Origin of the sequence: Pseudomonas sp. NPDC087612, from assembly GCF_044743505.1 — a bacterium.
GTDB lineage: Bacteria > Pseudomonadota > Gammaproteobacteria > Pseudomonadales > Pseudomonadaceae > Aquipseudomonas.
In genome coordinates, this window is record NZ_JBIUWO010000002.1 from 445,508 (window position 1) to 501,724 (window position 56,217).

Annotated in this window: 57 protein-coding genes (2 of these 57 only partly in view); 55 read left to right on the top strand and 2 right to left on the bottom strand. The window is 63.0% G+C overall.

Annotation, left to right across the window (positions count from 1 at the left end):
* The 43 genes from ACIOVF_RS05725 to ACIOVF_RS05935 all read left to right on the top strand — a co-directional run.
* Positions 1-2,631, top strand: the 3' portion of a protein-coding gene (locus ACIOVF_RS05725; RefSeq protein ID WP_401288110.1) for a glycosyltransferase. 165 nt of this gene lie to the left of the window's left edge; 2,631 of the gene's 2,796 nt are visible here — the last part of the coding sequence; the start codon falls outside the window, past its left edge; its stop codon occupies positions 2,629-2,631.
* 210 nt (positions 2,632-2,841) lie between these two features.
* Positions 2,842-6,426 carry a glycosyltransferase family 2 protein gene (locus ACIOVF_RS05730; protein ID WP_401288113.1) on the top strand — a complete coding sequence of 1,195 codons (3,585 nt, stop codon included), beginning with the start codon at positions 2,842-2,844 and terminating at the stop codon, positions 6,424-6,426.
* Between the two features lie 329 nt (positions 6,427-6,755).
* Positions 6,756-7,685: a ketoacyl-ACP synthase III gene (locus tag ACIOVF_RS05735; protein WP_401288115.1), complete on the top strand. Its 930-nt coding sequence runs from the start codon at positions 6,756-6,758 to the stop codon at positions 7,683-7,685.
* A gap of 256 nt (positions 7,686-7,941) precedes the next feature.
* Positions 7,942-8,790, top strand: coding sequence for a flagellin domain-containing protein (locus tag ACIOVF_RS05740; RefSeq protein WP_045200267.1), 849 nt, complete (start codon positions 7,942-7,944; stop codon positions 8,788-8,790).
* A 71-nt stretch (positions 8,791-8,861) separates the two neighbouring features.
* Positions 8,862-9,227: a flagellar protein FlaG gene (locus ACIOVF_RS05745; protein ID WP_093385619.1), complete on the top strand. Its 366-nt coding sequence runs from the start codon at positions 8,862-8,864 to the stop codon at positions 9,225-9,227.
* A 71-nt stretch (positions 9,228-9,298) separates the two neighbouring features.
* Positions 9,299-10,699 carry a flagellar filament capping protein FliD gene (gene fliD / locus ACIOVF_RS05750; protein ID WP_045200273.1) on the top strand — a complete coding sequence of 467 codons (1,401 nt, stop codon included), beginning with the start codon at positions 9,299-9,301 and terminating at the stop codon, positions 10,697-10,699.
* 133 nt (positions 10,700-10,832) lie between these two features.
* Positions 10,833-11,228 carry a flagellar export chaperone FliS gene (gene fliS, locus ACIOVF_RS05755; protein WP_045200275.1) on the top strand — a complete coding sequence of 132 codons (396 nt, stop codon included), beginning with the start codon at positions 10,833-10,835 and terminating at the stop codon, positions 11,226-11,228.
* Positions 11,229-11,237: 9 nt separating this feature from the next.
* Positions 11,238-11,534: a flagellar protein FliT gene (locus tag ACIOVF_RS05760; RefSeq protein WP_045200277.1), complete on the top strand. Its 297-nt coding sequence runs from the start codon at positions 11,238-11,240 to the stop codon at positions 11,532-11,534.
* A 170-nt stretch (positions 11,535-11,704) separates the two neighbouring features.
* Positions 11,705-13,180 (top strand): transcriptional regulator FleQ, encoded by a 1,476-nt coding sequence (fleQ, locus tag ACIOVF_RS05765; RefSeq protein ID WP_038996385.1) that lies wholly within the window; start codon positions 11,705-11,707, stop codon positions 13,178-13,180.
* A gap of 204 nt (positions 13,181-13,384) precedes the next feature.
* Entirely contained in the window at positions 13,385-14,596 is a 1,212-nt protein-coding gene (locus ACIOVF_RS05770; RefSeq protein WP_045200279.1) for a PAS domain-containing sensor histidine kinase, read from the top strand.
* Positions 14,596-15,975, top strand: coding sequence for a sigma-54 dependent transcriptional regulator (locus ACIOVF_RS05775; protein ID WP_045200281.1), 1,380 nt, complete (start codon positions 14,596-14,598; stop codon positions 15,973-15,975). Before ACIOVF_RS05770 ends, ACIOVF_RS05775 begins: the two co-directional genes overlap by 1 nt.
* A 120-nt stretch (positions 15,976-16,095) precedes the next feature.
* The gene (gene fliE / locus ACIOVF_RS05780) at positions 16,096-16,422 is read left to right on the top strand and encodes a flagellar hook-basal body complex protein FliE (protein ID WP_045200283.1); all 327 of its coding nucleotides are present in this window, start codon (positions 16,096-16,098) and stop codon (positions 16,420-16,422) included.
* A gap of 15 nt (positions 16,423-16,437) precedes the next feature.
* Positions 16,438-18,219, top strand: coding sequence for a flagellar basal-body MS-ring/collar protein FliF (gene fliF, locus ACIOVF_RS05785; protein WP_045200285.1), 1,782 nt, complete (start codon positions 16,438-16,440; stop codon positions 18,217-18,219).
* Complete coding sequence (fliG, locus tag ACIOVF_RS05790) at positions 18,212-19,231, top strand: flagellar motor switch protein FliG (protein WP_045189054.1); 1,020 nt, start codon at positions 18,212-18,214, stop codon at positions 19,229-19,231. The genes fliF and fliG overlap by 8 nt, the downstream gene beginning before the upstream one ends.
* Before the next feature lie 84 nt (positions 19,232-19,315).
* The gene (gene fliH, locus ACIOVF_RS05795) at positions 19,316-20,077 is read left to right on the top strand and encodes a flagellar assembly protein FliH (protein ID WP_401288126.1); all 762 of its coding nucleotides are present in this window, start codon (positions 19,316-19,318) and stop codon (positions 20,075-20,077) included.
* Positions 20,067-21,431 carry a flagellar protein export ATPase FliI gene (gene fliI / locus ACIOVF_RS05800; RefSeq protein WP_123568033.1) on the top strand — a complete coding sequence of 455 codons (1,365 nt, stop codon included), beginning with the start codon at positions 20,067-20,069 and terminating at the stop codon, positions 21,429-21,431. The genes fliH and fliI overlap by 11 nt, the downstream gene beginning before the upstream one ends.
* 6 nt (positions 21,432-21,437) lie before the next feature.
* Positions 21,438-21,890, top strand: a complete 453-nt coding sequence (fliJ, locus tag ACIOVF_RS05805) for a flagellar export protein FliJ (RefSeq protein WP_045200290.1) — start codon at positions 21,438-21,440, stop codon at positions 21,888-21,890.
* A 93-nt stretch (positions 21,891-21,983) separates the two neighbouring features.
* Positions 21,984-22,289 (top strand): STAS domain-containing protein, encoded by a 306-nt coding sequence (locus ACIOVF_RS05810; protein WP_045200292.1) that lies wholly within the window; start codon positions 21,984-21,986, stop codon positions 22,287-22,289.
* Positions 22,286-24,001 carry a SpoIIE family protein phosphatase gene (locus ACIOVF_RS05815; protein ID WP_401288131.1) on the top strand — a complete coding sequence of 572 codons (1,716 nt, stop codon included), beginning with the start codon at positions 22,286-22,288 and terminating at the stop codon, positions 23,999-24,001. Before ACIOVF_RS05810 ends, ACIOVF_RS05815 begins: the two co-directional genes overlap by 4 nt.
* 25 nt (positions 24,002-24,026) lie before the next feature.
* Positions 24,027-24,374 carry an Hpt domain-containing protein gene (locus ACIOVF_RS05820; protein ID WP_045200296.1) on the top strand — a complete coding sequence of 116 codons (348 nt, stop codon included), beginning with the start codon at positions 24,027-24,029 and terminating at the stop codon, positions 24,372-24,374.
* 79 nt (positions 24,375-24,453) lie between these two features.
* A complete protein-coding gene (locus ACIOVF_RS05825; RefSeq protein WP_401288135.1) occupies positions 24,454-25,752 on the top strand; it encodes a flagellar hook-length control protein FliK in 1,299 nt (432 codons plus the stop codon).
* Between the two features lie 107 nt (positions 25,753-25,859).
* On the top strand, positions 25,860-26,354 hold the full coding sequence (gene fliL / locus ACIOVF_RS05830) for a flagellar basal body-associated protein FliL (RefSeq protein ID WP_045200300.1): 495 nt from the start codon (positions 25,860-25,862) through the stop codon (positions 26,352-26,354).
* A 9-nt stretch (positions 26,355-26,363) separates the two neighbouring features.
* On the top strand, positions 26,364-27,332 hold the full coding sequence (gene fliM, locus ACIOVF_RS05835) for a flagellar motor switch protein FliM (protein ID WP_045200301.1): 969 nt from the start codon (positions 26,364-26,366) through the stop codon (positions 27,330-27,332).
* Between the two features lie 46 nt (positions 27,333-27,378).
* Positions 27,379-27,849 carry a flagellar motor switch protein FliN gene (fliN, locus tag ACIOVF_RS05840; protein ID WP_093385593.1) on the top strand — a complete coding sequence of 157 codons (471 nt, stop codon included), beginning with the start codon at positions 27,379-27,381 and terminating at the stop codon, positions 27,847-27,849.
* The gene (fliO, locus tag ACIOVF_RS05845; protein ID WP_123568043.1) at positions 27,850-28,302 is read left to right on the top strand and encodes a flagellar biosynthetic protein FliO; all 453 of its coding nucleotides are present in this window, start codon (positions 27,850-27,852) and stop codon (positions 28,300-28,302) included.
* Positions 28,302-29,054 carry a flagellar type III secretion system pore protein FliP gene (gene fliP, locus ACIOVF_RS05850; RefSeq protein ID WP_038996372.1) on the top strand — a complete coding sequence of 251 codons (753 nt, stop codon included), beginning with the start codon at positions 28,302-28,304 and terminating at the stop codon, positions 29,052-29,054. The genes fliO and fliP overlap by 1 nt, the downstream gene beginning before the upstream one ends.
* A 21-nt stretch (positions 29,055-29,075) precedes the next feature.
* Positions 29,076-29,345: a flagellar biosynthesis protein FliQ gene (fliQ, locus tag ACIOVF_RS05855; RefSeq protein ID WP_045200304.1), complete on the top strand. Its 270-nt coding sequence runs from the start codon at positions 29,076-29,078 to the stop codon at positions 29,343-29,345.
* A 7-nt stretch (positions 29,346-29,352) separates the two neighbouring features.
* Positions 29,353-30,129: a flagellar biosynthetic protein FliR gene (gene fliR / locus ACIOVF_RS05860; protein ID WP_045200306.1), complete on the top strand. Its 777-nt coding sequence runs from the start codon at positions 29,353-29,355 to the stop codon at positions 30,127-30,129.
* Between the two features lie 2 nt (positions 30,130-30,131).
* Positions 30,132-31,268 (top strand): flagellar biosynthesis protein FlhB, encoded by a 1,137-nt coding sequence (gene flhB / locus ACIOVF_RS05865; RefSeq protein WP_045200308.1) that lies wholly within the window; start codon positions 30,132-30,134, stop codon positions 31,266-31,268.
* Positions 31,269-31,400: 132 nt separating this feature from the next.
* On the top strand, positions 31,401-33,530 hold the full coding sequence (gene flhA, locus ACIOVF_RS05870; RefSeq protein ID WP_045200310.1) for a flagellar biosynthesis protein FlhA: 2,130 nt from the start codon (positions 31,401-31,403) through the stop codon (positions 33,528-33,530).
* An 11-nt stretch (positions 33,531-33,541) separates the two neighbouring features.
* The gene (gene flhF, locus ACIOVF_RS05875) at positions 33,542-34,852 is read left to right on the top strand and encodes a flagellar biosynthesis protein FlhF (RefSeq protein WP_213602055.1); all 1,311 of its coding nucleotides are present in this window, start codon (positions 33,542-33,544) and stop codon (positions 34,850-34,852) included.
* Between the two features lie 120 nt (positions 34,853-34,972).
* Positions 34,973-35,806, top strand: a complete 834-nt coding sequence (gene fleN / locus ACIOVF_RS05880) for a flagellar synthesis regulator FleN (RefSeq protein WP_016393812.1) — start codon at positions 34,973-34,975, stop codon at positions 35,804-35,806.
* Complete coding sequence (fliA, locus tag ACIOVF_RS05885) at positions 35,803-36,543, top strand: RNA polymerase sigma factor FliA (RefSeq protein WP_010225024.1); 741 nt, start codon at positions 35,803-35,805, stop codon at positions 36,541-36,543. Before fleN ends, fliA begins: the two co-directional genes overlap by 4 nt.
* Before the next feature lie 103 nt (positions 36,544-36,646).
* Complete coding sequence (locus ACIOVF_RS05890; protein ID WP_036990294.1) at positions 36,647-37,021, top strand: chemotaxis response regulator CheY; 375 nt, start codon at positions 36,647-36,649, stop codon at positions 37,019-37,021.
* 19 nt (positions 37,022-37,040) lie between these two features.
* Positions 37,041-37,829, top strand: a complete 789-nt coding sequence (locus ACIOVF_RS05895) for a protein phosphatase CheZ (protein WP_045200319.1) — start codon at positions 37,041-37,043, stop codon at positions 37,827-37,829.
* A gap of 12 nt (positions 37,830-37,841) precedes the next feature.
* Positions 37,842-40,073, top strand: a complete 2,232-nt coding sequence (locus ACIOVF_RS05900) for a chemotaxis protein CheA (protein WP_195883375.1) — start codon at positions 37,842-37,844, stop codon at positions 40,071-40,073.
* 45 nt (positions 40,074-40,118) lie between these two features.
* Positions 40,119-41,237: a chemotaxis response regulator protein-glutamate methylesterase gene (locus ACIOVF_RS05905; protein WP_045200324.1), complete on the top strand. Its 1,119-nt coding sequence runs from the start codon at positions 40,119-40,121 to the stop codon at positions 41,235-41,237.
* Positions 41,237-41,977, top strand: coding sequence for a flagellar motor protein (locus ACIOVF_RS05910; protein ID WP_045200326.1), 741 nt, complete (start codon positions 41,237-41,239; stop codon positions 41,975-41,977). Before ACIOVF_RS05905 ends, ACIOVF_RS05910 begins: the two co-directional genes overlap by 1 nt.
* A gap of 3 nt (positions 41,978-41,980) precedes the next feature.
* Positions 41,981-42,868: a flagellar motor protein MotD gene (motD, locus tag ACIOVF_RS05915; protein ID WP_045200328.1), complete on the top strand. Its 888-nt coding sequence runs from the start codon at positions 41,981-41,983 to the stop codon at positions 42,866-42,868.
* A 45-nt stretch (positions 42,869-42,913) separates the two neighbouring features.
* A complete protein-coding gene (locus ACIOVF_RS05920) occupies positions 42,914-43,702 on the top strand; it encodes a ParA family protein (RefSeq protein ID WP_045200330.1) in 789 nt (262 codons plus the stop codon).
* The gene (locus ACIOVF_RS05925; RefSeq protein WP_045200332.1) at positions 43,702-44,559 is read left to right on the top strand and encodes a CheW domain-containing protein; all 858 of its coding nucleotides are present in this window, start codon (positions 43,702-43,704) and stop codon (positions 44,557-44,559) included. Before ACIOVF_RS05920 ends, ACIOVF_RS05925 begins: the two co-directional genes overlap by 1 nt.
* Before the next feature lie 64 nt (positions 44,560-44,623).
* Positions 44,624-45,103 carry a chemotaxis protein CheW gene (locus ACIOVF_RS05930; RefSeq protein ID WP_010225041.1) on the top strand — a complete coding sequence of 160 codons (480 nt, stop codon included), beginning with the start codon at positions 44,624-44,626 and terminating at the stop codon, positions 45,101-45,103.
* 1 nt (position 45,104) lies between these two features.
* On the top strand, positions 45,105-45,497 hold the full coding sequence (locus tag ACIOVF_RS05935) for a DUF2802 domain-containing protein (protein ID WP_038996358.1): 393 nt from the start codon (positions 45,105-45,107) through the stop codon (positions 45,495-45,497).
* A 75-nt stretch (positions 45,498-45,572) separates the two neighbouring features.
* On the opposite strand, the gene ACIOVF_RS05940 is transcribed toward ACIOVF_RS05935, so the two are convergent.
* A complete protein-coding gene (locus ACIOVF_RS05940; RefSeq protein ID WP_045200334.1) occupies positions 45,573-45,905 on the bottom strand; it encodes an EscU/YscU/HrcU family type III secretion system export apparatus switch protein in 333 nt (110 codons plus the stop codon).
* Positions 45,902-47,470 (bottom strand): flagellar hook-length control protein FliK, encoded by a 1,569-nt coding sequence (locus ACIOVF_RS05945; protein ID WP_045200336.1) that lies wholly within the window; start codon positions 47,468-47,470, stop codon positions 45,902-45,904. The genes ACIOVF_RS05940 and ACIOVF_RS05945 overlap by 4 nt, the downstream gene beginning before the upstream one ends.
* Before the next feature lie 163 nt (positions 47,471-47,633).
* Between ACIOVF_RS05945 and ccmA the strand changes: the two genes are divergently transcribed.
* The 12 genes in view from ccmA to ACIOVF_RS06005 are tightly spaced (at most 47 nt apart) and all read left to right on the top strand, a layout consistent with a single transcriptional unit that may run on beyond the window.
* Complete coding sequence (ccmA, locus tag ACIOVF_RS05950; RefSeq protein WP_123568059.1) at positions 47,634-48,266, top strand: cytochrome c biogenesis heme-transporting ATPase CcmA; 633 nt, start codon at positions 47,634-47,636, stop codon at positions 48,264-48,266.
* A complete protein-coding gene (gene ccmB / locus ACIOVF_RS05955; protein ID WP_026001415.1) occupies positions 48,263-48,931 on the top strand; it encodes a heme exporter protein CcmB in 669 nt (222 codons plus the stop codon). The genes ccmA and ccmB overlap by 4 nt, the downstream gene beginning before the upstream one ends.
* Positions 48,932-48,974: 43 nt before the next feature.
* The gene (locus ACIOVF_RS05960) at positions 48,975-49,751 is read left to right on the top strand and encodes a heme ABC transporter permease (protein WP_038996353.1); all 777 of its coding nucleotides are present in this window, start codon (positions 48,975-48,977) and stop codon (positions 49,749-49,751) included.
* On the top strand, positions 49,748-49,924 hold the full coding sequence (ccmD, locus tag ACIOVF_RS05965) for a heme exporter protein CcmD (protein ID WP_038996352.1): 177 nt from the start codon (positions 49,748-49,750) through the stop codon (positions 49,922-49,924). Before ACIOVF_RS05960 ends, ccmD begins: the two co-directional genes overlap by 4 nt.
* Positions 49,921-50,376: a cytochrome c maturation protein CcmE gene (gene ccmE, locus ACIOVF_RS05970; protein ID WP_045200340.1), complete on the top strand. Its 456-nt coding sequence runs from the start codon at positions 49,921-49,923 to the stop codon at positions 50,374-50,376. Before ccmD ends, ccmE begins: the two co-directional genes overlap by 4 nt.
* A gap of 11 nt (positions 50,377-50,387) precedes the next feature.
* Positions 50,388-52,361 (top strand): heme lyase CcmF/NrfE family subunit, encoded by a 1,974-nt coding sequence (locus ACIOVF_RS05975; RefSeq protein ID WP_176794336.1) that lies wholly within the window; start codon positions 50,388-50,390, stop codon positions 52,359-52,361.
* Entirely contained in the window at positions 52,358-52,891 is a 534-nt protein-coding gene (locus ACIOVF_RS05980) for a DsbE family thiol:disulfide interchange protein (protein WP_045200344.1), read from the top strand. The genes ACIOVF_RS05975 and ACIOVF_RS05980 overlap by 4 nt, the downstream gene beginning before the upstream one ends.
* Positions 52,888-53,364: a cytochrome c-type biogenesis protein gene (locus tag ACIOVF_RS05985; RefSeq protein WP_045200346.1), complete on the top strand. Its 477-nt coding sequence runs from the start codon at positions 52,888-52,890 to the stop codon at positions 53,362-53,364. Before ACIOVF_RS05980 ends, ACIOVF_RS05985 begins: the two co-directional genes overlap by 4 nt.
* Positions 53,357-54,559, top strand: a complete 1,203-nt coding sequence (gene ccmI / locus ACIOVF_RS05990; RefSeq protein ID WP_401288154.1) for a c-type cytochrome biogenesis protein CcmI — start codon at positions 53,357-53,359, stop codon at positions 54,557-54,559. The genes ACIOVF_RS05985 and ccmI overlap by 8 nt, the downstream gene beginning before the upstream one ends.
* 10 nt (positions 54,560-54,569) lie before the next feature.
* Complete coding sequence (locus ACIOVF_RS05995; protein ID WP_045200350.1) at positions 54,570-54,983, top strand: lipoprotein; 414 nt, start codon at positions 54,570-54,572, stop codon at positions 54,981-54,983.
* Between the two features lie 47 nt (positions 54,984-55,030).
* The gene (locus ACIOVF_RS06000) at positions 55,031-55,969 is read left to right on the top strand and encodes a 2-hydroxyacid dehydrogenase (RefSeq protein ID WP_401288157.1); all 939 of its coding nucleotides are present in this window, start codon (positions 55,031-55,033) and stop codon (positions 55,967-55,969) included.
* Positions 55,970-56,015: 46 nt separating this feature from the next.
* Positions 56,016-56,217 carry the 5' portion of a GFA family protein gene (locus ACIOVF_RS06005; protein WP_401288160.1) on the top strand. It continues 206 nt past the right edge of the window, so only the first 202 of its 408 coding nucleotides appear in the window; its start codon is at positions 56,016-56,018; its stop codon lies off the right edge, out of view.

Genomic DNA, 56,217 nt, shown 5'->3' on the forward strand with positions numbered 1-56,217 from the left:
GACTGGTCCGAGCAGGTGCTGCAGACCCTGGAGCAGGTCGATACCGCGTTTGCGGTGCTGACCCTGGAGTGTGATTTCCTCCTGACCGATGGCATCGCTGCGGCGGTGGAAGCCTTGCAAGGCGACGCCGATTACGTAATGGCTCAAGGTTACTCGCTGGGTTACCAGCCTGGTAATGGCGACGTGGACTACTACAAGATCGGCTCTGCGCCCAAGGCTCAGTTGCATGCCAGCAACGCCCTGGGGCGTATTGCCGTGCATGCCGAGTACGGTTTGCAGGCGTGGCGGGCAGTGATCAGGACCGAGGTTTTGAAAACCGCGGTGCGCAGCGTGCCGGCGAACCTGTCGTTCGATAGCTGGTGTGTGGCGGTTTCCTATGGGCTGCTGGCCCAGGGCGCATCGCGGCTGCTGGCGCACACCAGTGCGATGGTTGAATACCGTCCCTGGAGTCTTTCCGAGCAGGCTCGCGAAGAGTTGCTGAGCCAGGCTGTGCGCCAGCTCCAGCACTGGGATGGCGAGCAGGCAGCGGTATTTGCCAGTGCCAGGGGCTTCGAAGTCCTCAATGCCTTCGTGCGCAATACCCACTCGCGCTGTGAGGCGCCATTGCTGTTCACTTCGCGCTGGGACAGCCTGTCGTCCGAACCACAAGTGACGTTCGAGCCAACCCAGTTTGTCGATATGCCGTACTACAACGGCAGCGTGTTCGGTCAGTTGCGCTCGAGCGAGTTCATGGTCCATGCCTGGCCCGCCGGACAGCTTCACAGCCGGGCGCTGGAAGGTACCTGGGTACGGCAGCAAGCATTGCTTGCCGAGCATCCCAACGATACCGCCGAGAGCCTCATGGCCCGCTACTGGCAGGCCTTTGCACTGGGTGTGTTCAACCCGCAGGTTTGCCAGCGCCTGCTGGCAGGCCTGGGCGAGCAGGACCAGGGGCTGCGCCGCGACCTGGGCACCTGGCTGGAGCAGCTCCAATTGCTGCCGGCTACCGCTGTGCAGACGCAGCTGGCGAGCACGCCTTCGGGCAAGGTGCTGGCGGCAATCGCTGCGGCCACCCCGGACAGCGCCGCCCGCGAGCGCATTTTTGCCCACCTGGGGAAAACCCCGGCGCCGCAGACAGCCTTTGTGGTGATCGATCTTGCGGACGATAACGCAGGTTTGCAGGATACCTTCGACAGCCTGGTCGCCAGCGGTTTGCGCAACTTCAAGATTGTCGTGCTCAAGGCCGGCGAACTGCCGGCCATCACCACGGCCCGGGATGCCCTGCACTTTATCAAGGTTACGCCGGCCAACATGGTTGCGCACCTGAACCAGGTGGTACGCCAGCTTTCCAGCGAATGGCTGCTGATGTTGCAGGCGGGCGATGTACTGGCTACCGGCGGCTTGTTGCGTTTGCAGGTCGAGCTGCCTGGCGCCCAGGCGTGCCATGCGATCTGTGCCAACGAAGTTCAGCGCGACAGCGACGGGCGCCTGCTCAGTGTCGTACGTCCTGGTTGCGACCTGGACCTGCTGCGCAGTCGTCCTGACCTGATGGCCCGGCATTGGCTGGTGCGTCGCCAGGCCGTTGTCGACCTGGGCGGTTACAGCGAAGACTGTGCGCAAGCGCTGGAATTCGATCTGCTCCTGCGTCTGGTCGAAGCCAGCGGTATCAGCGGCATGGCCCACCTGGACGAGTACCTGGTGATCGGCCAGCAAGCGCCGGAGTCGATGGCTGGTCAAGCCCTGACCACCCTCAAGCGTCATTTGAACGTGCTGGGTTACCGTGGCCAGGTCAACGAAAGTACCGACGGTACCTTCCAGGTTGACTTCCGTCATCCGCAGACCCCGCAAGTGAGCATTGTGCTGGTTGCCGATTCCGATCTCGAGCAGCTCAAAGCAAGCCTGGCAAGCGTGGTCCAGCGTACTCGCTATGCCCGTTACGAGGTGATCGTCACCTGCGAGGCGGCCAATGCCGAGGCGGTAGCCGCAGGCCTTGCCACGGTGCAGGGGCTGGGATCGCGGGTGCGCTTGTTTGCCTGTGAGTCGTCGGTGCGGGTACAGATGGTCAACCAGGCTGCGGCCCAGGCCCAGGGGCAGTACCTGGTGCTGATGTCGAGCCGCAGCGAGGTGGTGTCGCCGGCCTGGATCGAATCCCTGCTCAACCAGGCTCAGCGCCCTGAGGTGGGTGTTGTCGGTTGCCAGATGTTCGATCGCGATGGCGTCATCAGTCATGCCGGTTACGAGCTGCTCGGCAGTGGCCTGGTACGCAATGCCCGGCAGGGTGCTTCGCGTGTGCGAGTGACATTGCCCGGGCTGGAAGCGGTAAGAGGTTGCCAGGCGGTGTCGGCCGACTGCCTGATGGTGGGCAAGGCGTTGTTCGAGCAGTGTGCCGGGCTGGATGAACAGCTTGCGGGTGGTACCGATGTCGACCTGTGCCTGAAGGCTGCACAAGCCGGTTTGCTGGCGATCTGCGTACCCCAGGCGCAAGTGCTTAACATCGCAGTGCCATTGCCTGCGCGGGAACAGTGCCAAGCGCTGGTCCAGCGCTGGCCGGCAGCCTTCAGCACCCGTGTTGTAGTCGATGTCGAGCATGGCGTTGACGTTTCACGTGTAGTAGTGGCCGGTGGCAACGGCGTGCTGGAGTGGTTGCCTTAACAGGCCTCTGGCGCGAAATATGCAGAGCCGGGCGCAATGCCCGGCTTTTTCATGCCTGCGATTCGCTAAGCCCCGTGTCTACAGCCTTGTGCTCCTGCACTGGCAGGGGGGCGATGGCAGATTATTGACAGTTCGCCTCGCAGGCCACCGCCGTTGCCTGGGCAACCTGTCCTTGGCTGTCGGGTTTCCAACCAATTCTGGAGTTTGAAGATGTCGAATACCCTGGGCGTTGATGGGTATAGGCTTGAGCAGGCGATGGCTCGCTTGCAGCTGATCTATACCAAGCCGGCGCATCCCTACTATATTGCGGCGCCGGATTACCGGGAGACGTCTTCAGGAGTCTGCACGCTTCATTACCTGTGCCACGCGTTGAACCTGAGCGGCCGCGAGGCCTATATTTGCGGCGGCAAGGTGGTCAACCCCGAGCTGAAAACGCCACTGCTCGACCAGGCGACCGCCGATCGCCATATCGCCAGCGGCAAGGTGCCCATTACGGTCTATCCGGAAGTCACCAGCGGCAACCCGCTCAGCGGCAAAGTAGTCGCACGCTACCTGTTGAACGTCGAGGGCTTCCTGACGGGCAGGGCGATGGAGGAAGAGCCGGACGATCTGCTGTTCTATTACGATGCGCGGATCGCCGCCAAGAAGGGGGTCAGTGTCGCCGACCTGCTGTGCTTCCCGATTATCGATATCTCGCTGTTCAATGCACCTGATCCTAGCGTGCCTCGCCAGGGGCATTACCTGTATCAGAACCGGCATCCTCTGGATCAGGTGGACTATGCCTCGCTGCCTGCAGGCATTCGCCTGCTCAGTGTTGCCAACCCGCTGTCGCTGGTTGAACTGGCCAAGGTCCTGCGCAGTGCCGAAGTCCTGTACAGCTATGAATGGTCGATGACCTGTGCCATTGCTGTGCTATGCGGTTGCCCGGTGATCTTCATGGCCGGGCACAGCGTCGATCAGGTGTTTCTCGACGGTATCTTCTTCGGCAGGCAAGGTTTTGCCTTGTCGGATGAAACCGATGCGCTGGCGGTTGCCCGTGCCGGGGTGCAGGGGGCCTTGCAACGTTACGTCGCGGTCACCGAGCCGTTCTGGCAGCAGCTGGATGTCTTCATTGAAAAAACCCAGGCGGCAGCGCAACAGCAGGCACTGGCGGACAAGCAAGGCATGCTGGCCTGGCTCGAGCAGCGCTGCCCCGAAGAACCGCAACGCGCGGCATTGATGCAGCGCCTGGCCAGCGGCCGCGCACCGATGCTGGGTGTGCTGGTGCTGGGTAGTGACGACGCTGATCAGGCGTTGATGCGTACCCTTGAGAGCCTTGCTCCCGATCAGTGCCTTTATCGCCACCTGCAGGTGGTGACCCTCGGGGCTGCGTCGCCAGCGTCAGACGTGCCGGGTTTATCGGTGCACCACCGGCCGTGCCAGGCAGCGCAGCGTAGCGAGGTCATCAACCGGGTCGTGGCCGACAGCGGCTGCGACTGGTTCATGGTGGTCGAGGCGGGGGTGGAGTTCACCCCTGGCGGTTTGTTGCTGGTGGCCCTGGAGCTTGCCAATGCAGCCGATGCCTGTGTTGCCGCCTACGCTGACGAAGCCATGCGCATGGGCAACGGCTCGTTGGGTATTTCGCTTCGGCCAGACCTGAACCTTGATCTGCTTTTGAGCCTGCCGGCCAGTGTCTCGCCGCACTGGCTGTTGCGAAGTAGCGAGTTCCTGGCGCAAGGCGGCTTCGATACCGGCTGTGGCCAGGCGTTCGAGCTGGAGTACCAGCTGCGCCTGGTCGAGCAGCGCGGCTTGAGTGGTATCGAGCATATCAGTGAGCCGCTGTTGGTCAGCGAAGCGTTGCGCTTCGCTGACTGTGCCAGCGAGCGGGAGGTGGTAGGGCGTCATCTCAAGGCCCGGGGCTATGCTCAGGCGCACGTCGATTCGCACCTGCCTGGCCACTATCGACTGGACTATGGGCATGCCGATCAGCCCATGGTGAGCATTGTGATTTTGCTCGATGGTGCCCTCGAACAGTTCCAGCGCTGCATTGAGGCGCTGTTGCAGCACACCGACTACCCCTGCTACGAGGTCCTGTTGCTCGATCCGGGAAGTGACGAACCGCAAGTGCGCCAATGGTTGCAGGGGATCGAGCAAATCGGTGGCGATCAGTTGCGGGTGCTGTCTTTTGCCCAGGGCCAGTGCCCGGCACTGTTGCGCAATGACGCAGGGCGACTGGCACGCGGTGAGTACCTGCTGTGGCTGGATGCGACAGCGGCGCCGATTGCCAAGGGCTGGTTGCAGCAGTTGCTCAATCACGCCCAGCGTCCGGAGGTCGCAGCCGTGGGCGCCAAGCTGCTGTCGATGAACGGCAGGATTCACCACGCTGGGCTGGTTCTGGGCTTGCGCGGGCCGGTGGGACGGGTATTTGCCGGCTACGCTCACAGCGACTCCGGCTACATGCAGCGGCTCACGGTCGATCAGAATTACTCGGCGCTCAGCGGTGAATGCCTGATGGTACGCCGCGACCTGTTTGTCGAGGCCGGCGGGTTTGACGAGGCGCCTGCACTGGCGCGCTGGATGGACGTCGATCTGTGCTTGCGCCTGCGCCAGGCCGGTTACCTCAACGTCTGGACGCCTCATGCACAACTGTTGATCGACAGGCCGGCAATGGCCGATGCCAGTGTGGAAGAAGAGGACGCCCTGTATGCGCGCTGGTTGCCGGTGCTGGCCCATGATCCGGCCTACAACCGCCATCTGTCGCTGGCCCATGCCGGTGGCTTCAAGGTCGCCAGCCTGCAGCCGACCTGGCAGCCGCCACAGGGGCAGCGAGAGATGCCGGTGCTGGTGGTCCATCCGCTTGATCAGGGTGAACTGGGCTATTCGCGGGTAGTGCGTCCATTCAATGGCTTGAAGGCTGCCGGTTACATCGATGGCCGGGTGTCGCCGGGGTTGACGCCCCTGGTCGAGCTGGAGCGCCTGGCAGCGGATGTAGTGGTGTTCCAGGGTGGGCTGGATGCACCGCGCCTTGAAGTCATGCGGCGGATTCAGGCGTTCTCGCGTGCCTTTACGGTTCTGGAGCTGAGCGACTACCTGCCGGATCTGCCGGTGGGCAGTGCCCGCCGTGAGGGCCTGGGCGAGGATGTGTTCCACAGCCTGCAGCAAGCCCTGGGGTGCGTCGACCGCCTGGTGGTGCCGACGGCGGCGCTGGCACAGGCGTTTGCCGGCCTGCATGGCGATATCCGGGTGGTCGAGACGCGCTTGTCGATCGACGCCTGGCGCCATATAAAGGGGCAGCGCCGAACGGCTGGCCGGCCTCGCCTGGGGTGGGTCGGCAGCAGCGAGCAGGCAAGTGACCTGGAGGTTATCGCGCCCGTTATCAAGGCCTTGGCTACGGATGTCGAGTGGGTTTTCTTTGGCTTCTGCCCCAATAGCCTGCGGCCCTATGTACACGAGTACCACGAGGGTGTCGAAGTTCAGCAGTACCCACAAAAGCTGGCAGGCTTGAACCTGGACCTCGCTCTGGTGCCGCTGCAGCAGACCCTGTTCAATGTTTGCAGAGGTAACCAGCGTCAACTGGAGTTCGGCGCATGCGCCGTGCCGGTGATCTGTAGCGACATCGGCCAGGAGCAGGACGACTTGCCCGTGTCCCGTGTGCACAACAGCTACGAGCACTGGATCGAGGCTATTGGCCTGCACCTGGTCAATCTTGATGCTGCCCAGCGCCGCGGTGATGAGCTCAGGGATGCCGTTCATCGGTGCTGGATGCTCGACGAGGATCATCTGCAGCGTTGGCGCAGCGCCTGGTTGCCCGCCTGATCCCCAGCTGACCCCGCGTCCACCGCGTTGCCCGAGTCGATCGGCAGCCCGGTGGATGGCGTGCTCGTCCCGTGTCGCCAGCCTCCCGGGGTGCCTTTCGCAGCGTCGATACCCGCCAAACTAGCAATCTTTGATAGTCACAAAGTGCCAATGGCTGACATTTGTGATGGGTAATCTTTGTGCAACAGTGACTTGGCAGTCGAAACGGGCATCTTTAATCTATTGAGTCGTCGGGCGGTACTGGCGGGCGGGGTGCGCGCAGGCTCGCAAGCCCTTGGTTACCAGGTTCCAGTGCCCGTGAAAATCCGCATATCTATCGGGAAGCCACAATGATTGGCATCAAAAGCATTGCGAGTTACGTACCTGTCGAGGGTGTGGACAACTACGCCCAGGGTGCGAAATTCGCCAAGGACCAGGAATTCATTCTCGGCAAGATCGGTTCGACCTTCCTGCCGCGCAAAGACGCAGGCCAGGAAACCTCCGACCTGTGTGTGGAGGCGGTAAAGGCCCTGTTCGCTGCCAATCCGAGCCTGGTGCCTGAGTCCATCGACGCCCTGATTGTCGTTACCCAGAACGGCGACGAAGAAGGTTTGCCGCACACTGCAGCCATCGTCCAGGACAAACTGGGCCTGCCGACCCACGTGGCGGCCTTCGATATTTCCCTGGGCTGCTCGGGCTATGTCTACGGCTTGTATGCCATGAAAGGCTTCATGGAGGCGGCGGGGCTGAAAAACGGCCTGCTGATCACCGCTGACCCGTATTCGAAGATTGTCGACCCGCAAGATCGCAACACCACCATGCTGTTCGGTGATGCCGCGACCGTCACCTGGATGGGCGAGGGCGCCCAATGGCAATTGGGCAAGGCCAAGTTCGGAACCGACGGTGGCGGCGCTGCGCACCTGAAAGTCAGTGACGGGGTGTTCTTCATGAACGGTCGCCAGGTCTTCAACTTTGCTTTGCTCAAGGTACCGGCGCACCTGCATGAACTGCTGGGCGAAAGCCAGTTGGCACCGGCTGACATCGACCTGTTCTGTATCCACCAGGGCAGTGCGGCGATTGTCGACGCCGTCGCCCGGCGCTTCGAAGATGACCCGGACAAATTCGTCAAGGACATGGTCGAGACGGGTAACACCGTGTCGTCGAGCATTCCCTTGCTGCTTGAGAAGCACGTGCTCGGTTCGCGCCACCAGCGCGTTGCCTTGAGCGGTTTCGGTGTAGGTCTTTCGTGGGGCTCGGCGATTATCGAGCGCAACGACTGATTTCTGCGCCAGCCTGAAAATAGAGCGCTGCCGGTTGCCCGGTGGCGCTTTTTTTTATCTCCAGCATTTATGGGTAAGTGTTTTTTTGGCGTCAAACCCTTGATTTCATTGGGGTGGCAGGGTGCCATTAAAAAATTTGCAAAAACCCCTAAAGCAACCGCGCCAGACGACGATAACTATTACGAAGGTTCTCTAGGCCACACCCGGCGGATGCCAGGGCCGGAAGCCGCAGTATCCCAAACACGAGGAATTCGTCATGGCATTAACCGTTAACACCAACACTACCTCCCTGGGCGTTCAGAAGAACCTGAACCGCGCTTCCGACGCTCTGAGCACCTCGATGAGCCGTCTGTCCTCCGGCCTGAAAATCAACAGCGCCAAAGACGACGCCGCCGGCCTGCAGATCTCTACCCGTATGACCTCGCAGATCCGCGGTCAGACCATGGCAATCAAAAACGCCAACGACGGTATCTCGATCGCCCAGACCGCTGAAGGCGCGATGCAAGAGCAGGTCAACATCCTGCAGCGTATGCGTGAACTGGCTCTGCAATCGCGAAACGACTCGAACGATTCGACTAACCGTACCTCGCTGGACAACGAGTTCAAGCAGATGTCTGCGGAACTGACTCGTATCGCCCAGTCCACCCAGCTGAACGGCAAAAACCTGCTGGACGGTTCGGCTAGCACCATGACCTTCCAGGTTGGTTCCAACACTGGCGGCGAAAACCAGATCAGCATCGACCTGAGCGCCAAGTTCCTGGCCAGCGACCTGGGTATCACCAGCGCCATCACCATCGCCGGTAGCGACAGCACCACTGCCCAGACCAACTTCTCGGCTGCCATGGGCGCGATCGACTCCGCTCTGGCGAAGATCGGTACCGCTCGTGCTGACCTGGGTGCGGTGCAGAACCGTATGACCAGCACCATCAACAACCTGCAAAACATCAACGAGAACGCTGAAGCTGCTCGTGGTCGCGTACAAGATACCGACTTCGCCGCTGAAACCGCTCAGATGACCAAGCAGCAAACTCTGCAACAAGCTTCGACTTCGGTTCTGGCCCAGGCCAACCAACTGCCGTCGGCTGTACTGAAGCTGCTGGGCTAATCACTCGGTAGTTGTCGGCGGGGGAGTGCATCTACGGCACTCCTCCGCCTTTTGCATTGAGAGGTGGTGACATGGATATGAGCGTCAAGCTGAACCTGTCTTACCCGACGGTGAAGCCGGTCGAGCCGACCACCGAACGCCCTGCGGCCAAGCCTGTAGCGGCAGTTGAAGCCATCACGCCAGTCAAGGAAGCTACCGACAAGGGGCTGTCCGAAGCTGAGAAGGTCAAGAACGCGGTCAAGGATATCGAGAAATTCCTTGCTTCATCGCGACGTAACCTTGAATTTTCCACGGATGAAGAATCCGGCCGAATTATAGTTAAAGTCATCGCCAGCGAGACCGGAGAGCTGATCCGCCAACTTCCTTCGGAAGAGGCGTTGAAGATCGCTCACAGTCTGAGCGATGTAAACAGCCTGCTGTTCAACGCCAAGGCCTGATGCTGGCGGCTGAGCGGCAAGTTCGCTAGTCTGGCAAGGCTAGGGCGGCGCGCAACCATGAGGGAGTAGCAATGGCGAGTACAATTTTACCGAGTGTCGGTCTGGGTTCCGGCGTAGACATCAACAAGATCGTTGATGTGCTTGTCAAGGCGGACACCGGTCCCAAGGCGAACCAGATCAAACGCCAGACCGCCAACAACACGGCCATGCTTTCCGGGGTAGCGTCGCTCAAGAGTGCGCTTTCTGTTTACCAGGAAGCGATGAAAAAGCTCAACGATCCGAAGGCGCCAGCCTTCAGTGCCTACACCGCGACCTCCAGCAGTGACACCACGGTCAAGGCCACGTCGAACAACAAGGCGGTGCCCGGTACCTACACCGTTCTGGTCGACAAGCTGGCGACCGCGTCCAAGGTGGCCAGCCAGAACTTTGCCGGCGGGGCCAGCACTTCGATCCCTGAAGGCGACCTGACCATTACCCAGGATGGCGTGGTCCACACTGTGAAGGTGGGGGCAGGTGCGACCTTGCAATCGGTTCGCGACTCGATCAACTCGTCGCTGGCCGAGCAGGGCATCACTGCCAACATCGTCAATGGCAAGGACGGCTCGCGCCTGGTCTTCAGCTCAACCAAGACCGGTAAAGGTAGCGATATTTCGGTCGACGGTATCGATGAGCTGAAGATCAACGGTACTACCAAAATGAACGGTGATGGTGCCGGCTACATCGACGGCCTCGCCCAGGACGCCGAGCTGAGCATCGACGGCCTGAAGGTTACCAGCAAGTCCAATACCGTCGACGGCGCAATCAGTGGCATGAGCCTGGAGCTGCTGCAGGTTACTGCCACGGACAAGCCTATCAAGGTAACGGTCGGTGAAAACACTGCCGGCCTGAAGGCCTCGGTGCAGAACTTTGTCGATGCCTACAACACCCTGGTCAAGGCGGCCAACAGCCTGACGGCGGTGTCCAAGGACGCTGATGGCAAGACTGTGCTCGGGCCGCTGACCAACGATCCGACCACGCGCTCGATGCTGTCGGACTTGCGCAAGCAACTGGCGACCGAGTCGGGCAGTGGTCGTCTGACCACCCTCAGCCAGCTGGGCATCAACACGGCAAAGGACGGTACCCTGGAGTTCAACTCCACCAAGTACGATGCCGCGATGAAGGACAAGAAGCTCGGCCCGGACGTGCAGGAGCTGTTCACCGGCACTGAAGGCGTGTTCGCGCACATGACCAAGGCGGTCGAGCCGTACCTGCAGACAGGTGGCATCCTCGACACCCGCAAGGCTGGCCTGGACAAGCTGCAAAAGGACCTCGACAACCAGCAGCTGGCCCTGGATCGGCGCATCACTTCGCTGACCGAATCCCTGACCAAGCGCTACGTGGCCATGGATACCCTGGTGGGCAAGCTCGAAGCCCAGCGCAAGAACATCGCCTCGATGTTCGCCTCGATCGAGGCGCAGCAGAAAAACTCCTGATTCGGCGTTGTGCCAGAAGCCCGGCAGTACCCCTAGGGGGACTCCGGGCTTTTTGCTGTACGCGCTAAAGTTTTTTGACGCGCAGGCGATACAAGCGGTATATGAAACCTTTTTTGCGGTGACGAGGTAGAACATGAATCCGATGTTGGCCCTTCGGCAGTACCAGAAAGTCAACGGCGTGGCCCAGACCTCCGTGGCCAGCCCGCATCGTCTGGTGCAGATGTTGATGCAGGGCGGTCTTGATCGCATTGCCCAGGCCAAGGGTGCCATGGCGCGTAACGACGTGGCCCAGCGCGGCATCCTGATCGGCAAGGCAATCGGTATTGTCGGCGGTTTGCGTGAAGGCCTGGACCTGGAAAACCACGCCGATTCGCTGACCGACCTGGATAACCTGTATTCGTACATGAGCAAGCGCCTGGTCGAGGCGAACGTGCAGAACGATCCGGAAATCCTCAACGAAGTGGCGCGCCTGCTGATTACCGTCAAGGAAGGCTGGGACGCGATCGGCGATCAACTCGCCGACGCCTAGGAGATTGCAATGAGTGTCGTGCTCGAACGTATCGAACAAACCCGCGAGGCATTGCTGGGTGCCCTGGCCAGTCGTGACTGGGAGGCGATCAGCGAGCTCGACGTCAGTTGCCGTCTGTGCGTGGACGATGTGCTGGCCGAAGCGTCGGTGGATGAGCTGACGCTGCGCAGCAAGCTCGAGGAGTTGCTGGGCGTCTACAAGGAATTAATTGAAGTTGCAAGTGGGGAGCGTCAATCAATAGTCGATGAGATGACGCAGATCCGACAAGCCAAAAACGCGGCAAAGGTATACCATTTGTTCAGCTGAAACTGGGCAAAACAAAAAGCAGTGCGCCATAAATTTGACTATGTACGGTTTTTTGACTTAACTAGTGGCTGTTTTCTAATTTCAGACGTCCGAACACTGACCGTTCAGTCGGAATGATGTCGAGCTTGCCCTTACAAGGGCGCCGAGATGACTAGGGAAGTTGTTATTGCATGTGGCGTGAAACCAAAATTCTCCTGATCGATGACGATAGCGCTCGCCGCCGTGATCTGGCGGTAGTGTTGAATTTTCTTGGCGAAGAAAATCTGCCCTGCTCGAGCCATGACTGGCAGCAGGTTGTCGAGTCGTTGTCATCCAGTCGTGAAGTGCTCTGTGTCCTGATCGGGACCGTGAATGCTCCGGCAAGTCTGATGGGCTTGCTTAAGACAGTGGCTGGATGGGATGAGTTCCTTCCGGTTCTGCTTCTGGGCGAAATTTCTTCTGCCGAGCTGCCGGACGACCTGCGCCGTCGCGTACTCTCCAACCTCGAAATGCCGCCGAGCTACAGCAAATTGCTCGATTCGCTGCATCGTGCCCAGGTCTATCGCGAGATGTACGACCAGGCCCGCGAGCGCGGCCGCCAGCGCGAACCCAATCTGTTCCGCAGCCTGGTCGGCACCAGCCGGGCGATCCAGCACGTGCGCCAGATGATGCAGCAAGTGGCCGATACCGACGCCAGCGTGCTGATCCTCGGCGAGTCGGGCACCGGCAAGGAAGTGGTTGCGCGTAACCTGCACTACCACTCCAAGCGCCGCGAAGCGCCGTTCGTGCCGGTCAACTGCGGGGCGATTCCGGCCGAGCTGCTGGAAAGCGAACTGTTCGGCCACGAGAAGGGTGCCTTTACCGGGGCGATTACCAGCCGTGCCGGGCGTTTCGAGCTGGCCAACGGCGGCACCCTGTTCCTCGACGAGATCGGCGACATGCCGTTGCCGATGCAGGTCAAGCTGCTGCGTGTACTACAGGAACGCACCTTCGAGCGCGTGGGCAGCAACAAGACCCAGAGCATCGATGTGCGCATCATCGCCGCGACCCACAAGAACCTCGAAAGCATGATCGAGGTGGGGACCTTTCGCGAAGACCTGTACTACCGCCTCAACGTCTTCCCCATCGAGATGGCCCCGCTGCGCGAGCGCGTCGAGGACATCCCGCTGCTGATGAACGAGCTGATCTCGCGCATGGAGCACGAGAAGCGCGGTTCGATCCGCTTCAACTCGGCCGCGATCATGTCGCTGTGCCGGCACGGCTGGCCGGGCAACGTCCGCGAGCTGGCCAACCTGGTCGAGCGCATGGCGATCATGCACCCGTACGGGGTGATCGGCGTGTCGGAGCTGCCGAAGAAATTCCGCTACGTCGACGACGAAGACGAGCAACTGGTCGACAGCCTGCGCTCGGACCTCGAAGAGCGCGTGGCCATCAACGGCCATACGCCGAACTTCGCCAGCCACGCGATGCTGCCGCCTGAAGGCCTGGACCTCAAGGACTACCTCGGTGGCCTGGAGCAGGGCCTGATCCAGCAGGCGCTGGATGATGCCAACGGTATCGTCGCCCGCGCTGCCGAGCGCCTGCGCATTCGTCGCACCACCCTGGTGGAGAAGATGCGCAAGTACGGCATGAGCCGCCGTGAAGGGGATGAGCAGGCGGAGGATTGACGCCTGGGTGGCCATGGTGAGTCGCGCAATGCGCTCATCATGGCTAATAACCCTATCTTTCAAGGGGCTGTAACGCCCGTCCCATCGGCTCTTGCAGCCATCGCACGGCCTTCCTGGCAAGCGCCCCCAAACTATCCGGCACGGCTATTGCTATATCGCTGGCAACACACCGTTTTATGACGGTCAGCCACGCGAGAGAGCATGATGCCCCAGGTCGCCACCATCTCCTGTGTCCCTGAACCGAAGGGGCCGAACGCCGCCGAACAGGAAAGCCGCCTTGGTCTTGAGCAGGCCTTTGCCATGTTCGACCAGGTTTCCAGCCAGCTTAGTGAGTCCTATAGCCTGCTCGAAGCCCGGGTTACCGAGCTCAAGGGCGAGCTGGCGGTGGTCAGCGCCCAGCGCATGGCCGAGCTTGCCGAGAAGGAGCGCCTGGCCAACCGCCTGCAGAACCTGCTGGCCCTGCTGCCGGGCGGGGTGATTGTTATCGATGGCCTGGGCCGGGTGCGTGAGGCCAACCCCGCCGCCAGCGATCTGTTGGGCGAGCCGCTGGTGGGCGAGTTGTGGCGTGAAGTGATCGCTCGCAGCTTTGCTCCGCGCGAGGATGACGGTCATGAAGTGTCGCTGCGTGATGGCCGGCGCCTGTCGATTGCCACCCGCTCGCTGGATGCCGAGCCCGGGCAGTTGGTACTGCTCAATGACCTGACCGAAACCCGTCACCTGCAGGACCAACTGGCCCGCCACCAGCGCTTGTCGTCGCTGGGGCGCATGGTTGCGTCGCTGGCCCACCAGATCCGCACGCCTTTGTCGGCGGCCATGCTCTACGCCAGCCACCTGGCCGAGCAGAACTTGCCGGTGGAAACCCAGCAACGCTTTGCCGGCAACCTCAAGGAGCGCCTGCACGAGCTCGAGCACCAGGTGCGCGACATGCTGGTGTTCGCCCGCGGCGAGTTGCCGCTGACCGATCGGCTGACACCCAAGGCATTGTTCCAGGCCCTGCAGCAGGCGGCGCAGACCCATGTTCAGGGTCATGCGGTGCGCTGGCAGTGCGACAGTCACCTGGGCGAGTTGCTGTGCAACCGCGACACCCTGGTCGGCGCCATGCTCAACCTGATCGAAAACGCCCTGCAGGCCAGTGGCGAGCCTGCGCGGCTCAAGGTTCACCTATACCGGCGCGAGCAGGTCTTGCACCTGTGTATCAGTGATGCCGGCGCCGGTATCGACAGTGCCTTGCTGGCGCGCCTGGGCGAGCCATTCCTGACCACCAAGGCTACCGGCACCGGGCTCGGTCTGGCGGTAGTCAAGGCGGTGGCAAGGGCCCACCAGGGCAGTTTGCAATTACGTTCGCGACCCGGTCGCGGCACCTGCGCCCGGATCAGCCTGCCGCTGATCGGCGCGCAGTCGGTGGAGGCAGAGTAATGAAAGCAATCAAGGTGCTGCTGGTCGAAGATGACCGCGCCCTGAGGCAGGCACTGGCCGATACCCTGGAGCTGGGCGGCTTTGCCTACCAGGCCGTAGGTTCGGCCGAAGAAGCACTGGAAGTGGTCGCTGGCGAGGCGTTCAGCCTGGTGGTCAGTGACGTGAACATGCCCGGCATGGACGGCCATCAGTTACTGGCCCTGCTGCGCGCGCGCCAGCCGCAGTTGCCGGTGTTGCTGATGACCGCGCATGCCGCCGTCGAGCGCGCGGTCGAGGCCATGCGCCAGGGCGCGGCCGATTACCTGGTCAAGCCATTTGAGCCCAAGGCATTGCTTGAGCTGGTGGCACGCCATGCTCTGGGGGTGGCTGCGGCGGGCGAAGGCGACGGACCGGTGGCGCGCGAGCCTGCCAGTGCGCAGTTGCTGGAGCTGGCGGCGCGGGTTGCGCGCAGCGATTCGACTGTGCTGATCTCCGGCGAGTCAGGCACTGGCAAAGAGGTGCTGGCGCGCTACATACATCAGCAGTCCCTGCGCGCCGAGCAGCCGTTCGTGGCGATCAACTGTGCGGCGATCCCCGACAACATGCTCGAAGCCACCCTGTTCGGTCATGAGAAAGGCTCGTTCACTGGCGCCATCGCCGCCCAGGCCGGCAAGTTTGAACAGGCCGATGGCGGCACCTTGCTGCTCGACGAGATTTCCGAAATGCCCCTGGGCTTGCAGGCCAAGCTGCTGCGGGTGTTGCAGGAGCGTGAGGTGGAGCGGGTTGGCGGGCGCAAGCCGATTGCCCTGGACATTCGCGTGGTCGCCACCACCAACCGTGACCTGGCCGGCGAGGTGGCGGCGGGGCGTTTTCGTGAAGACTTGTTCTATCGCCTGTCGGTGTTCCCGCTGGCGTGGAAGCCGCTGCGCGAACGTAGCGCCGATATTCTGCCGCTGGCCGAGCGATTGCTGGCGCGCCACGTCAATAAAATGAAGCATGCCCCGGTTCGACTCTCGCCTGATGCTCAGGCGTGTCTGCAAGGTTATGCCTGGCCGGGCAACGTACGCGAACTGGACAACGCCATTCAGCGTGCCTTGATCCTGCAGCAGGGTGGGGTGATCGAAGCGGCGGATTTCTGTCTCGCCGGGGTCCTGCCGATGTTCGCTGCAGCGCCGGTCGCCGCAGTCGTGCCGAATATTGAAACCGAGGCGGCGGGCGGTCTGGGTGATGACATGCGTCGCCATGAGTTCCAGATGATCATCGACACCTTGCGCGCCGAGCGCGGTCGTCGCAAGGAGGCCGCCGAGCGCCTGGGCATCAGCCCGCGCACCCTGCGCTACAAGCTGGCGCAGATGCGTGATGCCGGCATGGATGTCGAGGCCAGCCTGTACGCCAGCTGAGCCATTAATGAATTAGAGTTTTTGTTCGGGCCGCGGGCAGAGCTGGCACTCTTGTTGCTATGTCCTGCCTATCCGCTGCGTGAGTGTCAAAAAAATGCGGGCCGTCGGAGAGAGAAGTCCATGAGCCAAGGTGTTGAATTTAATCGATTGATGTTGGACATGCGGGCCATGCAAATGGACGCCATGTCGATGCCGAAGGCTGCCGCTGCGCCTGAGGTCGGCTCCAGCAGTTTTGCCGACATGCTCGGCCAGGCCGTCAACAAGGTCAACGACACCCAGCAGGCTTCCTCGCAGCTGGCCAGCGCCTTCGAGATCGGCAAGAGCGGGGTTGACCTGACCGACGTGATGATCGCTTCGCAAAAAGCCACTGTGTCGTTCCAGGCCTTGACCCAGGTGCGTAACAAGCTGGTGCAGGCCTATCAAGACATCATGCAGATGCCGGTATAAGGGCGAGATTGAGTCATGGCCGAAGCAGTCGTCGATAACGTGCCCGCGAAAAGCAGCGCAGCAGCGCCCAAGCCGCCGTTGTTCGGCATGTCGTTCCTGGAAAACATCTCGCAGATGCCCATGCTGCGTCAGGTTGGCCTGCTGGTCGGTCTGGCCGCCAGCGTGGCGATCGGCTTTGCCGTGGTGCTGTGGTCGCAGCAACCGGACTACCGGCCGCTGTACGGCAGCCTGGCCGGCATGGATACCAAGCAGGTCATGGAGACCCTGGCCGCTGCCGATATCCCCTACAACGTCGAACCCAATTCCGGCGCCTTGCTGGTCAAGGCCGACGATATTTCCCGTGCCCGCCTGAAGCTGGCAGCCGCCGGCGTGGCGCCGAGCGATGGCAATGTCGGTTTCGAGATCCTCGACAAGGAGCAGGGCCTGGGCACCAGCCAGTTCATGGAAGCCACCCGTTACCGTCGTGGCCTCGAAGGCGAACTGGCGCGGACCATCTCCAGCCTCAACAACGTCAAGGGTGCACGCGTGCACCTGGCGATCCCGAAGAGCTCGGTGTTCGTCCGTGACGAGCGCAAGCCAAGTGCTTCGGTACTGGTCGAGCTGTACCCGGGCCGCGCCCTGGAAGCCGGTCAGGTGATGGCCATCGTCAACCTGGTGGCGACCAGCGTGCCGGAACTGAACAAGTCCCAGGTCACCGTGGTCGACCAGAAGGGCAACCTGCTCTCCGATCAGGTCGAGAATTCCGAGCTGACCATGGCCGGCAAGCAGTTCGACTACAGCCGCCGCATGGAAGGCCTGCTCACCCAGCGTGTGCACAACATTCTCCAGCCGGTGCTGGGCAACGACCGCTACAAGGCCGAAGTATCGGCGGACGTTGACTTCAGCGCGGTCGAATCCACCTCCGAGCAGTTCAACCCTGACCAGCCGGCGCTGCGCAGCGAGCAGTCGGTCAACGAACAGCGCTCCAGCAGCATGGGCCCGCAAGGCGTGCCTGGTGCGCTGAGCAACCAGCCACCTGGCCCGGCCTCGGCGCCGCAAACCACCGGTGGCACGCAAACCGCCGCCAGCGCCATCCAGCCTGGCCAGCCGCTGCTCGATGCCAACGGCCAGCAGATCATGGACCCGGCCACCGGCCAGCCGATGCTTGCACCGTACCCGGCCGACAAGCGTCAGCAGTCGACCAAGAACTTCGAGCTTGACCGTTCCATCAGCCACACCCGCCAGCAGCAGGGTCGCCTGACCCGCCTGTCGGTGGCGGTAGTGGTCGATGACCAGCTCAAGGTCGACCCGGCCACCGGCGATGCCGCGCGCACCCCGTGGGCTGCCGAAGACCTGGCGCGCTTTACCCGCCTGGTGCAGGACGCGGTGGGCTTCGATGCCAGCCGTGGCGACAGTGTCAGCGTGATCAACGTGCCGTTCGCCGCCGACCGTGGCGAGGTAATTGCCGAGATTCCGTTCTACTCGCAGCCGTGGTTCTGGGACATCATCAAGCAGGTCATGGGCGTACTGTTCATCCTCGTCCTGGTGTTCGGCGTGCTGCGTCCGGTACTTAACAACATCACCGGCAATGGCAAGCAAGGCGCCGGTGCCGATGGCGACATGGAACTGGGCGGCATGCTCGGTCTGGATGGCGAGCTGGCCAACGACCGCGTCAGCCTGGGTGGTCCGCAAAGCATTCTGCTGCCAAGCCCGAGCGAGGGTTATGACGCACAGCTCAACGCAATCAAGAGCCTGGTGGCCGAAGACCCGGGTCGCGTGGCCCAGGTCGTGAAAGAGTGGATCAACGCCGATGAGTGATAACCGAGCCCTTACCGCCAAACTGACCCGTGTCGACAAGGCTGCGATCCTGCTGCTGTCGCTAGGTGAAACCGATGCCGCGCAGGTGCTGCGGCACATGGGCCCCAAGGAAGTGCAGCGGGTCGGCGTGGCCATGGCGCAGATGGGCAACGTCCATCGCGAGCAGGTCGAGCAGGTGATGAGCGAGTTTGTCGAGATCGTCGGCGACCAGACCAGCCTTGGCGTCGGTTCCGACGGCTATATCCGCAAGATGCTCACCCAGGCCCTGGGCGAGGACAAGGCCAACGGCCTGATCGACCGCATCCTGCTCGGTGGCAACACCAGCGGCCTGGACAGCCTCAAGTGGATGGAGCCGCGCGCGGTTGCCGATGTCATTCGCTACGAGCACCCGCAGATCCAGGCCATCGTCGTGGCTTACCTGGACCCGGACCAGGCCGGTGAAGTGCTGGGCAACTTCGACCACAAGGTGCGTCTGGACATCATCCTGCGCGTCTCGTCGCTCAATACCGTGCAGCCGGCGGCGCTCAAGGAGCTGAACCAGATCCTCGAGAAGCAGTTCTCGGGCAACTCCAATGCCGCGCGCACCACCCTGGGTGGTATCAAGCGTGCCGCGGACATCATGAACTTCCTCGACAGCTCCGTCGAAGGCCAGCTGATGGACGCGATCCGCGACATCGACGGCGACCTCTCCGAGCAGATCGAAGACTTGATGTTCGTCTTCAACAACCTGGCCGATGTCGACGACCGCGGTATCCAGGCGCTGCTGCGCGAAGTGTCTTCCGACGTGCTGGTGGTGTCGCTCAAGGGCGCCGACGAGAAGGTCAAGGAGAAGATCTTCAAGAACATGTCCAAACGTGCCTCCGAGCTGCTGCGCGACGACCTCGAGGCCAAGGGCCCGGTGCGCGTCAGCGACGTCGAGACGGCGCAAAAGGAAATCCTCACCATCGCCCGCCGTATGGCCGAAGCCGGAGAAATCGTGCTCGGTGGCAAGGGCGGCGAAGAGATGATCTAAGACCTTATCGCGGGTCAAGCCCGCTCCCACAGCGCTCCTGTGGGAGCGGGCTTGACCCGCGATGCTTTACGAGTGCGTGCAATCATGTCAACCAACGAGCACCTGAGTGAACTGATTCGCGCTAACGACGTCGAGGGCTTCGACCGCTGGGCGCTGCCCAGTTTCGACCCGGAACCAGAGCCTGAGCCTGAACCGGAGCCCGAAGCGGTTCAGGACGAAATCGAAGAAGTGCCGCTGGAAGAAGTCCAGCCACTGACCCTCGAAGAGCTTGAAAGCATTCGCCAGGAAGCCTACAACGAGGGCTTTGCCACCGGCGAACGCGAGGGTTTTCACAGCACCCAGCTCAAAGTCCGCCAGGAAGCCGAAGAGGCGTTGACCACCAAACTGGCCAGCCTCGAACAGGTCATGACCCACCTGCTCGAACCCATCGCCGAACAGGACAGCCAGATCGAAAAGGCCGTGGTCCACCTGGTCGGGCACATCGCCCGCGAGGTCATCGGTCGCGAGCTGCGCAGCGATTCCAGCCAGATCGGCCAGGTACTGCGTGAAGCCCTGAAGTTGCTGCCGATGGGTGCCGAGAACATCCGCATCCATATCAATCCGCAGGACTTCGAGCAGGTCAAAGCCCTGCGCGAGCGTCACGAGGAGCGCTGGAAGCTGCTCGAAGACGAAGCCCTGCTGCCAGGTGGCTGTCGCATCGAGACCGATCACAGCCGCATCGATGCCAGCATGGAAACCCGTATCGAAAAGGTCATGGCGCAATTGTTCGATCAGCTCCATGACCAAAGCCTGCACCCGGCAGCGGCGGATGTGCAGGTTGAGCTGGATGCCCCTGATGCGCCTTGAACGAACCAGTTTCGGCAAGCGCCTGGGGGCGTATGCCGACGCCATCAATTTGCCGTCTCAGCCGGTGGTCGAGGGACGCCTGCTGCGCATGGTCGGCCTGACCCTCGAGGCCGAAGGCCTGCGCGCGGCGGTTGGTAGCCGCTGCGTGGTGATCAATGACGACAGCTATCACCCGGTGCGTGTCGAGGCCGAGGTCATGGGTTTTGCCGGCGGCAAGGTGTTCCTCATGCCGGTCGGCAGCGTTGCCGGCATCGCCCCTGGGGCGCGCGTGGTGCCGCTGGCCGATAGCGGTCGCCTGCCCATGGGCATGAGCATGCTTGGCCGGGTGCTTGACGGCGCCGGTCGTGCCCTGGACGGCAAGGGCGGGATGAAAGCCGAAGACTGGGTGCCGATGGATGGCCCGACCATCAACCCGCTCAACCGCGACCCGATCAGCCAGCCGCTGGACGTCGGCATCCGCAGCATCAACGGTTTGTTGACGGTCGGCCGTGGTCAGCGCCTGGGCCTGTTCGCCGGTACCGGCGTCGGCAAGAGTGTGCTGCTGGGCATGATGACCCGCTTTACCGAGGCGGACATCATCGTCGTCGGCCTGATCGGTGAGCGCGGCCGCGAGGTCAAGGAATTTATCGAGCACATTCTTGGCGAAGAAGGCCTCAAGCGCTCGGTGGTGGTGGCCTCGCCCGCTGACGATGCGCCGCTGATGCGCTTGCGCGCGGCCATGTACTGCACGCGCATTGCCGAGTACTTTCGCGACAAGGGCAAGAACGTCCTGTTGCTGATGGATTCGCTGACCCGTTTCGCCCAGGCCCAGCGGGAAATTGCCTTGGCTATTGGTGAGCCGCCAGCGACCAAGGGCTATCCACCGTCGGTGTTCGCCAAGCTGCCCAAGCTGGTGGAGCGCGCCGGTAACGGCGAGGCCGGTGGTGGCTCGATCACCGCGTTCTATACCGTATTGTCCGAGGGCGACGATCAGCAGGATCCGATTGCCGACTCGGCGCGGGGCGTGCTCGACGGCCACATCGTGCTGTCCCGGCGCCTGGCCGAGGAGGGGCACTACCCGGCCATCGATATCGAGGCTTCGATCAGCCGGGTCATGCCGCAGGTGGTCAGCCCCGAGCAGATGACCGAGGCCCAGCAGTTCAAGCAGTTGTGGTCGCGCCTGTCGCAAAGCCGCGACCTGATCAGCGTCGGCGCTTATGTCGCCGGTGGAGACGCCGAGACCGATCTTGCCATTACCCTGCAGCCGCGCCTGGTGCACTTCCTGCGCCAGGGCCTGAACGACAACGTCGGCATGCAGCAAAGCCGCGAGCACCTGGCTGGCGTGTTTGCCCCCTTGCCTGCGGCAGGCGGCTAATAGGCCATGGCTCAGCCAAGCCGTGCCGCGCGTCTGGCGCCGGTGGTGGAGATGGCGGAAAACGCCGAGCGCCAGGCTGCCCAGCGCCTGGGGCAATTCCAGCAGCAAGTGAACATGGCCCAGGCCAAGCTCAGCGAACTTGACCGTTTTCGCGAAGACTACCAATTACAGTGGATCAACCGCGGCGGGCAGGGCGTGTCCGGTAGCTGGCTGGTCAACTACCAGAGTTTTCTTGGCCAGCTGGAAACTGCCATGACCCAGCAGCGCCAAAGCCTGGCCTGGCACCAGAACAACCTGAAGAACGCCCGCGGCACCTGGCAGCAGGCCTACGCCCGGGTCGAGGGCTTGCGCAAGCTGGTGCAGCGCTACATCGACGAGGCGCGCATGGTTGAAGACAAGCGCGAACAAAAGCTGCTTGATGAGCTGTCCCAGCGCCTGCCGCGCCACGACCGCTACTGATCCGGCCGTTGCTCGGCAGCGCTTGCCGCCGGGGGGTGGGGCTGCTAAACCTTCTAGATGTCTGCAATCGTCGCAATGGAAGGAATCATCGACATGGCAGTTGTATCTGAAGTATCCCCGGATGGGAAAAAGCTGACGATCAAGGTCAGGGGGCGTTTTGACTTTGGCAAGCACCTGGAATTTCGCCAGGCTTACGAGCTCAAGCAGAACATGCCGGACTCAGTGGTCGTCGACCTCAAGGAGGCCACCTATCTGGACAGTTCGGCCCTGGGCATGCTGTTGCTGCTGCGTGACCACGTCGGCGGCGACGACTCGGAAATCCGTGTGGTCAACACCAGCTCCGATGTGCGAAAGATCCTCGCCATTTCCAACTTCGACAAGCTGTTCGACATCAGTTGAACCAGCCAGCCCATGTTTTCGAGGCGCTCACCATCCTGATCGCCGAGGATGGTGCTGCTGATCGTTTGTTGCTGGCCACCCTTGTGCGCAAGCAGGGGCATCAGGTGCTCACCGCCGAAAATGGCGAGCAGGCGCTGGCGCTGTTCGCCGCGCAGCGCCCGCACATGGTCCTGCTCGATGCGCTGATGCCGGTCATGGATGGTTTCGAGGCGGCGCGCCAGATCAAGGCGCTGGCCGGTGAAGCGCTGGTGCCGATCATCTTTCTCACTTCGCTTAGCGAAGAACAGGCGCTGGTCCGTTGCCTGGAGGCAGGTGGCGACGATTTTCTGGCAAAACCCTACAGCCCGGTGATCCTGGCCGCCAAAATCAAGGCGATGGAGCGTATGCGCCGGCTGCAGGCCACGGTGCTGGAGCAGCGTGACCAGCTTGCCCGCCATCACACTCATCTGCTCAACGAGCAGCGGGTCGCCAAGGCGGTGTTCGACCAGGTGGCCCATGCCGGTTGCCTGAGTGCGCCGAACATCCGTTACCTGCAGTCACCTTATGCCCTGTTCAATGGCGACTTGCTGTTGGCCGCCTTCACGCCGGCAGGTGACATGCATGTGCTGCTCGGCGACTTCACCGGCCACGGCTTGCCGGCGGCGGTGGGGGCGATGCCCCTGGCCGAGGTGTTCTATGGCATGACAGCCAAGGGTTACGGCCTGGCCGAAACCCTGCGCGAGATGAACGCCAAGCTCAAGCGCATCCTGCCGGTGGACATGTTCTGTTGTGCATTGTTGCTCAACCTGAGTTTCCAGCGGCGGGTGGTCGAGGTCTGGAATGGCGGCATGCCCGACGGCTATCTGTTGCCCGCCGGTGGGGGTGAGCCTGTGGCGTTGGTGTCGCGTCATTTGCCCTTGGGTATCCTGGGGCCGGAGCGCTTTGATGACGCCACCCAGGTGCTGCCGTTGGCCCTGGGCGAGCGCCTGTTTCTGTTGTCTGACGGCGTGGTCGATACCAGTGATGACAATGACCAGCTGTTCGGTGTCGAGCGCCTGCGTCGGGTGCTGAGTGCCAATCGACAGCCGGCACTGTTGTTCGAGGAGGTGCTGCAGGCGCTGGAAGCGTTTCGTGGTCGCTCGCGCGATGATGTCAGCCTGCTGGATATCGAGGTGGTCGAACCGCAACTGTTGTCGCCGCTGCCGGTGATCTATTCTGACAGTGGGCAGTCCAGTCCGCTGGACTGGTCGCTGCAGTTCGAGTTTCGCGCCGACACGCTAAAACGTTTCAATCCATTACCTTATTTGCTACAGCTGTTGCAGGAAATACACGGTTTGCGGGCTCAGAGCGGGGCGTTGCACAGCGTCCTCACCGAACTGTATTCCAATGCCCTGGAACACGGCGTGCTGGGGCTGGACTCGGCGCTAAAGCGCGATGCGCAGGGCTTTGCCGCCTACTATCAGATGCGCGACGAGCGCCTGCAGGCGTTGAACGAGGGCTTCATCCGCGTGTTCCTTCGGGTCGAGCCGGATCGCCAAGGCGGGCGTCTGAAGATTGAAGTCGAAGATAGCGGCAAGGGCTTCAATGTGAGTAAAGTGCTGGCCAGGCCTGTGTCCGAACAAGGGTTGTGCGGACGCGGTCTGACCCTCATACGCCGGTTGAGCCGGCGTGCCGAATGGGCCGACGAGGGGCGCCGCGCATGCGTGGAGTTCGCCTGGGAGGCTCTGGCATAATCCAACTTGATCAAGGAGTGAGCAAGTGTCCGACATTCACATCGATCGCAAGGTGCTCAGCGACTTGCAGGAGGTCATGGAAGATGGCTACCTGTACTTGCTGGAAACCTTTCTTGAAGATTCCGAAAAACGCCTCAGTCAATTGCATGAGGCGAAGAACGCCGACGAGCTGGCGCATGCCGCGCACAGTTTCAAGGGCAGTAGCAGCAATATGGGGGCGGTAGCGTTGGCCGAGTTGTGCAGGCAGCTCGAAGACCGCGTCAATCACGGCCCGCTGCAAGGCATCGAAGACCTGATCAACCAGATCGATCGCGAGTATGCGGCCGTTCGTGACCTTTACCACGACGAACGCCAGCGAGTATCGATTGGTTGAGCGCGAGGGCAAACCTGGCGCGAGTTTTGCGTAGTCTTCGCTAATTCACGATTACGACTTCTGTAGCGGAGACTCCTGCATGCCTGTCGCCTCCAACCCCCTGTTGCAAGCCAGTGCCGTGGCGAAGCCGTCGCGCGCCACTGCCGGTGCGCCGGATAAATCGCTGCAGGCCTCTAACGACAAGGCGTCTGGCTTTTCCGATGTGTATGCCAAGCAGTCTCGCGAGACGACTGCAGGCACCAAGGACGCGCCTGTGCCTGAGAAGGTCGTCACCGCCCCGGGCAGCGGCAATAAAACGGCCGCTGATTCGTCGAAGGTTGCCGACAGCGGCAATAGTTTGCCTGAGGAGCAGGACAGCACCGAGGTCGATCCGGCGCTGGTGGCTGATCCCACCCTGCTTGACCCCAGCCTGGTGGCGGGTCAAGTGACCGACGCCCAGCCCGGCGCGCAATTGATCCAGGCCCAGGCTGAAACCGTGGCGCCGGTGATTCAGGCTGCGGCAGCACAATTGCAGGTGGCTGCGGCGCCGGCCCAGCCGGTAGCCGAAGCGCCGGAATTCGATCCTGAGGCCGATCCGCTGTCTGACCTGCCAGCCTTGCGCCTGGCCCTTGAGCAAAGTGCCCAGGCCCAGGGCACTACCTCTGCCCATGCCGCTGGCAAGGCCGGCAATGCCCAGCCTGAAGCGCCGACGGCGCAGCCTGCCGTCAATACACTGGCGGCCCTGCTGGACAAGCCAGGTGCCGATGCCGAATCAGGCGAGCCGGGTGAAAAAGCCTTCAGTGGCCTGCTCGATGATGGCCTCAAGGACCTCAAGAGCGCCTCCAGCGATACGCGTGTCGACAACTTTGCCGAGCGCCTGAGCAACCTGACCCTGGCCGCCACGGCCAAGACCGCCAATGCCGTGCCGGTGGCCACGCCGCTGCAGCAGCCGTTGGCGATGAACCAGGGCGGCTGGACCGAAGGCCTGGTCAACCGGGTCATGTACCTGTCCAGCCAGAACCTGAAATCGGCCGATATCAAGCTTGAGCCGGCCGAGCTCGGGCGCCTGGACATCCGCGTCAACCTGGCGCCGGAACAGCAGGCCCAGGTGACCTTTGTCAGTGGTCACGCCGGGGTGCGCGAGGCGCTGGAAAACCAGGTGCACCGGCTCAAGGAAATGTTTGCCCAGCAGGGGCTCGGCCAGCCGGACGTCAACGTCGCTGACCAGTCCCGTGGTGGCCAGCAGCAGGGTGCCCAGGACACGCCGAAACTCAGTGGCGTGGCCGCACGGCGTAATGAAGCTGGTGAATCCGCTGAGTCCGCTGAAATCGCTCCAGGTGCAATGCCGGTCGAGCAGCAGTCGGTTGTGGGTTCCAGCGCGGTGGATTACTACGCCTGATTGGCTGTGCTCTTGGTGCTAGCCGACCTTGCTTTTCCAGGTTGGCATAACACTTGCTCAACCCTCGCCATGTGACTGAAATCTCCGATGAATGACGGATTATTGGCATGGCGAAGAGCGAAGCAGAGAAAGACCCCGCCGCTACAGGCAAACTCAAGCTGATCCTGCTGTTGGTGCTGGCATTGCTGCTTGCCATCGGCCTGTCGGTCGGCGCCACCTGGTTCTTCCTGCACAAGTCCGAGGATAAGCCTGCGGTCGATCCGGCCCTGGCCAACCTCAAGCCGGCAGCGATCTACGAGCCGCTGGCACCGGCCTTCGTGGTCAACTTCAACCAGAACGGCCGCCAGCGCTACATGCAGGTGAGCATCACCATGCAGGGGCGTGACCAGGCAGCGCTGGATGCCCTCAAGGTGCATATGCCGGTGATTCGCAACAACCTGGTCATGATGTTCTCGGGCCAGGGCTTCGACACCCTGTCCAGCCCGGTCGGCCAGGAAATGCTGCGCCAGAAGGCCACTGCCAGTGTCCAGGAAGTGGCGCAGAAGGAAGTCGGCAAGCCGGTCATCGACCAGTTGCTGTTCACCAATTTCGTATTGCAGTAGGAGCCCCAGATGGCCGTGCAGGACCTGCTGTCCCAGGATGAAATCGATGCTTTGCTGCATGGCGTCGACGATGGTCTGGTGCAAACCGAAAGCAATGCCGAGCCCGGCAGTGTCAAAAGTTATGACCTGACCAGCCAGGATCGGATCGTCCGCGGTCGCATGCCGACCCTGGAAATGATCAACGAGCGGTTTGCCCGCTATACCCGCATCAGTATGTTCAACCTGCTGCGCCGCTCTGCGGACGTGGCAGTCGGCGGCGTGCAGGTGATGAAGTTCGGCGAGTACGTGCATTCGCTGTACGTGCCCACCAGCCTCAACCTGGTGAAGATCAAGCCGTTGCGCGGTACCTCGCTGTTCATCCTCGACGCCAAGCTGGTGTTCAAGCTGGTGGATAACTTCTTTGGTGGCGACGGTCGTCACGCCAAGATCGAAGGTCGCGAGTTCACCCCGACCGAGTTGCGCGTGGTGCGCATGGTCCTCGACCAGGCCTTCGTTGACCTCAAGGAGGCCTGGCAGGCGATCATGCCGGTCAACTTCGAGTACATCAACTCCGAGGTCAACCCGGCCATGGCCAACATCGTCGGGCCGAGCGAGGCGGTGGTGGTTTCGACCTTTCACATCGAGCTCGATGGCGGTGGCGGCGACCTGCACGTGACCATGCCGTACTCGATGATCGAGCCGGTGCGCGAGATGCTCGATGCCGGTTTCCAGTCCGATCTGGACGACCAGGACGAGCGCTGGATCAAGGCCCTGCGCGAAGACGTGCTGGACGTCAGCGTGCCGCTCAGCGCCACGGTTGCCCGTCGCCAGCTGAAGCTGCGCGACATCCTGCACATGCAGCCGGGCGACGTGATTCCGGTCGAGCTGCCGGACGAACTGATCCTGCGGGCCAACGGCGTGCCGTCGTTCAAGGCCAAGCTGGGTTCGCACAAGGGCACCCTGGCCCTGCAGATTATCGATCCGATCGAGCGCCGCTGAGGCGCTCGCGGTTCCAACTCCGAATTGATTGCCCGTCGAGGACAAAATGGCTAACGAAAACGACATCACCTCCCCGGAGGACCAGGCCCTGGCCGATGAATGGGCTGCGGCCCTGGAAGAAACCGGCGATGCCGGCCAGTCCGACATCGACGCCTTGCTCGCTGCCGATAGCGCCGCCAGCGCACCGGCGTCCAGCCGCCTGGCCATGGAAGAGTTCGGCAGCTCGCCGCGCAGCAACGAACAGGTCACCCTCGATGGTCCGAACCTGGATGTGATCCTGGATATTCCGGTGAGCATTTCCATGGAAGTCGGCAGTACCGAGATCAACATCCGCAACCTGCTGCAACTCAACCAGGGTTCGGTGATCGAGCTCGACCGCCTGGCCGGCGAGCCGCTGGACGTGCTGGTCAACGGCACTCTGATTGCGCACGGCGAAGTGGTGGTGGTCAACGAAAAGTTCGGCATCCGCCTGACGGACGTGATCAGCCCGAGCGAACGCATCAAGAAGCTGCGCTGAGTGAGCAAGCTCCTGCGCAACGGCCTGGGCCTGGCCTGCGGCCTGTACGTGGATGTCGCCCTGGCTACCACGCAGCCGGCGGCTGCGGTAGTGGCACCGGCAAGCAGTGGCAGCGCGGCAGGGCAGTTGACCCAGCTGGTGCTGGGGCTGCTGCTGGTGCTGGGGTTGATCTTCGTCCTCGCCTGGCTGCTGCGCCGGGTGCAGAACGCCGCGCCCGGCAGTGGCCAGGTGATCGAGATCCTCGGTAGCCGTTCGCTGGGGCCGCGTGATCGGCTGTTGCTGATCCAGGTCGGCAAGGAGCAGATCCTCATCGGCCATTCGCCAGGCACCATCGAGGCCTTGCATGTCATGGCCGAGCCGGTTGAAGTGCCCGCCAGTGCGCGCCAGGCAACACCAGAATTCGCCCAGCGGCTGATGGAGCTGATGGGCAAGGATCAGAAGGGAAGGTCGTGATGGGCGCGTTGCGCATGATGTTGACGCTGCTGCTGATGCTGGCGGCGCCGCTGGCCCTGGCGGCTGATCCACTGTCGATCCCGGCGATCACCCTGTCCAGCGGGGCCGACGGCCAGCAGGAGTATTCGGTCAGCCTGCAGATCCTGCTGATCATGACCGCGCTGAGTTTCATCCCGGCGTTCGTCGTGCTGATGACCAGCTTTACCCGCATCATCATCGTCTTTTCCATTCTGCGCCAGGCCCTGGGCCTGCAACAGACGCCGTCAAACCAGATCCTCAACGGCATGGCACTGTTCCTGACCCTGTTCATCATGGCGCCGGTGTTCGACCGCATCAACCAGGAGGCCGTGCAGCCGTACCTGGCAGAGAAACTCAGCGCCCAGGATGCGATCAGCAAGGCCCAGGCACCGCTGAAGAACTTCATGCTGGCACAGACCCGCGAGAGCGATCTGGACCTGTTCATGCGCCTGTCCAAGCGCACCGACATCGCCAGCCCCGATCAGGCGCCATTGACCATCCTGGTGCCGGCATTCGTCACCTCGGAGCTCAAGACCGCGTTCCAGATCGGCTTCATGATCTTCATCCCGTTCCTGATCATCGACCTGGTGGTCGCCAGTGTGCTGATGGCCATGGGTATGATGATGTTGTCGCCGCTGATCATCTCGTTGCCGTTCAAGATCATGCTGTTCGTCCTGGTCGATGGCTGGGCGCTGATCATGGGTACCCTGGCCGGCAGTTTCGGCGGCGTCTGACGCCGCGAGGAGAAGAAGTCCATGACCCCTGAAGTGGCTGTCGACCTGTTTCGCGATGCGTTGTGGCTGACCACCTTGATGGTTGCCATCCTGGTGGTGCCAAGCCTGCTGGTGGGCCTGGTGGTGGCGATGTTCCAGGCCGCCACGCAGATCAACGAACAGACCCTGAGCTTCCTGCCGCGCCTGCTGGTGATGTTGGTGACGCTGATCGTGGTTGGCCCGTGGCTGGTGCAGAAATTCATGGAATACATTCTGTCGTTGTACGGCAGCATTCCGCAGCTGATCGGTTGACCCGGCGATGCTTGAGCTGACCGACGCGCAGATCGGCGCCTGGGTGGCCAGTTTCATTCTGCCGTTGATTCGCGTCACGGCGGTGCTGATGACCATGCCTATTTTCGGTACCACCCTGGTGCCGACACGTATCCGCATGTATTTCGCTCTGGCAATCACCGTAGTCATCGTTCCCGGTCTGCCGCCGATGCCGGTGGTCGAATCGCTGGATCTCAGGGCAATGTTGCTGGTGGCCGAGCAGATCATCATTGGCGCCGTGTTTGGTATGGCGCTGCAGCTGTTCTTCCAGATTTTCGTGATCGCCGGGCAGATCGTCGCAATCCAGATGGGCATGGCCTTCGCCTCCATGGTCGATCCGGCCAACGGCGTCAACGTGGCGGTGGTCAGCCAGTTCCTGACCATGCTGGTGACCTTGCTGTTCCTTGCCATCAACGGCCATCTGGTGGTCTTCGAGGTGCTGACCGAGAGCTTTACCACCTTGCCGGTGGGCGGCGGTGTGCTGGTCAATCATTTCTGGGACCTGGCCGGGCGCCTGGGTTGGGTGCTGGGTGCAGCCATGCTGTTGGTATTGCCGGCGGTGACCGCGCTGCTGGTGGTCAACATCGCCTTTGGCGTGATGACCCGGGCGGCGCCGCAGTTGAACATCTTTTCTATCGGCTTTCCGCTGACCCTGGTGCTGGGGATGGTGATCTTCTGGATCACCCTGGCCGATATTCTTCCTCACTATCAGTCACTGGCTTCCGAAGCCTTGCAGTGGCTGCGTGAACTGGCACGGGCGCGCTGAGCATGGCAGAAAGCGAAAGCGGTCAGGACAAAACAGAAGACCCCACCGACAAGCGCAAGAAGGACGCGCGCGAGAAGGGCGAGATTGCCCGTTCCAAGGAGCTCAACACGGTCGCGGTGACCCTGGCGGGCGCTGGAGCGCTGCTGGCGTTTGGCGGTGGCCTGGCGCAAACCCTGATGGAGCTGATGCGCATCAATTTCAGCTTGTCCCGCGAGGTGCTCATCGATGAGCGGTCCATGGGCATTTTCCTCATGGCCTCCGGCAAGATGGCCTTGCTCGCGACTCAGCCGGTATTGCTGGTGCTGCTGATTGCGGCAATCATCGGCCCGGTGTCGCTGGGCGGGTTCCTGTTTTCCAGCAGCTCCCTGGCGCCGAAGTTCAGCCGCATGAACCCGCTATCGGGGATCAAGCGGATGTTCTCGGTCAACGCCTTGTCCGAGCTGCTCAAGGCGCTGGCCAAGTTCTTCATGATTCTGATCGTCGCCCTGACGGTGTTGTCGGCTGATCGCGATGACCTGCTGGCGATTGCCAACGAGCCGCTGGAGCAGGCGATCATCCATAGCGTCCAGGTAGTTGGCTGGAGTGCGCTGTGGATGGCAGCGGGGCTGTTGATCATTGCCGCGGTGGACGTGCCGATCCAGCTCTGGCAGGCGCACAAGAAGCTGCTGATGACCAAGCAAGAGGTGCGCGACGAGTACAAGGACTCCGAAGGCAAGCCCGAGGTCAAGCAACGCATTCGCCAACTGCAGCGCGAGGCTTCGCAGCGGCGGATGATGGCGGCGATTCCCGAGGCGGACGTGATCATCACCAACCCGACCCACTATGCCGTGGCGCTCAAGTACGACCCGGAGAAGGGCGCGGCGCCGCTGCTGCTGGCCAAGGGTGCCGACTTCATCGCCCTGAAAATTCGCGAGATCGCCAACGAGCACAAGATCCAGGTGCTCGAATCGCCGGCGCTGGCGCGTTCGATCTACTACTCCACCGAGCTTGAAGAAGAGATTCCCGCCGGTTTGTACCTGGCAGTGGCCCAGGTGCTGGCCTACGTCTACCAGATCCGCCAGTATCGCGCCGGCAAGGGCAAGCCGCCGGAGCCGCTCAAGGATCTGCCGATCCCGCCGGATTTGCGTCGCGATTCCTGATCGGCGCTGCCTGCGCAGCAGCCCCGAGCCACTCAAACCACCTCGTTTGGCAAAGTTGGAAAGCTTCTTGCAAAGGCAGCGCTGCGCGCCTCAAACGCGTCAAAGTTTTGCTTGAGCTAACGAGGAATACCGGTGGATCGCTCTCAGTTAATCAACAGTGCCCGTAGCAACCTGGTCGGTCTAGGCCGGGGTAACCTGGGTGTGCCGCTGTTGCTGCTGGTGATGCTGGCAATGATGATGTTGCCGATCCCGCCGTTTTTGCTCGACGTGTTCTTCACCTTCAACATCGCCTTGTCGATCGTGGTCCTGCTGGTCTGCGTCTACGCCCTGCGCCCGCTGGACTTCGCCGCGTTCCCGACCATCCTGCTGGTGGCGACGCTCTTGCGCCTGGCGCTCAACGTGGCGTCCACGCGGGTGGTGATGCTCCACGGTCACGACGGCCACGAGGCCGCCGGTAAGGTGATCCAGGCCTTCGGCGAGGTGGTGATCGGCGGTAACTACGTGGTCGGTATCGTCGTCTTCGCGATCCTGATGATCATCAACTTCGTGGTGGTCACCAAAGGTGCCGGGCGTATTTCCGAAGTGAGCGCGCGCTTCACCCTCGACGCCATGCCCGGCAAGCAGATGGCCATCGACGCCGACCTCAACGCCGGCCTGATCGACCAGGCCCAGGCCAAGGCGCGGCGCGCCGAAGTGGCCGGCGAGGCCGAGTTCTATGGTTCGATGGACGGTGCCAGCAAGTTTGTTCGCGGTGACGCCATCGCCGGCCTGTTGATCCTGTTCATCAACCTGATCGGCGGCATGGCCGTCGGTATGTTCCAGCACAACATGACCTTTGCCGACGCCGGCAAGGTCTATGCCCTGTTGACCATCGGTGACGGTTTGGTGGCGCAGTTGCCCTCGCTGTTGCTGTCCACCGCGGCGGCGATCATGGTTACCCGCGCCTCGGGCTCCGAGGACATGGGCAAGCAGATCAACCGGCAGATGTTCGATTCGCCCAAGGCCCTGGCGGTGTCGGCTGGCCTGATGATCGTCATGGGCCTGGTGCCGGGCATGCCGCACATCGCCTTCCTGAGCCTCGGCCTGCTGGCCGCCGGCGGCGCCTACCTGGTGTGGCGCAAGCAGAACCAGGCCAAGCTCAAGGCCCTGGAAGAGGTGCAGCGCCAGCAGGACCTGCTGCCATCGCCACAGCGCGCGATGGAAACCAAGGAGCTGGGCTGGGATGACGTCACCCCGATCGACATGATCGGCCTAGAGGTCGGCTACCGGCTGATTCCGCTGGTCGATCGCAACCAGGGCGGCCAGTTGTTGGCGCGGATCAAGGGCGTGCGCAAGAAGCTGTCCCAGGACCTGGGCTTTCTCATGCCCACGGTGCACATTCGCGACAACCTCGACCTAGCGCCCAGTGCCTACCGCCTGACCCTGATGGGGGTGATCCTGGCCGAGGCCGAGATCTACCCGGACCGCGAGCTTGCGATCAATCCGGGGCAGGTGTTCGGTACCCTCAATGGTATTGCCGCCCGCGATCCGGCCTTTGGCCTGGAAGCGGTGTGGATCGACGTCAACCAGCGCAGCCAGGCGCAGTCGCTGGGCTACACGGTGGTGGACGCCAGTACGGTGGTCGCCACCCACCTCAACCAGATTCTGCACAAGCACTGCCATGAGCTGATCGGCCACGAAGAAGTGCAGCAACTGCTGCAGGTGCTGGCCAAGGCTTCGCCCAAGCTTGCCGAAGAGCTGGTGCCGGGCGTCATTTCCTTGTCGGGCCTGCTCAAAGTGCTGCAGGCATTGCTCGCCGAGCAGGTTCCGGTGCGTGACATTCGCAGCATTGCCGAAGCCATCGCCAACAACCCGGGCAAGAGTCAAGATACCGCCGCACTGGTGGCGGTGGTGCGCGTCGGATTGTGTCGCGCTATCGTGCAAAGCATTGTCGGCGTTGAGTCCGAGCTGCCTGTGATCACCCTTGAGCCAAGATTGGAACAGATTTTGCTCAATAGTTTGCAAAGGGCTGGGCAAGGCCAGGAAGACGGTGTTCTTCTGGAGCCGAGCATGGCCGAAAAGCTTCAGCGTTCGTTGATCGAAGCCGCCCAGCGTCAGGAGATGCAAGGGCAGCCGGCGATCCTCCTGGTCGCAGGACCGGTACGAGCCATGCTGTCGCGCTTCGGTCGCCTGGCTGTACCGAATTTGCATGTTTTGGCGTATCAGGAAATACCTGACAACAAGCAAGTTACCATCGTCGCCACAGTGGGCCCGAACGGCTGAGGTAGTGGGTTATGCAAGTTAAGCGTTTTTTCGCCGCCGATATGCGTCAGGCCATGAAGCTGGTTCGCGATGAGCTGGGGGCCGATGCCGCCATCATTGGCAACCGACGGATTGCTGGCGGTGTCGAGCTGACGGCTGCGCTGGACTACAAGCTGTCCGCCCTGGCGCCACGGGTGCCGAATGTCGAGCTCGAAGACGAGCTGCGCAAGACCCAGTCGCGCATCGTCACCGCCCAGGCCGAGTTGAGCAGCCGTAGCGAGAGCGAAGATGGCAATCGCCAGCTGTTTGCCGGCTTGCCGCTGACCGCTTCCGAGCCGCTGGTCGACCCGCAGGTCGAAGCGCCGGCCGTGCCTGCTGCACCGGCCGCGGCACCCATCGACCCGCGCCTGTTCGACTCGATGCGCTCGGAGCTCTCGGGCCTGCGCGAACTGCTTGAAGTACAGCTCGGCTCGCTGGCCTGGAGCCAGTTGCAGGGCAACAAGCCGCAGCAGGCCAACCTCTGGCGCCGCCTGCAGCGCATCGGCCTGTCCGGGCCGATTGCCCGCGAACTGCTCGAGCTGACCACCGAAATCGAAGAGCCGCGTCATGCCTGGCGCATGCTCCTGGCGCACCTGGCGCGGATGATCCAGGTGCCGGAAATCGAACCGATCGAAGAAGGCGGTGTCATTGCCATGGTCGGTCCGGCCGGCATGGGCAAGACCACCACCCTGGCCAAGCTCGCCGCGCGCTACGTGCTCAAGTACGGCGCGCAGAACCTGGCCCTGGTGAGCATGGACAGCTTCCGTATCGGCGCCCAGGAGCAGCTCAAGACCCTGGGGCGGATCCTCAACGTTTCGGTTACTCACGTCGACCCGGGCCAGTCGCTGGCCCAGGCCCTCGACCCGCTGCTGCGCAAGCGCGTGGTACTGATCGATACCGCCGGCCTGCAAGCCAGCGACCCGGCGCTGCGCATGCAGCTGGAAACCCTTGCCGGGCGCGGGATTCAGGCCAAGAATTACCTGGTACTGGCAACCACCAGCCAGAAACAGGTGCTGACCGCCGCCTACCACAGCTACAAGCGCTGCGGCCTGGCCGGTTGCATCCTGACCAAGCTAGATGAAACCGCCAGCCTCGGCGAAGTATTGAGCCTGGCAATCAGTCACGAACTGCCGGTGGCCTATCTTACCGATGGCCCGCGCATTCCTGACGACCTGCACCTGCCGCGCCGGCACCAGTTGGTCAGCCGCGCAGTGAGCGTGCAGATGCAGGACGAGCCCAGCGAAGAGGCCATGGCCGACATGTTCGCTGATCTCTACCACAGCTCCGGCAAACGCGTGGGCTGAGGGGAATATGATTACGTTGCAAAGTACCTACATCAATGGTCTGCCAGGCATTTTTCAGGTGTTGAAAGCGCAGCCCAGTCATGTGGCCTCGGTCTAAGTAAGACAAGGTAAAGAACAAACATGGGTAGCATGCATCCCGTACAGGTGATCGCCGTGACCGGCGGCAAAGGTGGCGTTGGCAAGACTAACGTGTCAGTGAACCTGTCATTGGCGCTGGCTGAGCTTGGCCGTCGGGTCATGCTGCTGGACGCCGACCTGGGCCTGGCCAACGTTGATGTGCTGCTGGGCCTGACGCCCAAGCGCACCCTGGCCGATGTCATTGAAGGCCGTTGCGAACTGCGCGACGTGCTGCTGCAAGGCCCCGGCGGTGTGCGCATCGTGCCGGCGGCCTCGGGCACGCAGAGCATGGTGCACCTGGCTCCGGCCCAGCACGCCGGCCTGATCCAGGCCTTCAGCGAGATCGGCGACAACCTCGATGTGCTGGTGATCGACACCGCTGCAGGTATCGGTGACTCGGTAGTCAGTTTTGTCCGCGCCGCCCAGGAAGTGCTGCTGGTGGTGTGCGACGAGCCCACTTCGATCACTGACGCCTACGCGCTGATCAAGCTGCTCAACCGCGATTACGGCATGAACCGCTTCCGCGTCCTCGCCAACATGGCCCAGAGCCCTCAGGAAGGGCGCAACCTGTTCGCCAAGTTGACCAAGGTCACTGATCGCTTCCTCGATGTCGCCCTACAATACGTCGGTGCGGTGCCTTACGACGAATGTGTGCGCAAGGCGGTGCAGAAGCAGCGAGCGGTCTATGAAGCCTTCCCGCGTTCCAAGTGCGCGCTGGCATTCAAGGCCATTGCTCAGAAGGTCGATAGCTGGCCGCTGCCTGCCAACCCACGGGGGCACCTGGAGTTCTTCGTCGAGCGCCTGGTGCAACCGACGAGTGCGGGTCCGGTGCTATGAACGCCAGTGGTTATCGGATGTACAGCAAGGCTTCGCGTGACGCCCAGTACGAACTGATCGAGCGTTACGCGCCGCTGGTCAAGCGCATCGCCTACCACTTGTTGGCACGTCTGCCGGCCAGTGTGCAGGTGGAGGACCTGATCCAGGCCGGGATGATCGGCCTGCTCGAAGTCGCCAACAAGTATGACGCCAGCAAGGGGGCCAGTTTCGAGACCTACGCCGGCATCCGCATCCGTGGCGCCATGCTCGATGAAGTGCGCAAGGGCGACTGGGCGCCGCGTTCGGTACACCGCAATACCCGCATGGTCAGTGACGCGATTCGTGCAATTGAAGCAAAAACCGGCCGTGACGCTAAAGATCACGAGGTTGCTGCCGAACTTCAATTGAGTCTCGATGATTATTACGGGATTTTGAATGACACCCTGGGCAGCCGCCTGTTCAGTTTCGACGACCTGTTGCAGGACGGCGAACATGAAGGCCTGCACGAGGACGGTGCCAGTGCCCAGCTCGAGCCTTCGCGCGATCTGGAAGACGAGCGTTTTCAGGCAGCCCTGGCCGATGCCATCGCCAACCTGCCGGAACGCGAGCGTCTGGTCCTGGCGCTGTACTACGACGAAGAGCTCAACCTCAAGGAGATCGGTGAGGTCCTGGGGGTGAGCGAGTCGCGTGTCAGCCAGTTGCACAGCCAGTGCGCGGCACGTTTGCGTGGTCGCCTGGGGGAATGGCGGGCGCGTTGAACGCAGGTTCGATGCAGTCGTGAAATGTAGTGCCGAATTGATTGAATGCGCGTTCCGCGCTGAACGCGTTAAAGACTGCTTGGAGGTCTAATTGAACAAAGACATGAAAATCCTCATCGTGGACGACTTTTCGACGATGCGGCGGATCATCAAGAACCTGTTGCGTGATCTGGGCTTTACCAACACCCAGGAAGCCGACGACGGCAACACCGCACTGCCGATGCTCGAAAGCGGTCATTTCGACTTTCTGGTGACCGACTGGAACATGCCTGGCATGTCCGGTATCGACCTGCTGCGCAAAGTGCGTGCCGATGAGCGCCTCAAGCACCTGCCGGTGCTGATGGTGACTGCCGAAGCCAAGCGCGAGCAGATCATCGAAGCCGCCCAGGCCGGGGTCAACGGCTACGTGGTCAAGCCGTTCACTGCCCAGGTGCTGAAAGAAAAGATCGAAAAGATCTTCGAGCGCGTCAATAGCTGAGGTACGCCACGGGGGCGCTATGGAGCAAACACAATCATCCTTGGGCGAGTTTGAGTCGACACTCAAGAAACACGCCCGGGAACTGGTCGACAGCCTTGAACGAGGCAAGTTCGGCGACGCGGTGCAACTGATCCATCAGCTGAACCAGACCCGTGACCTTGGCCTGTATCAGGAAGTCGGCAAACTCACCCGCGAGCTGCACAGCGCGATCGTCAGTTTCCAGATCGACCCGCACATGCCGCAAGCCGAGGAAGTGTCGCAGATCACCGATGCGACCGAACGCCTGTCCTACGTGGTCAAGCTGACCGAGGGCGCGGCCAACCGCACCATGGACCTGGTCGAAGCCAGCACGCCGGTACTCAACGAACTGAGCGACGAGGCCAAGGCGCTGAGTGTCGACTGGCAGCGCTTCATGCGCCGCGAAGTGGCGGCACCGGAGTTCCGTGAGCTGGCCAAGCGTGTCGACAGTTTCCTGACGCGCAGCGAGGAGGGCAACCGCAAGGTCGCCAGCCACCTCAATGACATTCTTCTGGCTCAGGACTACCAAGACCTGACCGGCCAGGTGATCAAACGCGTCACGGCGCTGGTCACCGAAGTAGAAAGCAATCTGCTCAAGCTCGTGCTGATGGCAAGTCAAGTTGACCGTTTTGCCGGTATCGAACATGACCACCAGCAGCTGCGCGCTGAAAAAGATCAAGAAAAACATCCGACTCGGGGTGAAGGTCCGCAGATTCATGCCGATAAGCGTGAAGACGTTGTGTCCGGTCAGGACGATGTCGACGATCTGCTGTCCAGTCTGGGTTTTTAGGGAGCACGTTTAATGAGCTTCGGCGCCGATGAAGAAATCCTTCAGGATTTCCTGGTAGAAGCCGGCGAAATTCTTGAGCAACTGTCCGAGCAATTGGTCGAGCTGGAAAGCCGACCGGATGATGCCGACCTGCTCAATGCGATCTTTCGCGGTTTTCACACTGTAAAAGGGGGCGCCGGCTTCCTCCAGCTCAACGAGCTGGTGGAGTGCTGCCATATCGCCGAAAACGTGTTCGACATCCTGCGCAAGGGTGCCCGACGCGTCGACTCCGAACTGATGGACGTGGTCCTGGAAGCCCTGGACACGGTCAACAGCATGTTCGGCCAGGTTCGCGAGCGCAGCGACATCACCCCGGCGACCCCAGAGCTGCTGGCGGCGCTGTCGCGCCTGGCCGAGCCTGCCGGGGAAGACGAAGCACCAGCCCCTGCCGCTGAGCCCGAGGTGCTTGAAGCACCGGCGGCCGAGGCCGAGGCGGACATCACCGACACCGAATTCGAGCAACTGCTCGACTCGCTCAATGCAGTCAAGGCCGAGGCACAAGCCCAGGACGCCGAGCCTGCCGGTGACGAAATCACCGACGCCGAGTTCGAGTCGCTGCTTGACCAGTTGCACGGCAAGGGCCAGTTCGCCGCCGACAACCTCGGCGGCGCGGCTGAAGCACCGGCTGCTGCCGCTGCCGCTGGCGATGTCAGTGGCGACATCACCGACGATGAATTCGAAGCGCTGCTCGACCAGTTGCACGGCAAGGGTACTTTTGCCGTCGATGCACTGCCGGGCGCTGCTGCCGCGCCTGTGGAAGCCTGCGCGCCTGCCGCGGCTGGCGATCACATCTCCGAGCACGAGTTCGAAGCGCTGCTCGACGAACTGCACGGCAAGGGCAAGTTTGCGCCGGACGCAGTAGCCACGGCTGCACCAGCTGCCAGCGCAGCACCTGCGAAAGCGGCGGCCAAGCCTGCGCCAGCACCTGCCGCCAAGCCAGCTGCTGCACCAGCCCCTGCGGCCAAAGCAGCGGCTGCGGCGCCAGCACCTGCACGCCAGGCCGCTCCGGCTGCCGAAAAGCACCCTGCCAGCGAAACCGAAACCACCGTACGGGTCGACACCGCGCGGCTCGACGAGATCATGAACATGGTCGGCGAGCTGGTGCTGGTGCGTAACCGCCTGGTGCGCCTGGGCCTGAACAGTGGCGACGAGGCTATGTCCAAGGCCGTGTCGAACCTTGACGTGGTGACCGCCGACCTGCAGACCGCGGTGATGAAAACCCGCATGCAGCCGATCAAGAAGGTCTTCGGGCGCTTCCCGCGCCTGGTTCGCGACCTGGCCCGGCAGCTGAAGAAAGAAATCAACCTGGAGCTGGTCGGCGAAGAGACCGACCTCGACAAGAACCTCGTCGAGGCCCTGGCCGACCCGCTGGTGCACTTGGTGCGCAACGCCGTCGACCATGGCGTCGAGACCCCGGAAGAGCGCGAAGCCTCGGGCAAGTCCCGCGGCGGCAAGGTAGTGCTCTCGGCCGAACAGGAAGGCGACCACATCCTGCTGTCGATCTCCGATGACGGCAAGGGCATGGACGCCGACGTGCTGCGGGCCATCGCGGTCAAGCGCGGAGTGATGGACAAGGACGCTGCCGATCGCCTGAGCGAGACCGAGTGCTACAACCTGATCTTCGCCCCGGGTTTCTCGACCAAGACCGAGATTTCCGACGTGTCCGGGCGTGGCGTGGGCATGGACGTGGTGAAAACCAAGATTTCCCAGCTCAACGGCTCGATCAACATCTACTCGACCAAGGGCCTGGGCTCGAAGATCGTCATCAAGGTGCCGCTGACCCTGGCGATCATGCCGACGCTGATGGTCATGCTCGGCAACCAGGCGTTCGCCTTCCCGCTGGTCAACGTCAACGAGATCTTCCACCTCGACCTGTCGCGCACCAACGTGGTCGACGGCCAGGAAGTGGTGATCGTGCGTGACAAGGCCTTGCCGCTGTTCTACCTCAAGCGCTGGCTGGTCAGCTCGGCCGCTCATGAAGAGCAGCGCGAGGGCCATGTGGTGATCCTTTCGGTGGGTACCCAGCGGATCGGCTTCGTCGTCGATCAACTGGTGGGCCAGGAAGAAGTGGTCATCAAGCCGCTGGGCAAGATGCTCCAGGGCACCCCGGGCATGTCGGGCGCCACCATTACCGGTGACGGGCGCATTGCGCTGATCCTCGACGTACCGAGCATGCTCAAGCGTTACGCCGCCCGGCGTATTTGATTCTGGTGGCGCGGCTCACATGCCGCGCCCCCTAATGGAGTGTTTATGGCAGTCAAGGTCCTGGTGGTGGATGATTCCGGTTTCTTCCGCCGCCGCGTCTCGGAAATTCTTTCAGCGGACCCGACTATCCAGGTCGTCGGTACCGCGACCAATGGCAAGGAAGCGATCGACCAGGCGCTGTCGCTCAAGCCCGATGTCATCACCATGGACTACGAAATGCCCATGATGGATGGCATCACCGCCGTGCGTCACATCATGCAGCGTTGCCCGACCCCGGTGCTGATGTTCTCCTCGCTGACCCACGAAGGCGCCCGCGTCACCCTCGATGCGCTGGATGCCGGTGCGGTCGACTACCTGCCGAAGAACTTCGAAGACATCTCGCGCAACCCCGAGAAGGTCAAGCAACTGCTGTGTGAAAAGGTTCATACCATTTCCCGCAGCAACCGTCGTTTCAGTGCCTACGCAAGCCCGGCGCCCGCGCCGCAGCCAGCCGCGCAACCTGCCGTCAGCAGCCTGGGCAGCACGCCTGCACCACGCGCCGCAGCACCTGTGCGCGCAGCGGCTGCGCCAGCATCGAGTGCTTCGCCGGCACCCAAGCGCAAACCCTACAAGCTGGTTGCCATCGGTACTTCCACCGGCGGCCCGGTTGCCCTGCAGCGGGTTCTGACCCAGTTGCCGGCCAACTTCCCGGCGCCGATCGTGCTGATCCAGCACATGCCGGCGGCCTTTACCAAGGCGTTTGCCGAGCGCCTCGACAAGCTGTGCAAGATCAGCGTCAAGGAGGCCGAGGACGGCGACATGCTGCGCCCGGGCCTGGCCCTGCTGGCCCCTGGCGGCAAGCAGATGATGGTCGACGGCCGCGGCACGGTGAAGATCCTGCCGGGCGACGAGCGCCTGAATTACAAACCGTGCGTGGACATCACCTTTGGTTCGGCGGCCAAGTCCTATGGCGACAAGGTGCTGTCGGTGGTGCTCACCGGCATGGGCGCCGACGGCCGTGAAGGTGCACGCCTGCTCAAGCAGGGCGGCAGCACCGTGTGGGCCCAGGATGAAGCCAGCTGCGTGATCTACGGCATGCCCATGGCCATCGTCAAAGCCAACCTGGCAGACGCCGTGTATGGCCTGGACGAGATCGGCAAGCACCTGGTCGAGGCCTGCGTCTGATGGATGTCTTGAGCCTTATCGGGATCATCCTGGCCTTTGTCGCCATCGTAGGCGGCAACTACCTCGAAGGCGGCCACCTGTCGGCACTGCTCAATGGCCCGGCGGCCTTGATCGTGCTCGGCGGCACCCTGGCGGCGGCCTTGCTGCAATCGCCGATGAGCGCCTTCAAGCGCGCGCTGCAGATCGTGCGCTGGATCCTGTTCCCGCCACGGGTCGACCTGGCTGGCGGTATCGACCGGGTCGTCAACTGGTCGCTGACCGCACGCAAGGAAGGCCTGCTGGGCCTGGAAGGCGTCGCCGATGCCGAGCCGGACCCGTACGCACGCAAAGGTCTGCAGTTGCTGGTCGACGGCGCCGAGCCGGAAGCCATTCGCAGCATTCTCGAAGTGGATTTCTACACCCAGGAAAGCCGCGACGTGCAGGCCGCCAAGGTGTTCGAGAGCATGGGCGGCTATGCGCCGACCATCGGTATCATCGGTGCGGTGATGGGCCTGATTCACGTCATGGGCAATCTTGCTGACCCGTCGCAGTTGGGCAACGGCATTGCCGTGGCCTTCGTCGCCACCATTTACGGTGTTGCCAGTGCCAACCTGATCCTGCTGCCGATCGCCAACAAGCTCAAGGCCCTGGCCCTGCGTCAGTCGCGCTACCGGGAAATGCTTCTGGAAGGCTTGCTGTCGATCGCCGAAGGCGAAAACCCGCGCTCGATCGAGCTGAAGCTTCAGGGCTTCATGGAGTAACACATGGCGCGCCGTCGACAACCCGAAGAGCATGAAAACCACGAACGCTGGCTGGTGTCCTACGCCGACTTCATCACCTTGCTGTTTGCCTTCTTCGTGGTCATGTATTCGATCTCGTCGATCAACGAGGGCAAGTACAAGGTCATTTCCCAGGCGCTGATCGGCGTGTTCAACGACCCCGAGCGGAGCATGAAGCCGATCCCCATTGGCGACGAGCGCCCGCTCAGCGTCAAGCCGGCCGAGCCGTTGATCAAGGACAGCGAGCAGGTCGATGCGGGCCTGGCGCAAACCAGCAGCGACCCGCTCAAGACCATCACCGATGACGTGCGCGACGCCTTCGGCGACCTGATCAAGTCCGACCAGATGACCGTGCGCGGCAACGAGCTGTGGGTCGAGATCGAACTCAATTCCTCGCTGCTGTTCGGCAGCGGCGACGCCATGCCCAGCGACGTGGCGTTCAACATCATCGAGAAGGTGGCGAAGATCCTCAAGCCGTTCGCCAACCCGGTGCACGTCGAAGGCTTTACCGACGACCTGCCGATCCGCACCGCGCAGTACCCGACCAACTGGGAGCTGTCATCGGCACGGGCGGCGAGTATCGTCCGCCTGCTGGCGATGGAAGGGGTGAACCCGGCGCGCATGGCATCGGTCGGCTATGGCGAGTTCCAGCCGATCGCCGCCAACGACAGCGCTGAAGGCCGGGCGCGCAACCGACGGGTGGTGCTGGTGATCTCGCGCAACCTCGAAGTACGCCGCAGCCTGACTGGCACTGGCAGCGCCAATGCCACCCCGGACGCGGCGATGAAGCGGGCTGGCACACAAACTGCACCGCCAGCGGTAGCACCGACGGTGGGCGACAATCGCGTCAATTCCCCGTCACCGACCCTATAACCGATCCCGGCAGGGCAGGCTGCCGTACCGGGAGGAAGCAACGCAATGAGAGTCTGGGCAGTAGCCAATCAAAAAGGTGGAGTCGGCAAGACCACCACGTCCATCGCCCTGGCCGGCCTGCTGGCCGAGGCGGGCAAGCGCGTGGTTGTCGTCGACCTCGACCCGCACGGGTCGATGACCAGCTACTTCGGGCACAACCCCGATGCGCTGGAGCACAGTTGCTACGACCTGTTCCTGCACAAGGGCACGGTGCCCGAGGGCTTGCCCGGGCAATTGCTGTTGCCCACCAGCGACGAGAAAATCTCGCTGCTGCCCTCGAGCACCGCCCTGGCCGTGCTTGAGCGCCAGTCGCCGGGCCAGAGTGGCCTGGGCCTGGTGATCGCCAAGTCTCTGGCGCAGCTCTGGCAGGATTTCGACTACGCCATCATCGACAGCCCGCCGTTGCTCGGCGTGCTGATGGTCAACGCCCTGGCGGCCAGCCAGCAGTTGGTGATCCCGGTGCAAACCGAGTACCTGGCGGTCAAGGGCCTGGAGCGCATGGTCAGCACCCTGGCGATGGTCAACCGCTCGCGCAAGCAGGCCTTGCCTTACCACATCGTGCCGACCCTGTTCGACCGCCGTACCCAGGCCTCGATGGGTACCTTGCGGGTGCTGCGCGACGCTTACCCCGAGCATATCTGGCAAGGCTACATCCCGGTCGACACGCGCCTGCGTGATGCCAGCCGGGCTGGGCTGACACCCTCGCAGTTCGACGGCAAAAGCCGCGGCGTGGTGGCTTACCGCGCCTTGCTCAAGCACCTGCTGACGCAGAACCTTGCCTTGCAGGTGGCCTGATGAATCGTCCTCAACAGCTTGCCAGCCGGCCGCAGATGGCCCTGCAGAGCTACCTCGATGGCTTGCTGCAGGAGGCCACCGAAGAACTCGACGAAGTGCTGCCAGTTTCGGTTGAGCCCGACGAATTCCAGGCGGCTGTGCGCGAAGAGCAGGCCCGTGATGCCCAGGTGGCGGCCCAGGCCGCGGTAAAACCCGAACCACGGCCGTTTGCCGAGCCATCTCGGCCGGTATTGCCGCTGACCTTGCCAGCGGTTGTCGAGCCCGTGCTGGAGCCTGTGGTCGAAGTGCCTGAGGTTGCCCAGGTTGCACCGGTCGAGCCGCTGGTGGACGTGCACCTGCCGCCGGCGCCCAATCAACCGGTACCGCCGGCCACCATCGATGGCCGTCCGGCCTGGGCCGCCGAGCCGTTCGAATGCCTGCTGTTCGATGTTGCCGGCCTGACCCTGGCGGTACCGCTGGTGTGCCTGGGCTCGATCTACTCGCTGGCCGGCCATGAACTGACACCACTGTTCGGCCAGCCTGACTGGTTCCTTGGCATCCTGCCGAGCCAGAGCGGCAACCTCAAGGTATTGGACACCGCCCGCTGGGTCATGCCCGACCGTTACCGGGACGACTTTCGTCAGGGCCTGCAGTACGTGATTTCGGTCCAGGGCTACGAATGGGGCCTAGCGGTGCATCAGGTCAGCCGTTCGCTGCGCCTGGACCCCAACGAGATCAAGTGGCGCAGCCAGCGTGGCCAGCGGCCATGGCTGGCCGGCACCGTGATTGAACACATGTGCGCGTTGCTCGACGTCGCCGAGCTGGCCGAGTTGATCGCCAGCGGCGCAGTCAAGCAACTGCACAACACCCATAAATAATCGGCCGCATCTGCCGCGACCGCACTGAGCACACCGCCGATGGCGGAATTTGAGGGATAGGGGAATGAAAAAATCGTCTGCACAAGGTTCCGAAGATCCGATCCTGCAGTGGGTGACCTTCAAGCTGGACAACGAGTCCTACGGCATCAATGTGATGCAGGTGCAGGAAGTCCTGCGCTACACCGAGATCGCCCCGGTCCCGGGTGCCCCGAGCTACGTGCTGGGCATCATCAACCTGCGCGGTAACGTGGTCACCGTGATCGACACCCGCCAGCGCTTCGGCCTGCTGTCCAGCGAGATCACCGACAACACCCGTATCGTCATCATCGAAGCCGACAAGCAAGTGGTCGGCATTCTGGTCGACAGCGTTGCCGAAGTGGTTTACCTGCGTCAGTCGGAAATCGAGACCGCGCCGAATGTCGGCAACGAAGAATCGGCCAAGTTCATCCAGGGCGTGTGCAACAAGAACAACGAACTGCTGATTCTGGTCGAGCTGGACAAGATGATGACCGAGGAAGAGTGGTCCGAGCTGGAGAACATCTGAGTTGATCCTCGAGGTTGCAGTCATATTTCTGGCGCTGCTCTGGGCGGTCAGCCTGTGGTTCTTCCTGAACTACAGCAAGCGCCAGCGCGAGCTGGCCGCGCAACAGGCCCAGGGCGATGCCGTGCGTGACCAGCGCATCAAGGACCTGGCCAAAAGCCTGGACGACTACCAGAACGGCAGCGTGCGTATGGGCGAAGCCCTGCACGAGCTGCGCGCGGTGGTTGCGCCCTTGCCGGACAAGCTCCTGCAACTGGAGCAGCGTGACCCCAACAGCCTGTCGTTTGCGCAAGCGGCGCGGCTGGTGGGCATGGGTGCCAGCGTCGATGAGCTGACCCAGTCCTGTGGTTTGACCCAGGCTGAGGCGGAGTTGATGAGCAAGTTGCACCGCAGCTGAGGGTTGCAGTGAATCAATCGCGGGGCAAGCCCGCTCCTACACCTTGTGTGGGAGCGGGCTTGCCCCGCGATGCTTTCAGGTACCCGGCAATCTCAGGTCGGTAGGGGTGATATCGCGCTCCTGCGGCCCCTCGTCGACAAACCCCACCGGCACCTTGCCCTTGAGCTGCCAGGCAAAAGCGATGATTTCGGCGATGGTCAGGTACAGGGCCTCGGGGATCTGATCGCCCAGTTCCATGCGCGCCAACAGGCGCACCAGTTCGGCGTTCTCGTAGATCGGCACTTCATGCTCGCGGGCAATCTTCAGGATTGCCTCGGCCAGCTCGTCGTCGCCCTTGGCGCTGAGGGTCGGGGCCTGCTGACCGTCGTAAGTCAGGGCGATGGCCTGGCGTGGGTTCTTGTCGCTCATGCCTGTTCATCCACCCATCGTTGTTCCAGGTGCGTACGCGGCCCCTGGGGCGGTGTGCCGTGATGGCAGTGCAGTTCGGTAACGTTCAGGCCACGGGCCAGCAAGCGTTCGCGCAAGTTGCCAAGCTGGCTTTCGATCAATTGCGCAGTGCTCGGCCGTTCGGCCCATAGCTGGCTCGACAGGCTGCCCTGGGTGATTTGCGCCTGCACCTGCAGTGGCCCCAGTGGATCGAGATCGAAGGCCAGCTCAATGCGCCAGAGCATTTCCAGAGGATCGCGACGCTCACGTTCCGGGTCGCTTTGCTGCTCCGGGGTTTCTTCGCGCTGCAGCTTCATTTGCAGCGGCATGAAGTCCTGACCGTTGCGCAGGGGGATTTCCAGTTGCCAGGTGGTTTGCAGGTTGCCATCGGCGGTGGTGCCGGTCTGCTCAAGGCTTGCCAACTGATGGCTTTGCAGGCGCGAGATGGCTGAGGCGGCCAGGCGCAACAGGTGCTCGAGGTCGCCTTCCCCATCCTGGCTTGGCAATGACCGTGAGGGCAGGGGGAAGCCGCCGGGCTGTGGCCGCGGGCTGACCTGGCCGAGCATGCCCAGGGCGCTGCGGACCATGCCGGGCATGACCTGGGCCAGGGTACTGGCGGCCGCGGCGGGGTTGAAGGTGGCGTTGCCCGGCAGCCCCGGCAGCAGTTGCGCCACCAGGCGCGTCACCTGCGCCTTGAGGTCAGGTGCGAGTGTCGCGGGCAGCCCGGCCAGCAGCTTGGCCTCAAGAAACACGCCGCTGTTGCTCAGGGCCTGGGCCAGGCCTTTAGGGTCGCTGAGCTGACGCACATCCGGCAGGCTGGCCAGCAACTTGTCGACGTTGACGCGTACCTCGGCGGGCTGATTGTTATCGCTGCGCACCTGCTGCAGGGCGCTGAGCAAACCCTGCAGTGAGGCTTGGCGACTCTGCTGGCTGCTCAGTTGCTGGCTGATTGCCAGTTGCTCCTGGCGGCCGCTGAGCGGCACGAAGCTCAGCGACTGATCGCCCTGCACCCGGGCGCTGAGCAAGCTGCCCACCGTTAGCGGGCGCGGGCTGTCGATGGCCAGGGTGGCGCCAGCCTGCGGGCCGCCGAGCAAAGTGACCAGCGAGCGAAACTGCGCCAGTTGGCCGGCGTTTGCCGGCAATGCCTGGCTGGTAACGACCTTGCCTTGCAGCAGGGTGCCCACCGGCAGCTCGCGGGTGTCGATGCGGGTCAGGGTGGCGACGCTGCTGGCGATGGCTTGCTGCACTGTAATGCTCAGGTTGGCATTGCTGCTCTGGGTGACCGCCAGCTGGCTGCCCTGGGCCAGGGGCAGGGTACTGCTGGCCTGGACATTGGTTTGCTTGCCGTTGTCCTGGGTCAGCTTGAGCAGCATCTGGAAGTCCTGGCCGACCTGGCGCAGGGCCAAGACCTCGGCCTTGGCGGTTTCGCCCGGGGCCAGCAGGGCCTGCTGCGGTTGCAGCAGGCGCAGCAGTTCGCCGGTCATCGCCGAGCGCAGCTGCGGGCTGGCCGGAATCTGTGTGCCGAGGTTGTTGATTTCGCCTGTCATCCGCTCGCAACCTGTTGAAATAGCCCTCTTTGCAGTAGGACATCACATGTATAATGCCGCCCGATCTTTGGCGATCAGCGCGGCCGGGCCACATCGTCGTTGCCAGTATAACGGCAAGGCCGGGACCGACTTGAGACAGGCATCCCAAGCATAAGGCGAAACCGTGACCCCTCATCTCCAAGCCGTGGGCCTGGCCTGCGAGCGCGACTGGCGAATGCTCTTCGAAAACCTCGAATTGCACCTGGGCGCAGGCGACATGCTGCAGATCAGCGGCCCCAACGGCAGTGGCAAGACCAGCCTGTTGCGCCTGATGGCCGGGCTCATGAGCCCGACCGCCGGGCAGATTCTAGTCAGCGGCAAGCCATTGGCCGAGCAGCGCAACGAGCTGGCGCGGATCCTCCTGTGGATCGGCCACGCCGCCGGCATCAAGGATGTCCTCAGCCCCGAAGAGAACCTCGCCTGGCTCTGCGCTCTGCATCGCCCGGCAGCGCCGGCGGCCATCCGCACGGCCCTTGAAGCGGTCGGCCTGCGCGGCTTCGAAGACGTCCCCTGCCACACCCTGTCGGCCGGCCAGCAACGCCGCGTGGCCCTGGCCCGGCTGTACCTGGACAGCCCGCCGCTGTGGATTCTCGACGAACCCTTCACTGCCCTCGACAAACAGGGCGTGGCCCAGCTCGAAGCGCACCTGGCCGGCCATTGCGAGCAGGGCGGCATGGTCGTGCTGACCACCCACCACACGCTGGAGCGCAAGCCGTCCGGTTACCGTGAACTGAACCTGGGGCAGTGGGCCGCATGAGTGTCTTTGTGCTGTTGTTGCGCCGTGAAGCGCGCCTGTTGTGCCGACGTCCCGCCGAGCTTGCCAACCCGCTGGTGTTCTTCGCCATCGTCGTTGCGCTGTTCCCGTTGGCGGTCGGACCCGAGACTCAATTGTTGCAAACCTTGTCTCCGGGGCTGGTCTGGGTGGCAGCGCTTTTATCGGTTCTGCTCTCGCTGGACGGGCTTTTCCGCAGTGATTTCGAGGATGGCTCGCTCGAACAGTGGGTCCTTTCGTCGCACCCCCTGCCTCTTCTGGTGCTGGCGAAAGTGCTGGCACACTGGGCCTTTTCCGGCCTGGCACTGGTATTGTTGGCACCCTTGCTGGCACTGATGCTAGGTTTGCCTGCGGCGTGCCTGCCGGTACTGCTGGCATCGCTCTTGCTCGGTACCCCGGTACTGAGCCTGTTGGGCGCCGTGGGTGCGGCCCTGACAGTCGGCTTGAAACGTGGCGGCCTGCTGCTGGCGCTACTTATTTTGCCGTTATATATCCCGGTATTGATCCTGGGCAGTGGCGCCTTGCAGGCGGCACTGCAAGCTATGCCGGCGACCGGTTATCTGCTCTGGCTTGGCAGCCTGACCGCCCTGGCAGTAACTCTGGCACCCTTTGCAATAGCGGCTGGCCTGAAGATCAGCGTCGGCGAATAATGAGGTCTGGGCCCAGCCCAGCAAAGACCCTGGATGTACCGTGATGAAAAGCAGCGCAATCAGCTGGACGTGGTTTCACAAACTGGGTTCACCCAAATGGTTCTATTCCATCAGCGGGCGGATGCTGCCGTGGCTGGCGATTGCCGCCATCCTGCTGATCGGCATCGGCGTTGTCTGGGGCCTGGCCTTCGCGCCCCAGGATTACCAGCAAGGTAACAGCTTCCGGATCATCTACATCCACGTGCCGGCGGCGATGCTTGCCCAGTCCTGCTACGTGATGCTGGCGGTGGCCGGGGTGGTGGGCCTGGTGTGGAAGATGAAGATCGCCGACGTCGCCCTGCAATGCGCGGCGCCCATCGGCGCGTGGATGACCGCCGTGGCGCTGGTCACCGGCGCCATCTGGGGCAAGCCGACCTGGGGCAGCTGGTGGGTCTGGGATGCGCGACTGACGTCGATGCTGATCCTGCTTTTTCTGTACTTCGGTCTCATTGCCCTGAGCCATGCCATCAGCAATCGTGAGAGCGCGGCCAAGGCCTGCGCGGTGCTGGCCATCGTCGGGGTGATCAACATCCCGATCATCAAGTACTCGGTGGAGTGGTGGAACACCCTGCACCAGGGCGCCACCTTCACCCTCACCGAAAAGCCGGCGATGCCCGCCGAGATGTGGCTGCCGCTGCTGCTGACGGTGCTGGGTTTCTACTGCTTCTTCGGCGCCGTGCTGTTGCTGCGCATGCGCCTTGAAGTGCTCAAGCGCGAGGCGCGCGCCAGCTGGGTCAAGGAGGAGGTATTGAACAGCCTGGGTCGGGAGATGGCGCGATGAGCTTTGCCTCCTTCAGTGATTTTCTCGCCATGGGCCATCACGGCCTGTACGTCTGGTCGGCCTACGGCATCTGCCTGCTGGTGCTGGCCCTCAACGTCGCCGCGCCGGTGCGCGCCAAGCGCCGTTATTTGCAAGAACAGGCGCGCCGTCTGCGCCGGGAGAACAAACCGTGAATCCGCAGCGTAAAAAGCGTCTGTTCATCATCCTCGGCCTGCTGGCCGGGATTGGCATTGCCGTGGGCCTGGCCCTGAGTGCCCTGCAACAGAACATCAACCTGTTCTACACCCCGACCCAGATCGCCAACGGCGAAGCGCCGCTGGACACCCGCATCCGCGCTGGCGGCATGGTCGAGAAAGGCTCGCTGCAACGCTCCGGCGACTCGCTGGACGTGCGCTTCGTGGTCACCGACTTCAACAAATCGGTGCCGATCACCTACCGCGGCATCCTCCCCGACCTGTTCCGCGAAGGGCAGGGCATCGTCGCCCTGGGCAAGCTCAACGCCGAAGGCGTGGTAGTGGCCGATGAAGTGCTGGCCAAACACGACGAGAAATACATGCCGCCAGAGGTCACCAAGGCCCTCAAGGAAAGCGGCCAGGTCGCCACCGATGCCGGAGCCAAGCCATGAATGCGGCACTGATCATTCCTGAACTGGGCCAGTTGGCGATGATCCTGGCGATCTGCTTCGCCTGTGTCCAGGCCACCATCCCGCTGCTCGGCGCCTGGCGCGGCGACAGCCTGTGGATGAGCCTGGCGCGCCCGGCCGCCTGGGGCCAGTTCGCCTTTCTGGCGTTCGCCTTCGCCTGCCTGACCCACGCCTTCATGACCGACAACTTCTCGGTCGCCTATGTGGCCAACAACTCCAACAGCGCCTTGCCCTGGTACTTCAAGTTCAGCGCTGTGTGGGGCGCCCACGAGGGCTCGCTGCTGCTGTGGGCGATGATCCTCGGCGGCTGGACCTTTGCCGTGTCGATCTTCTCCCGGCAATTGCCGCAGGTGATGCTGGCGCGGGTGCTGGCGGTGATGGGCATGATCAGCGTCGGCTTCCTGTCGTTCCTGATCATCACCTCCAACCCGTTCAAGCGCCTGCTGCCGCAGATGCCGAGTGACGGCGCCGACCTCAACCCGCTGCTGCAGGACATCGGCCTGATCGTTCACCCGCCGATGCTGTACATGGGCTACGTGGGCTTCTCGGTGGCCTTCGCCTTCGCCATCGCCGCCTTGCTTGGCGGGCGCCTGGACGCCGCCTGGGCGCGCTGGTCGCGGCCGTGGACCATCGTCGCCTGGGCCTTCCTCGGTATCGGCATCACCCTCGGTTCCTGGTGGGCCTATTACGAGCTGGGCTGGGGCGGCTGGTGGTTCTGGGACCCGGTCGAGAACGCCTCGTTCATGCCCTGGCTGGTCGGCACCGCGCTGATTCACTCGCTGGCGGTCACCGAGAAGCGCGGCGTGTTCAAGAGCTGGACGGTGCTGTTGGCCATTGCCGCGTTCTCCCTGAGCCTGCTGGGTACCTTCCTGGTGCGTTCCGGGGTACTGACCTCGGTGCATGCCTTCGCCTCCGACCCTGAGCGCGGCATCTTCATCCTGATCTTCCTGCTGTTCGTGGTCGGCGGTTCGCTGACCCTGTTCGCCCTGCGCGCGCCAGTGGTCAAGAGCCAGGTCGGCTTTGCCCTGTGGTCGCGGGAAACCCTGCTGCTGGCCAATAATCTGATACTGGTGGTGGCGGCGTCGATGATCCTGCTCGGCACCCTTTACCCGCTGATTCTCGATGCCCTGACCGGGGCCAAGCTGTCGGTCGGCCCGCCGTACTTCGATGCGCTGTTCATCCCGTTGATGGCGCTGTTGATGGTGGTCATGGCGGTGGGCGTGCTGGTGCGCTGGAAAGACACCCCGAGCAAATGGCTGCTGGGCATGCTCACCCCGGTGCTGATCGCCAGCGCCGTGCTGGCGCCGATCGGCGGCCTGCTGGTGGATGACTTTGACTGGCAGGTGCTGACCACCTTTGCCCTGGCTGCGTGGATTGTCCTGGCCGGGGCCCGCGACATCCTCGACAAGACCCGCCACAAAGGCTTGTTCAAGGGCCTGCGCGGCCTCAACCGCAGCTACTGGGGCATGCACGTCGCCCACCTGGGCCTGGCGGTGTGCGCCCTGGGCGTGGTGCTGTCGAGCAACAACAGCGCCGAACGCGACCTGCGCCTGGCGCCGGGCGAGTCGGTGGAGCTGGCCGGTTACCAGTTCATCTTCGAGGGCGCCAAGCATTTTGAGGGGCCGAACTTCACCTCCGACAAGGGCACCGTGCGGGTGGTCGAAAACGGTCGTGAGATCAGCGTGCTGCACCCGGAAAAACGCCTGTACACCGTGCAGCAGTCGATGATGACCGAAGCCGGCATCGATGCCGGTTTCACCCGTGATCTCTACGTCGCCCTCGGCGAGCCGCTGGATAACGGCGCCTGGGCGGTGCGGGTGCACGTCAAGCCGTTTGTGCGCTGGATCTGGCTGGGCGGCCTGCTGACCGGCCTGGGCGGTTTGCTGGCGGCACTGGATGGTCGCTATCGCGTCAAGGTCAAAACCCGTGTGCGTGAGGCACTGGGCATGTCTGGAGCTACTGCATGAAGCGTTGGATCATGGTGCTGCCGCTGGCGGTGTTTCTGCTGGTGGCGGTGTTTCTCTACCGCGGGCTGTTCCTCGACCCGAGCGAACTGCCCTCGGCGATGATCGGCAAGCCGTTCCCGGCCTTTGCCCTGCAATCGGTCGACGGCAAGCCGCTGACCGAGGCCGACCTGCTCGGCAAGCCGGCGCTGGTCAACGTCTGGGCCACCTGGTGCCCGTCGTGCAAGGTCGAGCACCCGTACCTGAACAAGCTGGCCGAGCAGGGCGTGGTGATCCACGGCGTCAACTACAAGGACGACAACGCCGCCGCACTGAAGTGGCTGGCCGAGTTCCACAACCCCTACCAGCTCGACATCCGTGACGAGCAGGGCAGCCTGGGCCTGGACCTGGGTGTTTATGGCGCGCCGGAAACCTTCCTGATCGATGCCAAGGGCGTCATCCGCTACAAGCACGTCGGGGTGGTTGACGCGACCGTTTGGCGCGAGCAACTGGCGCCGCAGTACCAGAGCCTGGTCGATGAGGCCAAGCCATGAAGCGCTGGCTGGCGGCCGCCGTGCTCGGCCTGAGCCTGGCCGGGGTAACCCAGGCGGCGATCGATACCTACCAGTTTGCCGATGAGGCGGAACGCGCGCGTTATCACGAGCTGACCAAGGAACTGCGCTGCCCCAAGTGCCAGAACCAGGACATCGCCGACTCCAACGCACCGATTGCCGCCGACCTGCGCCGGGAGATCTTCCGCATGCTCGGCGAGGGCCAGAGCAATCAGCAGATCATCGACTTCATGGTCGATCGCTACGGTGATTTCGTCCGCTACAAACCGGCCCTGAGCGCCCGCACCTGGCTGCTCTGGTTTGGCCCTGGCGTGTTGCTGCTGGGCGGCTTCACCGTGCTCGCGCTGATCGTGCGCAAGCGCCGTGGCCAGGCGGCAGCAGGCAACGCCGACCTTTCGTCCGAGGAGCGTGAGCGCCTCGCCAAATTGCTGGACAAAGAACAGACCCATGACTGATTTCTGGCTTGCTGCAGGCCTGCTGTTGCTGGTGGCCCTGAGCTTTTTGCTGATCCCGGTGTTGCGCGGCCGTCGTGCGCAACAGGAAGAAGACCGTACCGCCCTCAACGTCGCCCTGTATCAGGAGCGCGTCGCCGAACTGGCAAGCCAGCAGGCCGCCGGGGTGCTCGATGCCGAGCAGTTCGGCAAGGGCCGCGACGAGGCCGCGCGCGAGCTGCTGGCAGACACCGAGGGCGCTGAACCGCAGCGCCTGGGCCGCCTGGGCAAACCCTTGCCGCTGCTGGCGGCGGTGCTGGTGCCGCTGATGGGCCTGGGCCTGTACCTGCACTTTGGTGCCAGCGAGCAGGTCGAGCTGACCCAGCAGTTCGCCAAGGCGCCGCAGTCCATGGAAGAAATGACCCGCCGCCTGGAGCTGGCCGTCAAGGCCCAGCCGGATTCGGCCGAAGGCTTGTACTTCCTTGGCCGTGCCTACATGGCCCAGGAGCGTCCGGCCGACGCCGCCAACGTCTTCGAGCGTGCCGCCGCGGTTGCCGGGCGCCAGCCGGAGCTGCTCGGGCAGTGGGCGCAGGCGCTGTACTTTGCCAACAACAAGCAATGGAGCGGGCAATTGCAGGCCCTCACCGACGAAGCGCTCAAGGCCGACCCCAACGAAGTCACCAGCCTTGGCCTGCTGGGCATCGCTGCGTTCGAGGCCGAGCATTACCAGCAAGCCATCGATTACTGGAACCGCCTGCTGGCGCAACTGCCCGAGGGCGACGCCTCGCGGGCAGCGTTGCAGGGCGGTATCGAGCGCGCCAGCGACAAGCTCAAGGCCGGCGAGGGCAAGGCCGCACCGGCAGTTGCCGAGCAGGGCACGGCACGCCTGAAGGTTCGGGTCGAGCTTGCGGCGGCGCTCAAGGACAAGGTCAAGGCCGATGACACTGTATTCATCTTTGCCCGTGCAAGTTCCGGCCCGCCGATGCCGCTGGCGGCCAAGCGGGTAACCGTGGCGCAGTTGCCGATCGAGGTCGAGCTGAGCGACAGCGACGCGATGATGCCGAACATGAAACTGTCGAGCTTCCCTGAAGTCCAACTGGTTGCGCGCATCTCTCGCGCTGGCCAGCCGACCCAGGGCGAATGGGTTGGCAAGGGTGCTCCGCTGGCCAGCAGCACGACCGCTGCGCAGTACCTGACCATCGACAGCCCGGACCAGTAAGAGACCGACTATGAACAGCATCGCACGCCTGACCCTTCTTTCCCTGGTTGTGGGCTTGAGTGCATGTACCGTTCACCAGCCCTCCGAACCCACCGCGCCGCCAATCGAAACCCTGCCACCGGGCCCGGGCAGCAAGCCTGCGCCCAAGCCGGGCGCGGTGCCAAGCAAGCCGGCCGTGACCCCGGTGCCCAAGCCAGTGCAGCGTACCTCACCGAGCTTTGCGCCTCCGCCCGGTGGCGCCAGCCACTGGGACCCGCGCCTGGGCGTGTATGTGCTCGACGGCAAGACCAACACCTTCTATCGCCAGCGCACCTACTACCGCTGGAACAACGGCTGGAGCTGGTCGACCAACCTCAACGGCCCCTGGCAGGAAACCGACAGCAGTGGCGTGCCAGGCGGTCTGGGCCGGGCTTTCGCCCAGTAACCTGAGCTGCGCATAATGCCCCCTCGCCAATAGCCCGGGAGCAAGGCATGACACAGACGGTACTGGTGCTGGTAGAAACGGTCGACGGCTACCTTCCCCTGTTGGAACACAACGGCTTTCGCCTGATCCGCGCGCAGACCCCGGCCTTGCGCGCCGAGGCCATTGCCCGCCATGGCAGCCAGATAGATGCAGTGCTGACCCGGGGTCCGCTGGGCCTGTACGCCGATGAAATGGCCGCGTTGCCCGCCTTGAAAATCATCTGCGTGATCGGTGCCGGTTACGAGCAGGTCGACCTTGCGGCCGCTGCTGCCCGGGGTATTACCGTGACCAACGGCGCTGGCGCCAATGCCACGGCGGTCGCCGACCATGCCATGGCCTTGCTGCTGGCGGTGGTGCGCGATATTCCCCGCGCCGATGCCTCGACCCGCCGTGGCGAGTGGAACCGGGTGATCAGCCCGTCGGTCAGCGGCAAGCGCCTGGGCATTCTCGGCCTCGGCGCGGTCGGCCTGGCAATCGCCAAGCGGGCGGCGCAGGGCTTCGACATGCCGGTGAATTACCACAACCGCACGCCGCGTAGCGACGTCGCTTATCACTATTGCGACAGCCCTTTGGCCTTGGCCCGGGAATCGGACTTTCTGATTGTCGCCACCCCGGGCGGCGCCGCTACTCGCCAGTTGATCGACAAGCCGGTGCTTGAAGCGCTGGGGGCAGAGGGCTTTCTGGTCAACATCGCCCGGGCCAGCGTCGTCAGCACGGCGGACCTGGTCGATGCCTTGGAAAACGGCGTGATCGCCGGTGCCGGGCTCGATGTGTTCGATGACGAACCGGCAGTGCCCGAAGCCCTCAAGGCCTTGCCCACGGTAGTGCTGACCCCGCACGTCGCCGGCCAGTCGCCGGAAGCGGCGCGCGACACCGTGCAACTGGTGCTACGCAACTTGCAGGCGTTTTTTGCCGGCGAGCCGGTGCTGACCCCGGTCACGGCCTGACAGCTGCTAGACTTGCCGGCTCTTCTCCCAGCAAGGAGCCTTGATCATGTCCCTGGAAAAACACGGTAGCTGCCTGTGCGGCGCCGTCAAACTCAGCGTCAGCCTTGAGACAGCCAGCGTCAACGCCTGCCATTGCGGCATGTGCCGGCAGTGGGGCGGCGGGCCGTTTTTGTCGGTGCACTGCGCGCAGCCGGTGAAGTTCACCCGCGGCCAGCCGGTGTTCCATGACTCCTCCGACTGGGCCCAGC

Bases quoted from the DNA above. Each gene is read 5' to 3' on its own strand.
- ACIOVF_RS05730 (WP_401288113.1), top strand. From the start codon at position 2,842: ATGTCGAATACCCTGGGCGTTGATGGGTATAGGCTTGAGCAGGCGATG.
- ACIOVF_RS05735 (WP_401288115.1), top strand. From the start codon at position 6,756: ATGATTGGCATCAAAAGCATTGCGAGTTACGTACCTGTCGAGGGTGTG.
- ACIOVF_RS05740 (WP_045200267.1), top strand. From the start codon at position 7,942: ATGGCATTAACCGTTAACACCAACACTACCTCCCTGGGCGTTCAGAAG.
- ACIOVF_RS05745 (WP_093385619.1), top strand. From the start codon at position 8,862: ATGGATATGAGCGTCAAGCTGAACCTGTCTTACCCGACGGTGAAGCCG.
- fliD (WP_045200273.1), top strand. From the start codon at position 9,299: ATGGCGAGTACAATTTTACCGAGTGTCGGTCTGGGTTCCGGCGTAGAC.
- fliS (WP_045200275.1), top strand. From the start codon at position 10,833: ATGAATCCGATGTTGGCCCTTCGGCAGTACCAGAAAGTCAACGGCGTG.
- ACIOVF_RS05760 (WP_045200277.1), top strand. From the start codon at position 11,238: ATGAGTGTCGTGCTCGAACGTATCGAACAAACCCGCGAGGCATTGCTG.
- fleQ (WP_038996385.1), top strand. From the start codon at position 11,705: ATGTGGCGTGAAACCAAAATTCTCCTGATCGATGACGATAGCGCTCGC.
- ACIOVF_RS05770 (WP_045200279.1), top strand. From the start codon at position 13,385: ATGCCCCAGGTCGCCACCATCTCCTGTGTCCCTGAACCGAAGGGGCCG.
- ACIOVF_RS05775 (WP_045200281.1), top strand. From the start codon at position 14,596: ATGAAAGCAATCAAGGTGCTGCTGGTCGAAGATGACCGCGCCCTGAGG.
- fliE (WP_045200283.1), top strand. From the start codon at position 16,096: ATGAGCCAAGGTGTTGAATTTAATCGATTGATGTTGGACATGCGGGCC.
- fliF (WP_045200285.1), top strand. From the start codon at position 16,438: ATGGCCGAAGCAGTCGTCGATAACGTGCCCGCGAAAAGCAGCGCAGCA.
- fliG (WP_045189054.1), top strand. From the start codon at position 18,212: ATGAGTGATAACCGAGCCCTTACCGCCAAACTGACCCGTGTCGACAAG.
- fliH (WP_401288126.1), top strand. From the start codon at position 19,316: ATGTCAACCAACGAGCACCTGAGTGAACTGATTCGCGCTAACGACGTC.
- fliI (WP_123568033.1), top strand. From the start codon at position 20,067: ATGCGCCTTGAACGAACCAGTTTCGGCAAGCGCCTGGGGGCGTATGCC.
- fliJ (WP_045200290.1), top strand. From the start codon at position 21,438: ATGGCTCAGCCAAGCCGTGCCGCGCGTCTGGCGCCGGTGGTGGAGATG.
- ACIOVF_RS05810 (WP_045200292.1), top strand. From the start codon at position 21,984: ATGGCAGTTGTATCTGAAGTATCCCCGGATGGGAAAAAGCTGACGATC.
- ACIOVF_RS05825 (WP_401288135.1), top strand. From the start codon at position 24,454: ATGCCTGTCGCCTCCAACCCCCTGTTGCAAGCCAGTGCCGTGGCGAAG.
- fliL (WP_045200300.1), top strand. From the start codon at position 25,860: ATGGCGAAGAGCGAAGCAGAGAAAGACCCCGCCGCTACAGGCAAACTC.
- fliM (WP_045200301.1), top strand. From the start codon at position 26,364: ATGGCCGTGCAGGACCTGCTGTCCCAGGATGAAATCGATGCTTTGCTG.
- fliN (WP_093385593.1), top strand. From the start codon at position 27,379: ATGGCTAACGAAAACGACATCACCTCCCCGGAGGACCAGGCCCTGGCC.
- fliP (WP_038996372.1), top strand. From the start codon at position 28,302: ATGGGCGCGTTGCGCATGATGTTGACGCTGCTGCTGATGCTGGCGGCG.
- fliQ (WP_045200304.1), top strand. From the start codon at position 29,076: ATGACCCCTGAAGTGGCTGTCGACCTGTTTCGCGATGCGTTGTGGCTG.
- fliR (WP_045200306.1), top strand. From the start codon at position 29,353: ATGCTTGAGCTGACCGACGCGCAGATCGGCGCCTGGGTGGCCAGTTTC.
- flhB (WP_045200308.1), top strand. From the start codon at position 30,132: ATGGCAGAAAGCGAAAGCGGTCAGGACAAAACAGAAGACCCCACCGAC.
- flhF (WP_213602055.1), top strand. From the start codon at position 33,542: ATGCAAGTTAAGCGTTTTTTCGCCGCCGATATGCGTCAGGCCATGAAG.
- fleN (WP_016393812.1), top strand. From the start codon at position 34,973: ATGGGTAGCATGCATCCCGTACAGGTGATCGCCGTGACCGGCGGCAAA.
- fliA (WP_010225024.1), top strand. From the start codon at position 35,803: ATGAACGCCAGTGGTTATCGGATGTACAGCAAGGCTTCGCGTGACGCC.
- ACIOVF_RS05890 (WP_036990294.1), top strand. From the start codon at position 36,647: ATGAAAATCCTCATCGTGGACGACTTTTCGACGATGCGGCGGATCATC.
- ACIOVF_RS05895 (WP_045200319.1), top strand. From the start codon at position 37,041: ATGGAGCAAACACAATCATCCTTGGGCGAGTTTGAGTCGACACTCAAG.
- ACIOVF_RS05900 (WP_195883375.1), top strand. From the start codon at position 37,842: ATGAGCTTCGGCGCCGATGAAGAAATCCTTCAGGATTTCCTGGTAGAA.
- ACIOVF_RS05905 (WP_045200324.1), top strand. From the start codon at position 40,119: ATGGCAGTCAAGGTCCTGGTGGTGGATGATTCCGGTTTCTTCCGCCGC.
- ACIOVF_RS05910 (WP_045200326.1), top strand. From the start codon at position 41,237: ATGGATGTCTTGAGCCTTATCGGGATCATCCTGGCCTTTGTCGCCATC.
- motD (WP_045200328.1), top strand. From the start codon at position 41,981: ATGGCGCGCCGTCGACAACCCGAAGAGCATGAAAACCACGAACGCTGG.
- ACIOVF_RS05920 (WP_045200330.1), top strand. From the start codon at position 42,914: ATGAGAGTCTGGGCAGTAGCCAATCAAAAAGGTGGAGTCGGCAAGACC.
- ACIOVF_RS05925 (WP_045200332.1), top strand. From the start codon at position 43,702: ATGAATCGTCCTCAACAGCTTGCCAGCCGGCCGCAGATGGCCCTGCAG.
- ACIOVF_RS05930 (WP_010225041.1), top strand. From the start codon at position 44,624: ATGAAAAAATCGTCTGCACAAGGTTCCGAAGATCCGATCCTGCAGTGG.
- ACIOVF_RS05940 (WP_045200334.1), bottom strand. From the start codon at position 45,905: ATGAGCGACAAGAACCCACGCCAGGCCATCGCCCTGACTTACGACGGT.
- ACIOVF_RS05945 (WP_045200336.1), bottom strand. From the start codon at position 47,470: ATGACAGGCGAAATCAACAACCTCGGCACACAGATTCCGGCCAGCCCG.
- ccmB (WP_026001415.1), top strand. From the start codon at position 48,263: ATGAGTGTCTTTGTGCTGTTGTTGCGCCGTGAAGCGCGCCTGTTGTGC.
- ACIOVF_RS05960 (WP_038996353.1), top strand. From the start codon at position 48,975: ATGAAAAGCAGCGCAATCAGCTGGACGTGGTTTCACAAACTGGGTTCA.
- ccmD (WP_038996352.1), top strand. From the start codon at position 49,748: ATGAGCTTTGCCTCCTTCAGTGATTTTCTCGCCATGGGCCATCACGGC.
- ACIOVF_RS05980 (WP_045200344.1), top strand. From the start codon at position 52,358: ATGAAGCGTTGGATCATGGTGCTGCCGCTGGCGGTGTTTCTGCTGGTG.
- ACIOVF_RS05985 (WP_045200346.1), top strand. From the start codon at position 52,888: ATGAAGCGCTGGCTGGCGGCCGCCGTGCTCGGCCTGAGCCTGGCCGGG.
- ccmI (WP_401288154.1), top strand. From the start codon at position 53,357: ATGACTGATTTCTGGCTTGCTGCAGGCCTGCTGTTGCTGGTGGCCCTG.
- ACIOVF_RS05995 (WP_045200350.1), top strand. From the start codon at position 54,570: ATGAACAGCATCGCACGCCTGACCCTTCTTTCCCTGGTTGTGGGCTTG.
- ACIOVF_RS06000 (WP_401288157.1), top strand. From the start codon at position 55,031: ATGACACAGACGGTACTGGTGCTGGTAGAAACGGTCGACGGCTACCTT.